This window comes from Polyangium sp. 15x6 (assembly GCF_029960785.1).
GTDB lineage: Bacteria > Myxococcota_A > Polyangia > Polyangiales > Polyangiaceae > Polyangium.
In genome coordinates, this window is record NZ_JASBQE010000093.1 from 1 (window position 1) to 46,578 (window position 46,578).

A 46,578-nucleotide genomic window follows, 5' to 3' on the forward strand; every position below is an offset into this window, starting at 1 on the left:
TTCAAGCGGCAACGCCTTCCCACGGGCCCGTTGGAAGAACTGCGCGGAGCGCAGTTCTTCCACCCTCGGTCCAGGCCGTGCCTGGTCCGGGTCGAGGGGCGGACAGCCCCCGCGGGGTCCGGGGCAGCGCCCCGGCGAGGCGGCCCCAGCCCAAGCTTTCAGGGCCACCACCGTACGACCGCTTTCGCTGGCCGCGCACGCAGTACGACGTGCCGCTCGCCCTTGTTCGCGATGTGCTTCGCCGCGATCCACACGTCGCTCCCGGAGGCCCACACATCGCGCATTTCCCACCGGGAATCGAGGCCCGGCACGAACGTGTACACGGGCGGCGCGACCTCCTCCCATTCTCCGGGCGGATATCGCTTCCAGATCGCGTCCGCCGTGACGAGCCACAAGGTCCCGTCGCCCGCCCCCGCGAGCGAGCGCGCGGGCGCGTTGAGCTTCGGCAAGGTCTGCGCCTTGAAGGCGCCGCCTTCGAGCCGGAGCAGGTGGGCATTGCCGTTTTCCTCGGCGCCGAGCAGCCACACGTCGCTCGCTCCCTGCGCCACGAGGGCCACGTGCTTCATCGACGCCGGCACGTCCGGCAGCACGAAAACCTGACCCGGGACCCCCACCGGCGCCTCCTCCACCTCGCCGCCATCCGCGCCGGCGTCCTCCACGCCGCCGTCGCGTGCCGCGTCCTCCTTTGTTGCGGGCTCGGGCGCTGCGCTCGCGACGACGGGCGCCACGCTCGCGCTCGCCTTGGGCGGCGGCGCGGCTCTTGTTTCGCCGGCCTTGCCTTCAATCGACGGGGCCCAGCGCACGACGACGTGATGCCTCGCGGCATCCCCCGTCTTGCAATGCCCCGAGGCGAACACCTCTCCGGTCGCGAGCGCCGCGATCTCCTCGATACGCAGCGACTTCCCGCACGCTTCGTCATCGAGCCGCGCGCTCGGCAGATCGGGCGACGGTTCGTCCTGGTGAGGATCCATCACCTTCACCTTGAGTTTGCCCGAGGACGTCGACATGGCCAGGATCCGCTTCTTCGACCAGGCGGCGAGGTGCGGCTTCCAGTCGTCGGCGTATGGCTTGAAATTCCCCTTGGCTTGCTCCAGCCGGAAGAACGGATTCTTGACGGGCTCTTTTTTCGCCCCCGAACCCCCCGGCGTCTCGAACAGCAGCCAGACCGAGCCCGGGAGCCGGCCCGAAAAACGCAGGATTTGCCCCTCCGCAGGCAGGCCGGAGGGCATCGGCCTTTCGACGAGCTCGGCCCCGACGGCCGCCGTCGCCATTCGCGTGCGCCCCGCGTCGGCGAGCACCACGCCCTCGGCGACACCCGAGAACGTGATGGGATCCTTCGCCTCCAGCACGACCGAGAGCGGGCCCTTGGGCGCTTCGGGTGCGGGCGCGGGCGCGGGCGTGGTCGACGTGGTCGTCGTCGAGGGGGCCGGCGCGGGGCCTTTGTCGGTGTTGCCACAGCCGAGGAGAGGCGATGGGACGAGCGCGCACGCGAGCAAGGCGACGAGGCCACGCATGCGCGCAAACTAGTCGGTTTCGACGCGAAAAGGAAGACATCGGCGGCCGGCTTGACCGGGCCGACGCGGGTCCCTACGTCCCGCTGCACCACCATGATCCAGGCCTCATGAAGCGTTTCCTCGCCGAGCTCCGCGCCGCCGCGCGAGACGAGCGGGGGCGCACATTCGTCTTCGTCCCCTACGATCAGCTCTCGGACGCGATCGGCCCCCTGCGGGAGCTTCCTCCCGAGCGCGCAGGCGTGCTGCTCGTCGAGGATCCGGGGAAGGCCGCGCGTCGCCCGTACCACAAGCAAAAGCTCGCCCTCGTGCTCGCGAACATGCGCCATTTCGCGCTCGAGCAGGCGCAGCGCGGCGTGGCGGTCCGATACGTGGTGGCCGACGCGGGGTACGCCGGGGCCGTCACGCGCGCCGCCGCCGAGGTCGGTCCGCTCGTTTGCATGGAGCCGGCCGAGCGAGAGCTGCGCGTGGATCTCGCGCCCGCCGTGGCATCGGGCGCGCTGCGCTTCGTGCCGCACGAGGGGTGGCTGACGACGCGCGACGATTTTCTCCAGGCGACCGGTGGGCGTCCACCCTATCGAATGGATGCGTTTTACCGGTATGTCCGAAAGCGGACCGGCATCCTCGTGCACGAGGGAGAACCCGAGGGCGGGCGGTGGAGCTTCGATACGGACAACCGGCTGCCGTTCCGCGGAGAGCCCTCCGCGCCGACGCCGCCCTCGTTCGAGCCGGATCCCATCACGGAAGAGGTATGCGCGCTGATCCATCACCGTTATGCCGATCACCCGGGCCGCCTCGATCCCCGCGCGCTGCCTTGCACGAAGGCCCACGCCGAGGCGCTCTGGGCCTGGGGAAAACACGCCGCATTGCCGCATTTCGGTCCGTTCGAGGACGCGATGTCGCAAAGCTCCACGAACCTCTTCCACACGCGCGTCGCCCCGCTCCTGCACCTGCACCGCCTCTTGCCCGCGCGAATCGTGCGCGAGGCGGCGGCGCTCGCCATTCCGATCGGGAGCAAGGAGGGGTTCGTCCGGCAGATCCTCGGGTGGCGGGAGTTCGTGCGGCACGTGCACCGCGAGACGGACGGGTTCCGCATCCTGCCGGAGCTGCCCGAAGGAATGGCGCGGGGCCTCGAGGACCCGAACGCGCCCGCCATGCCGGACATGCTCGGCGCGACGGAGCCGTTGCCCGCATGTTTCTGGGAGGGAGGCCCGCGCTCGGGGCTCGCGTGTCTCGATCGGGTGATCGGCGACGTCTGGCGCGAGGGCTATAGCCACCACGTCACGCGGCTCATGATCCTGTCGAACATCGGGACGCTGCTCGGGCTGTCGCCGCGCGCGCTCACGGACTGGTTCTGGATCGCGTTCACCGACGCGTACGACTGGGTCGTCGAGCCAAACGTGCTCGGGATGGGGACGTTCGCCGCGGGCGACATCATGACGACGAAGCCGTACGTCTCGTGCGCGGCGTACGTCGATCGAATGAGCGATTATTGCGAGAGCTGCCCGTTCGACCCGAGAAGGACGTGCCCGCTCACGGCGCTCTACTGGGACTTCCTCGCGCGGAACGAGCCGATCCTCCAGAAAAACCCGCGCATGCTGGTGCCGCTCAAGGCGCTCGCCTGTCGGCCGAGCCCCCACCGCGAAGCGGATTCCCGCACGCGTGAGGCCGTCCTTTCGGCGCTCGCGCGCGGCGAGCCGCTCACCCCCGAAAAACTGCCGCGGCCTCCGTGAACCAGGAAGACCACGCGCGTTGCCTCGGCCCGGATCGGACGATATAGAAGGCCTCGCATGGAAACCCCCTCGCCCTCGCCCCGCACCTCGCCGTCGACGCCCACGTCGAGGCCGTCCGGCGGGTCCTCGGGAAAGATCCTCGTCCTGTTCATCATCGTCACCTCCACCGCGATTGCCGGCACCATCGTGGGGATGCGGCTCTCGGTCCGCGCAAAGATGAACGCCGCCGCGGCCTCCGCGAGCGCCTCCGCCTCGGGCGCGCCCTCGGCCGGGCCCGCTGCGCCGCGTCCTTCGGGCAGCGCCGCGCCGCACTGAGAGCTGCATCGACCGCACCGCGGTCGATGCACCAAAGGTCCAGGGCTGGCCCTGGTCCGGGTCGAGGGGCGGACAGCCCCTCGTCGGGTCCGGGGTGAAACCCCGGCGCTACGCTGTGGCAGCACCCACGGAGAGACTGTCGATACGTCGAGGGCCTGGGTGGGATCTCCATTGACTCGCTCGTCCTTTCTGCGGAAGCTCGCGTTGAAACGATGCGCAGACATCGGGCGATCGAGGAGGTCTCCACGGCGATCGGCAAGAAGCGTGCGGGAGCGACGACCCCACGCGCCTTGCCTGCGCTGACCCTCGTCGCGCATCCGCATGGAGATCGGGTGGGTGAGCGGCTGCTCCTCGACGCGCTCGTCGCGGGAAAGGAGCTCGAGCTCTCGCGCAACGCGCCGGATTTCGTGAAACCTGGCGCCGCCCTCGGTGCGGGGCTCGGCGATCCGTTCGTGAGCCGCAAGCCGATCCGACTTGCGCCCACGGAGAACGGGGGAATCCTGCTGCGCGTCGGCGACGATGGCACGGCTGTCGTCGTGGGCGCGCGCGTGCGCGGCAGCCTGGAGATCGGGGCCGCCGAGATCGACGCGGGGGTGCCCATCACGCTGGCCGACCGCGTGGCCCTCTTGCTTCATCGCGCCTCGCTCGACGTGGAGGACGGCCCGGAGACGCTCGGCATGATCGGGCAGAGCGCCGGGATCCGGCGCGTGCGCAGCTTGCTCGAGCGCGTCGCGGACCTCCACGTGCCCGTGCTCATCCGGGGCGAGACGGGGACCGGCAAGGAGCTCGTGGCGCGCGCGCTGCACGACAGGAGCCCGCGGCGGAACAAGCCGTTCGTGAGCGTGAACCTCGGCGCCATCCCGCGGGAGCTCGCCGCCGCGGAGCTCTTCGGGACGGAGAAGGGCGCATACACGGGCGCGGCGAGCGACCGGAGCGGGTTTTTTCGGGCTGCGCAGGGAGGAACGCTCTTCCTCGACGAGGTGGGCGAGGCGCCGGCGGAGGTGCAGGTGATGCTGCTCCGGGTCCTCGAGACGGGGGAGTTTTATCCCGTGGGGGGACGGACGCTCCACGCGACGGACGTGCGGCTGGTCGCGGCGACGGACGCGAACCTCGAAAACCACATCCGCGAGGGGCGCTTCAAGGCGCCGCTGCTCCATCGCCTGGCCGGCTACGAGATACGTTTGCCCCCGCTCCGCGAGAGGCGCGAGGACATCGGGACCCTGTTTTACCACTTCGCCCGCGAGGAGCTTCAATCGATTGGCGAGGCGCACCGGATCGCGCCGAAGGATCCTTATGCGGAGCCGTGGATGCCGGCCTCGCTCGCCGTGCGCCTCCTTGGTTCTTCCTGGCCGGGGAACATCCGCCAGCTCCGCAACGTGGCGCGGCAGCTCGTGATCGGGAGCCGCGGGCAGGCGCGATTGTCGATCGATCCACGCCTCGACGCGGAGCTCGAGGGGGCGGGGCCGGCCCCCGCGCCGGCCCTCGCCGCGACGATCCCGAAGCCTTCGGCGAGCGCGCCGCGGCGCAGGCCGGCGGATGTGAGCGAGGTGGAGCTTTCGGCGGCGCTCGAGGAGCACGCGTGGGACCTGAAAGCCGCCGCGGACAAGCTCGGGATCCCGCGGTCATCGATGTACGACCTCATCGAGCGGTACCCGAGCATTCGCACGGCGGGGGATTTGCGCGCGGAGGAGATCGAGCGCTGTCATCGCGAGAACGCGGGAGATCTCGACCGGATGGCGGCGGAGCTCAAGGTATCGCGGCGCGCGCTCCAGCGGCGGGTGAAGGAGATGGGGCTCTTGTGAATCCGAGCCCCGAGCGCCTTCACGCAGCGCGGGAAGGCCGGGGCTGCGACGGCGTGGTCGGGAGCGCGACCGCGGGGGGGGTGGCGTTGTTGTATTGAATGCCCACGAGCGTCTGGCAGAAGCTCTGGAGGGTTTGCCAATCCGCGTTGGCCGCGTTCAGGTCGGCCTGGAGCTGCGTGATCTGGCTGCTCGTCAGATCGGCCTGCGCATTGTTCAGGTCCGTGATCACCTGGGTGATTTGTTGCTCGAGCGACTGCCACGCCTGCAGGAGGAGAGCGATCTGCTGGCTCGCGGCCTGCGAGAGCGTGATCAGCGTGGTCAGGTTGTTCTGGATCACCTTGAGCGAGGCGATCTGCTGGTTCAGCGCATTCATGTTGGCCTGATCGAGCGCGATCTGCGCAGAGAGCTTCTGGATCTCGATCTCGCCAGCGACCATCGTCGCGATGCCCGCCAGCGCGCCGACGATGCCGAACGCGAGCCCGGCCCCGAAACTGAAGATGGCGATGACCGCGCCCGCGAAGAACGAGACGCCCGCGCCGATCGCCGAGGCCGTGACGACCGTCTGCCACGTGGCGATCTGGTCGTTCAGGCTGTTGATGTCGTCCTGAAGCTGCTTCACCTGGGTGGCGTCGTATCCTTCGGTCTGCTCCGCGTTCTTGATCGCCGTCTGCATGTTCGTGGCGTCGGAGGTGAGGGCGTTCGCGAAGTCGTCGATCTCCTTCTGGAACGCCGTCGTCGTTTCGAGCTGCGTGCTCAGGCCGGTGAGCAAGGTCTGGAGCGAGCTCTGCACGGCCTGCCGCGCCTGCGGATTGCTCGGATCGCTCTGGAGGATGGGCATCGCCTGATTGATGGTCATCATGTTCAGGCTGAAGAGCGACGCATAGTTGATGATCCCCTGCGGAATCGCGTACAGGCCCGGCGTGATCGAATTCTGCCACTCCATCGCGTGCGTCTTGGCGTCGGAGAACTGATTCACGAAGCTCTGGTACCAATCGGGCGGCGGCGTGAGCGTGGGCAACGTGCTCGCCGTGATCGCGAGGACATAGGCCATGACCGCGTTGTTCGCGTTGAACGCGTCGGCGAGCTGCTGGTCGATGGGCGGCGAATCATTCGCCGCCGCCGCCGCGCCGAGCGCGCGGTTCGGCCGGACGAGCGTGAGCGCCGCGCGGGCATCCTGGTGCGAGAAGCGGAAAGGGAAGAATCGTCGTGCCATGGTGATCTCCTGTCTCGTTCGGGTGCGTCCCGCCGCGAGCTCATCGCAAAGCCAATGCCAGCGCCCGGATCTGCGAATCCGAAGGGCGAAGCCATCGCCCGGGGCCCTCGCCCCGCCCGGTCGACGCGTCGACGGCGCCGCTTCGACGCGTCGACCCGGCAAGGAGCCGTTGCGCGCGGCGCGCCCTGAGGGGACGATGGGGCCCGCGCGAAGCCCCAGGCGGACTGGCACGCGCGCTGCAAACGCTACGGCTCGACGAGAGAGGACAAGATGGCGCAGAGATTCACGATGGACATCACCGACAGCGGCTTCGAGAACTTCACGGGCCGGAACGGCTTATCGAACTCAGTGGATCGAGGCGACTCGATCCAGTTCCAGCTCGCCGGAGGCCGGACGGAGAAAGCTCCCGTGACCTGGCCGGCGGACCTCTTCCTGTCCGACAAAAACCCGTTCGACGTCACGACGGAGGGAGCGGTCATCGTGACGGTCTCGGTTTCCGCGAAGCTCGGAGACAATGATATCTCCACCCTGACCGTGCCGGACCAGGGAACGAAGACCGGGACGATCAACGTGGGCTCTGGCCGCGTGGAGCGCTGACGGAGCGCCGCTCAGCGCCCCGCGGCGGCGCGTGTCTCGAGGAGCGCCCGCGCGGGCCCCGGATCCTCGCCGTTCGCGTCGAGCCACGCGGCCCACGCGCCGCAGAATCGGCGGAAGGCGTCGAGGTACTCCGCATTCTTCGGTTCGAGCTCGAGCCCCCGCTGGAAATGCCGAGCCGCGCGATCGAAATCCCCGGGGCGCGCCCGTCCTTTCCGCGCGGCCGAGCGCGCCTCCGTGCTGCGCGCCTCGCCGAGAAAGACATGGGCCTGCGCGGCGCGAGGGTTTCGCGCGATCGCCTCTTCGAGCGCTGAAAAGGCTCGCCGGAGGGTCGAGGTCGGATCACGCCCGCGCGACGATTCGTATTCGGCGAGGACCGCGTGGGCCATGCCGAGGTTCGACCAGAAATCGGCCTCCCCGGGGATTCGTTCGAGGGCCTGCTCCAGCGCGTCGACGGCGGCGCGCACGCTCGGCTCGGGGTTTTCCCCGCGGGCACGCTCCGCCATGGCGCGCCGCACGAGCGCGAATCCCTTGTTGCTGTACGCGTATCCCTGATCCGGGGCGACGAGGATGGCCTGCTCGAAGGCTCGCTCGGCTTCGGCGAGCAGCGGCACGGGATCGAGCCCGCGCGCGGAGGCCACCCGGGCCTGTTCGACCAGGACCGCCCCCACGCCGTTGTGCAAATGCGGGAGCCTGGGATTGACGGTGAGCCCCGCCCGATACGTCGCGAGCGCCTGCCCGAGCAGCGGCCCGGGATCCTCCCCGCGTCCTTCTTTCCGTTTCGCGAGGAGCGCGTGGATCTCGCCCCCGTAAAAATAGGGGACGATATGCTGGGGGTTTTTCGCCCGACCCCTCTCGAGCGCGGCCAGGGCCTCGCGCAGGTCGCCCTCGGGATCCGCCGCGCCCGGCTGCGAGGCGCGCGCGAATGCATTGATGGCCAGGTTCAGCCAGACGTCGCTTCCCCGCGGGTCGAGGTCGATCGCTCTTCGGTAGGCGTCGATCGCCTGGCCGCGGTGCAGGTCCGCGGGGAGGCCGACCTGGTCCTCGTAATCGGCCCATATCTTGTGGATCAGGCCGACGTGGACGTGAAAGTCGTAATCGTGGGCGTCCGGGCGGATCTCGTTCGAGATCTCGAGCGCCTTGGCGAGTTTTCTCCGCGGGTCGACGTTCTTGCTCTGGAGGTGCTCTCCCCATTGCCGGTAGCCGCGCGCGATCTCCAGCTCGGCGTCCGGGCCCCCGGTCGGGGAGAAGGCAGCGCGCTCGGCGAACCGGATTCCGTCCGCGAGGAGGGGCTCGATGTCGCGCCCCTGGTTGTTCCGGTATTCGGCGAGGCTCCGGCGGAGGCGCGCTTCGAGCAGGAGGGAGGGGGCATGGTCGGGCGCGGCGCGTAATGCGCGATCGGCCGCGGCGACGCCCCGCTCGAACGGCGGATCGACGTCTCCTCCGCCATAAAGCTCGATCACCAGCGCGGCGTACTCGAGCTCGCCGAGCGCCGCATGCACGGCGGGTACGCTCTCGCCGACCGCGGCCGCAGCGGCATACGCGCGCCGCGAAGCCTCCAGATCGGCGCGCATGAGCTCGAGCCTACCCTCGCGCCTCCGCTCGAGCGCCCTTCCGAGGAGGACATCCCCGCGGAGCAGGGGTGCCTCGTAAAACCACGGGAGCCCGTCGCCGAGCGCGTCGAGGCGGGAGAGCGCGTCGTCGTTGCGCCCCTCGTAGAACGCGAGGAGCGCGGCCACGTACGCGGTCGAGGGGACCTCCGCGCCCTCGCTCCGGGCGAGGAACGTGATGGCAGGATCGCGATGGCGGCGCTCGACCTCGCGCCTCTTTTCCTCGCGCTGCTCCGCGTTGTGAATGCGCTCCGCGTCGAGGAGACCGCGCTGATAGAGGCGACCATGGACGAGCGCCAGCGCGTAAGCCACGCGGGGCTCATGGTCGTCGTGCTGCCACGAAAGCAGAAGGTAGTGCCGCGCCGTCGTGTCGTCGTCGAGCGCGAGAAAACCTCGCCCGAGGGCGTAGTACCCCGGCCCCGCCATCGAGGGGCCGGCGTCCCGCACCTCGGCCTCGAGCTCCGCCATGCTCGCGCGAATGCGCTCCCTGTCCGCGCGGACATCGTGCAAGGGGGCGAGCGCCGAGTACCGGGCCATGGCCTCGATGTGCTCCGCGAGGGCGGTATAACGCCGGGCGAGCCGCTCGCGCTCGCTCGCCTCCCGTCGGGTATGAATGCCCCAGCCGAGGGCCACGAGCACCGCCACGAGCGCGACCGCCGCCGCGGCGACGAGCCGCCGGTGCTTCCGCGCCCTCTTGCGCAGGCGATAGAGCGGCCCCGCGCGCCGCGCCAGGACCGGCTCGCCGTCGAGGAAGCGCTCGAGGTCCTCCGCGAAGGCGCGCGCGGAGTCGTATCGATCGGAGCGGTCCTTTTCGAGGCATTTCAGGACGATGGCCTCGATGTCGGCCGGGATGCGGGGATCGATGTCCCGCGGCCGGCGCGGCTCCACGTGGGCGATGTTCGAAAGGACCTCGAGCGGATGGTCGCCGGGGATGGGCGGCGCTCCCGTGAGGAGGGCATGGAGCGTGGCCCCCAGCGAATACACGTCCGAGCGGCGGTCGAGCTTGCTGGCCTCGCCGGAGGCCTGCTCGGGCGACATGTAATGCGGTGTTCCGCGAATCGTGCCGGTCTCGGACGCGCCCTCGTGCGAGGAGCGCGCCAGGCCGAAATCCATCACGTACGGCCGGAGCTCTCCTTCCTCCGTGCGCTCGACCATGATGTTCGAGGGCTTGAGATCCCGGTGGATGAGCCCTGCCTTGTGGGCCTCGTGGACGCCCAGGGCGGCGCCGCGGACGAGCATGGCCTTCTGCTCGACCGTGAGCTCGTCGACGAGGCCCGAGAGCGGCCTGCCGTCGATGTACTGCATGGCAATGTAGATCTTGCCGTCGATCTCGCCGACCTCGTAGACCTTGCAGACGCGCTCGTGATCGACGCGCGCCTGCGCGCGCGCCTCGAGGACGAACCGCCGCGGGAGCTCGGGGTCGTCCCCGCGGACGAACTTGAGGGCGACGTCCCGCGAGAGGCGCAGGTCGCGGGCGAGGAACACCCGACCCATACCGCCCTGGCCGAGGAGGCGAATGGGCTGATATCGATCCCAGCCGTGGACGGGGCCGTCCTCGGGCGACGCGGGGCGCACCGCGCCCGGCTGCAGCGTGGCGTCGAGCGAGTGAGGAGCCACCTCCGCCGTGTCGGGATCCGGCAATGCAACCTCCCGTCAAACCACGAGCACGAGCTTCCCGGTGCTCGCGCGGCCCGCGAGATCCCGGTGCGCCTCGGCTGCGTCTTCGAGGGGATAGGTCTTGCCCACGATCACGCGCAGCGCGCCCTCCGCGGCTGCGGCGGCGAGCTCGGCGAGCGGCGGCGCGCAGAGCTCGCGCCGCTTGATCAGGGGCGTCATGTAATAGCCGGTGATGGTCAGGTTCTTGTGCATGAGCCCGACTGGCTCCACCGTCCCGCGCACGTCTGCCGTCGCGGCGCCGTACACGACCATCCGGCCCATCGGCGCGAGACAGGCGAGGCTCCGCTTGTACACGTCCGTGCCGCCCAGCATTTCGAGCACCACGTCCACCCCTTCCTTCACGGCCGAACGAATCTGCGTGGCGAAATCGTCTTCCCGGTAGTTCACCACGAGGTCCGCGCCGAGGGAGCGCACGAGATCTGCCTTCGCCGGCGAGCCCACCGTGCCTGCGACGAACGATGCCCCGAGCCGCCGCGCGATTTGCACCGCGAGCGTCCCGACGCCGCCCGCCGCCGCGTGCACGAGCACCTTTTCCCCGGGCGCGAGCCTGCCCGAGAGTGTGAGCACGTGGTGCGCCGTCAGGCCCTGCACCGGCAACGCCGCGGCCTGCTCGTAGGACAATCCTGCCGGGATCGGATAGACGCTGTAGGCCGGCGCGACCATTCGCTCGGCATAGGCACCGTCGCCGAGGGCCATCACGCGGTCGCCCACGCGGACCTCGGTCACGCCTTCGCCGACGGCGAGCACCTCGCCTGCGGCTTCCATGCCTGGGATCGCCGGAAATGTGGGGCGGATGAAGTATTGCCCCTTCGTGAACATCGTATCGGCGTAATTGAGGCCGACGGCGCGGACGGCGATGAGGACCTGGCCCGGCTTCGGCGTGGGCTCGGGCGCGTCCTCGACGCGGAGGACGTCGGGGCCGCCGAGGGCGTGGAATCGAATGGCTCGCATGGCGCGAGCCTAGCAGCAGTTCGTCACCGCTGGCGAGGCGCTCGTAGCCCGAGTGCGTGCGACAGCGCTGCGGCCAGGGTCCCGAACGTGAGCAGGCTGCTCGTGTCGATCCCGAGCTCGACCATGGTCGAGGCGATGGCCGGCCGGATGCCGGACACGAGGCAGTCGCTCCCGAGCAGCCTCGCGGCGTGGACGAGCGAGAAGACGTGCGACGCCGTGTTCGTATCGATGTCGGCCACGCCCGTCAGATCGAGGATCGTCACGCGCGCCGCCGATTGCACGATGGATTCGAGCAGCTTACCCATCATCATGGCGGCGCGGCCGGCGTCGATCTGCCCGATGACGGGCAGGAGGAGGACCCCCTCGGCGACTTGCAGGATCGGCGTCGAGAGCGCCCGGACCGCCTCGTTTTGCGCGTGGAGGGCCGCCTCGGCTTGACGGCGCTCGGCCATTTCCTGCTCGAGCTGCCGATATCGCTCTTCGAGCTCGCTCTGCGACGCGCGCAGCTCCGTCTCGAGCTCGTGCTGCTCGGTGACGTCGCGCGCCACGAAGTAAATGCGACCCTCCGTCGGCACGCACGTCCAATGGATCCATCGGTAAGAACCGTCTTTGCAGCGATAACGGTTCTTGAAGGTGAAGAGCTCCCTCCCGCGGCCGAGATCGGCCGCGACCTCGGCCGTTTTTGCCTGATCGTCCGGATGCACGAACGCGAGGAACGGGGATCCGCAGAGCTCGGCGAGCGTGTGGCCGAGGCGGCTTTCCCAGGAGGGGGAGAGCTCCAGGAAGTAACCTTCCATATTGGCGATCCCCAGGAGGTCGGGCGACAGCTCGAAGAGGCGTCGATAAGGGTCCTGCACCGCTTCACCCACGTTGGACGCTGCCCCGCCCTCTCGATTCTCGTGCATTTCTACCCGTTCGTCTGCGGTAAATCCCCCAAATGCGGATGCTAGGACGGCGCTCGAAGCCCTGTCAAGGCGCCTCGCGCGAAAAAGGAAACGCCCGCGTGCGTGGCGTACGTGCGCATACCGGGAGATCTCGACATCTCCGTGGCCTCGGCGCGTGCGCGTGATTCCTTTTCCTCGCCTCGGCTGGCGGGCGGGTGTACCCTCGTGGGCAGCATCATGGCCTCCACCACGCGACGCGCCCTCGTGATCGGGACCGGTACGGGCGGCCTCGCGTCCGCTGCGTTCCTCGCCAAGGACGGCTTCGACGTACTCGCGCTCGATGCGAGCGCCGAGCTCGGTGGCTATCTCGCGCCGTTTTCGCGGGACGGATTCGTGTTCGACCAGGGGCTGCACTACGTCGGCGCGTGCCGCCCCGGCCAGCTCGTCCACGACCTGCTCCAGTCCGTCGGCGTCGACGCCGGCGAGCTCTTCTGCGAGCTCGATCCCGACGGATTCGACCTGTATCGATTTCCCGAACACGATATCCGGGTTTGTCGGCCCCTCGCCGCCTACCGCGAGCGCCTCGCCGAGCTCTTTCCGGACGAAACGAAGGGCCTGCGCCAGTTCTTCGGTTGGCTCGACGGCGCGGCCCGGATGCACGACGCGCTCGCCCGGGGCATCCTCGGCCGCCCCGTCCTCACCGATCTGGTCGCGCTCACGGGCGTCCCTTCGCTCTTGCAATGGAGCCAGCGACCTTTGCGCGAGCTCATCGAGCAGAGCACGGAAAACCCGCGCCTGCGTGCGGTGCTCGGCGGTCAATCCGGCGCGTGGGCCTTGCCGCCCTCGCGCGTGGTCGGGCTCGCGGCGCTGCTCTACATGGCCCATTTCAGCGACGGCGCGTTCTTCCCGCGCGGCGGCGGCGGGGGCCTGCGCGACGCGCTCGTGCGCGCGGCCGAGGCGAAAGGCGCGCGATTCCGCACGCGCGCCCTCGTCGAGCGTATCGAGACCGAGCGCGGCCGCGTCACCGGGGTCGTCCTCATGGGAGGCGAGCGCATCGAGGCCGATATCGTGGTTTCCGCGATCGATCCCACGATCACCCTGGGCCGGCTCGTCTCCGCTTCGGATCTGCCGACCTCGCTCCGGCGCAAGGCGGCCGTGATCGAGCCCTCCATGGCGACGTTCCAGATATGGCTCGGCCTGCGCCGGGACGTGCGCGCCTACGGGTTCGGCGCGCAAAACGTGTGGCTTTATCCGTCCTACGACGTCGAGGAGGGTTTTTCCGCGCGATTCACGGGAAGACTCCCGCCGCGGCCGATGCTGTTCGTCTCGCCGACCTCGCTCAAGGATGCGAGCGGCGCGCTCGCCCCGGAGGGGAGCTCGTCGCTCGTCGTGCTCACGTACGTGCCGCACGCGCGTTTCCGCAAATGGCAATCGCTCCCGGAGGGCGAGCGGGGGCCCGCGTATGTGGCCTATCGCGACGAGATCGCGCGGTGGATGCTGAAGGAGCTCGACGCGCGGTACCCAGGGCTCGTGCGCGACGTGGTCGTCCAAACGTACGGCACGCCGCTCACGGCGGCGGATCGGACGCGCGCCGTGCATGGCGCGCCGTTCGGCCCGGCGATGACGCTCTCGCAATGGGGGCCCAAGGGATTCCGCACGCGCACGCCCGTGACGGGCCTGTATCTCGCGGGCTCCGGCGTCTTCGGCGGCGGCGTGGCCCCGTGCCTTTTGTCCGGGCTCGCGGCGTCGTTCATGGCGAAGCTCGCGCCGCGGTGAACCTGAGCATTGGTCTCGTCTGGGAGGCGTTTCGCTGGGGCGTTGCCCCAGGCCCCACCGGGGCTATCCGCCCCTGGACCCGGACCAGCGCAAGCGCTGGACCCGGGGTCGATGAACTGCGCGATGCGCAGTTCATCGAACAGGCGGAGGAACGAGCCCTGCCAACCGAGACAGCCGCGCTGACCTTTCGATCGGCAACGTTGTCCCTGGTCTTCCACCCTCGGTCCAGGCCGTGCCTGGTCCGGGTCGAGGGGCGGATAGCCCCCGCGGGGTCCGGGGCAGCGCCCCGGCGCGGCGACCCAAAGAAGAGACCAATGGTCAGGCGGTGAGCGGGGTGGGTTCGGCGCCGCGTTTCTGAGAATTCTCTCAGGATCCCCTCAGGATCTCCTCCGGGGGGTGGCGCTAGGGTCCGTCGCATGAGCTTCTGGCTCGCGCTCCCGATCGCCGCGAACGTCGCGCTCGCGGCCACGACGCCCGCGAAGGAACTCTCGTTCGACGAGGCCATCGGCCTGTCCGTCGAGACGCCCGACGTGCGCGGCGCCGAGCGCGCCGTGGCCACGAAACACGCGCTCGGCGCCCGGATCTCGGGAATGACCGAGAACCCGCAAATCTACGTGCAGCCGGGATTCCGCGTCCTGCCCACGCCGAACCAGGGGGTCGAGATCCAGGCGAGCGTGACGCAATCGTGGAACCTCGCGGGGTTGTCCTCGGCCCGCAAAACCGCGGCGCGCGTCGAGGAAGAGGAGCTCTCGGCCGGCGCGCGCGCTCTCGCGCTCACGCAGCGGCTCGAGGCGGCGCGGGCGTGGATCGACCTCTGGGCGGCCGAGCGCGTGCTCGAAGTGGCCACGCGGGAAGCGGCGCTCGCCGGGGAGTTCACGCGGCTCGTGGAGAAGGCGGCGCAGGCCTCCGCGGCGACGAAGGCGGACGCGGCCGACGCGCGCGCGTACCACGCCGAGGCGCGCCTCGGGGTGATCGGGGCCGAGGGCGAGGTGTTCGAGCGCGGGCTCGGGCTCTCGCGGGCGCTCGCCGCGGGCGCGCAGCCGCTCGGCGCGCGCGGGGATCTGCCGGTGCCCGTGTTGCCTTCCGGAGCGGGCCTGCGTGATGTGCTGAAGCGCGCGGCGACGCTGCCGTCCGTGCAACAGAAGTCGCTCGCGGCGCGGGTCGAGCGCGCGCGCGAGGCCGAGGAGAAGGCCGCGCGCGGGACGTCGCTCTCGCTCGGCGTGTACGTGCAGCGGGATTCGCCCGGCGGGCTCGTGGGGTACGGCGCCGTCGGGCTCACGCTTCCGCTCTTCAACCGTGGCGAGCGCGAGCGCAGCGTGACGGCCGCGCGCGCGGTCGAGCTCGAAGGCGAGACGAAGCGCGAGGAGGCGAACGCATCGGCCGACGTGGCGATGGGGATCCACGAGGTCGAGCACACGCAGGACATCGTGGACACGCTCGCCGGCGCGATCTTGCCGGCGCTCACGGAGGGGCTCGCGGCGCGGGTGCGGCTCTTCGAGGCGGGCGAGGGGACGATGCTGGAGGTGATCACGGCGCGCAGGAACGTCGCGGCCGCGCAGAGCCGGCTCGAGCGCGCGCGGGCAGCCAACGCGTGGGCGCGCGTGAAGTTGTGGCTCTGGCTCTCGGCGATGGACGACGGGAAGAAGCAGGAGAAGGCGCGATGAGGGCGCGATCGATTGGGGTTGTCGTGGCAGCGCTCGTCATCATCATCCTGGCCGCGTGCACGAGCCCCGAGGCGGCGCCCGAGCCGGCCGCCGCGGACGTGGGCCCGAAGAGCGCGGAGACGCCGTGGGTCGCGGCGCGCGCGCCGGGCGGGCTCTCGCTGCTCGAAGCGCCGGCCGAGCTCGTGCCGCCCGCGGGCGCGAAGGGCGCGGTCGTGCCGCCGTTCTCGGCGCGGATCACGAAGGTGCACGTGGAGCACGGCGAGCGCGTGGAGGAAGGCGCGCCGATCGCGGACGTGGTGATGCCGGAGCTCGCGCGCGCGGCGGGCGCGTTCGCCGCGGCGGGCACGCGGATCGGGGCGCACGGCAAGCGCAAGGCGCAGCTCGAAGATCTCCGGAAGGACGGGCTCGCGAAGCTCGCGGAGATCGCCGAGGTCGAGGGCACGCTCGCGGATGCGTCGGCGGCGCAGCAGATGGCGCTCGCGACGCTGAAGATCGCTGGGCTCGGGCCGAAAGACGTGGCCTCGCTCGTGAGCTCGGGCGGCCTCGTGACGCTGAAGAGCCCGGTCGCGGGCGTGGTGACGGAGCTCGACGCGGCGCTCGGTGAGTCGCGCGAGCCCACGGGCGCGCCGATCGCGCGGATCGAGGGCGCGGGCGCGGCGCGGATCGAGGCGCGGTTCTCGCAGCGGCCGCCGCCGGGCGCGCGGTTCGTCTTCGTGGCCCCGCTCGGACAAACCACGGCGCTCACGCTCCTGAGCGAGGCGCCGAGCACGAACGGGCGGGACGGCACGGTGGCCGCGTGGTTCAAGCCCGCGGAGGCGCTGAACTTGCCGCATGGAACGCTGGGGAAGGTGCGCGTGTCGCCCGATCCGGGCGGCACGGCGGTGGCGATCCCCGCGGCGGCGGTGACGCTGAGGGACGGCGTCGCCGTGGTGTTGTCGCGAAAAACCGGCGCGCCTCTGCCGGTGAAGGTGCTGTCGAGCTCCGGGGCCGACGCGCTGGTCGAGGGGGATCTGCGCCCCGGGGACGAAGTGGCCGCCGACGCGTCGCGCGCGTTGCCCACGGCCGGAGGCGACGTCGATTGATCCCCGCACTGGTAAAACTCTCGATCCGGCATCGGGTCCTCGTCGTGGTGGTGACGCTCGTGCTCGCCGTCGTGGGGGCCTTTCTCGGGCGGCGGCTCGAGCTCGATGCGCTGCCGGACATCACGAACAACCAGGTGCTCGTGCTGACGAGCGCGCCCGGCCTCACGCCCGAGGAGGTCGAGCGGCAGGTGACGCGGCCGATCGAGCTCGCGCTCGGCGGGCTGCCGGGCCTCGAAGAGCACCGCAGTCTGTCGCGGTACGGGATCTCGTCGGTGACGATCGTCTTCGACGACGCGGTGGATCCATGGCGCGCGCGGCAGATGGTCTCGGAGCGCATCGGGGCGGTCGCGGGCTCGCTGCCGCCGGGCGTGAGCGCGCCCGAGCTCGGGCCGGTGACGGGCGGGCTCGGCGAGATCTTTCACTTCACGTTGAGCTCGCCGTCGCGCTCGCTCGCGGAGCTTTACGAGCTCTCGTCGACGCGCGTGGCGCCGCTGCTCCGCGCGGTGCCAGGCGTCGTGGAGGTGAACCCGTGGGGCGGTGAGCGGCGCACGATCGAGGTCGTGGCCGATCCGGCGCGGCTCTCGCAGCGGCACATGACGCTCGGCGCGCTGCGCGAGGCGCTCGAACGATCGACCGGCAGCGCGCCCGGGGCGAGCTTGCCGCTCGGCCGTGGACAGGCGCTCCTCCGCGCGGTCTCGCGGCCGAAGGATCCTTCCGAGCTCGGGCACGCGATCGTCTCGCCGCTCGATCAGGAAGGGCGCGCGGTGCGCGTGTCGGACGTGGCGGATCTGCGCGTGGGCGGGCTGCCGCGCATCGGCGCGGCGACGGCCGACGGCCGCGGCGAGGTCGTCTACGTGATGGTGCAGATGCTCCGGGGCGACAACGCGCTCGAGGTGATGGATCGGCTCCACGCGGAGATGCCCGCGGTGCGCGCGGCGCTGCCGGAGGATGTCTCGATCCAGCTCGTGTACGACCGGAGCCACCTCGTCGAGAGCACGCTGCGCACGGTGGGCAAGAGCTTGCTCGAAGGTGGCCTGCTCGTCGGCGTGGTGCTGTTCGCGATGCTCGGGAGCTTGCGCGCGGGGCTGCTCGTGGCCTCGGCGATCCCGCTCTCGATGCTGGGGGCGCTCTCGGGCATGGTGGCGCTCGGCATCCCGGGCAACCTGATGAGCCTCGGCGCCATCGATTTCGGCCTCGTCGTGGACGGCGCGGTCGTGATGGTCGAGCACCTCTTCCACGCCTCGCAGAAGGGGGCTCCCGCAGGAGGGCCTGAGCGGACATCGTGGGTGAGCCGCGTCAGCGCCGAGGTCGCGAGCCCGGTGTTCTTCTCGGTGCTGATCATCCTGATCGTGTACCTGCCGGTGCTCACGATGACGGGCGTCGACGGGAAGATGTTCCGGCCGATGGCGCTCACCGTGGTGTTCGCGCTGTTCACGTCGCTCGTCCTGTCGCTCACGTACGTGCCGGCGGCGATGAGCCTCATGCTGCGCCAGAAGGACGTGCCGGCGCGGGATCCGTGGCTCGTGCGGATGATCGATCGGATCTACGGGCCCACGCTTTCGTTCGTGGTCAAACGGCCCGTCCTCGTGGCCGCGACCGCGCTCGCGCTCTTCGCGGCGGGGGTCGTGCTCTACGTGCGGTCGGGCAGCGAGCTCGCGCCGCAGCTCGACGAGGGGGATCTCGTGGTGCAGACGACGCGCGCTCCGGACATCAGCCTGGAGACCGCGATCGTCGAGGCGGGCAAGCTCGAAGCCGCGGCGCGGAAGGTGCCCGAGGTGCTGCAGGTCGTCTCGCGCGTGGGCAGCCCCGCGGTCGCGACGGACATCATGGGCCTCGAACAGGCGGACGTGTTCCTCACGCTCGCGCCGCGGGACAAGTGGCGCCCGGGGCTCGAGCGCGAGGCGCTGATCGAGGAGATCCGGCGCGTGATCGACGCGGCCTCGCCGGGCGCGGATCCCTCGTTCACGCAGCCGATCCAGATGCGGTTCAACGAGCTGCTCGGCGGCGCCGTGTCGGACGTGGCCGTGAGCATCTACGGCGCGGATCTCGCGGTGCTCAGGCAACTCGCGGAGAAGATCGCGACCGAGATCGCGGCCGAGAAGGGCGCGGCGGACGTGAAGGTGCTGGCGCCGCCGGACGTGTCGCTCATCGAGGTCGAGCCGAAGGCGCTCGAAGCATCGCTCGTGGGCCTCGGCGTCGGCGAGGTGCTCGACGCGGTGCAGGCGGTGCGAAACGGCATCGAGGTCGGCGCGACGTACGACGGGGCGATCCGGATCCCGGTGATCTTGCGGATCGCGGGCGCGCCCGGCGCGTTCGATCTGCCGAACCTGAGTTTGCCGACGCAGGCGGGCGGGCTCGTGCCGCTCGCGCGTGTGGCGAAGGTCGAGACGCTGCCGACGCCGGGCCTCGTGAGCCGCAAGGACGGCGAGCGGCGCATCGTGGTGGGCTTCAACGTGCGCGGCGCGGATCTCGGCGATCTCGTGGCGCGGGCGCGGGCGCGCGTGGACAAGGCCGCCCCCGCGCCGCGCGGCTATCGCCTCGTCTGGGGCGGGCAATACGAGACGTTCCAGGAGGCCTCGCGGCGGCTGCTCGTCGTGGTGCCGGCGGCGGTCGCGCTCATCCTCGCGGCGCTCTTCGCGGCGTTTCGCAAGGTGAAACCGATGCTCGTGATCTTCACGAACGTGCCGTTCGCCTGTGTGGGCGGGATGGTGGCGCTCACGATCCGCGGCATGCCGGTGTCGATCTCCGCGGCCGTGGGGTTCATCGCGCTCTCGGGCGTGGCGGTGCTGAACGGCGTGGTCTTGCTCTCGCGCGTGCTCGCGAACGAGGCCGCGGGGCAGGATCCCGCGGCGGCGGCGGAGAGCGCGGCGCGGGCGCGGGCGCGTCCGGTGCTCATGACGGCGCTCGTGGCGGCGCTCGGGTTCGTCCCGATGATGCTCGCGCGCGGCGCCGGCTCCGAGGTGCAGCGGCCGCTCGCGACCGTGGTCGTGGGCGGGCTCGTGACCTCGACGCTGCTCACGCTCCTCATCGTGCCGAGCTTGTACGGCTGGATCGGGCGAGGTCGCCGCGGGCAGCCGGCGGAGGCTCCTTCTCCGCCGGAGGGTTCGTCCGGCGCTACGATGGCGGCGTGAAGCTCTTCGTGGTGGAGGACGAGGCCAAGATGGCCCGCCTGCTCGAGCGCGGCCTGCGCGAGGAAGGCCATCAGGTGGACCTCGCGAGCAATGGCACCGAGGCGCTCGAGCAGGGCCTCGGGGTCGTCTACGACGTCATCATCCTCGACTGGTCGCTCCCGGGGATGGATGGCGTCTCGCTCTTGCGGCGATGGCGGGAGCGCGGGCTCAAGACGCCGGTCCTCCTGCTGACGGCGCGCGGGACGGTGGGCGAGCGCGTGACGGGCCTGCGGGCCGGCGCGGACGATTACCTGGTCAAACCTTTCGACTTCGAAGAGCTCGTGGCGCGGCTCGAGGCGCTGCACCGGCGCGGGGCGGGGCACGAGGCGCTGACGCGGCTCGGGCCGATCACGCTGGACGCGCGGCGCCGGGTGATCACGCGGGACGGCGCCGAGGAGAGCCTGACGGCGCGGGAATATGCGCTCTTGTCGGAGCTCGCGGGCCACGCGGGGGAGGCGCTGACGCGGACGGAGCTGCTCGGCACGGTGTGGGGGACCGGGTTCGACGGGGCGCCGAACGTGGTCGATGTGTACGTGGGGTATTTGCGGAGCAAGCTGCGGAGCCTTTGCGGGGATGCCGTGACGATCCAGGCCGTGCGCGGCGTGGGATATCGGCTCGTGGTCGCGAAGCCGCCCAGGAGCGAATCGTGAGGGTCCGGGCGCGGCTCGTTCTTTTTGGCGCGGCGTTGCCGTCGCTCGCGCTGGTGATCGCCGTGGGCGTGGCGGGCGTGGTGTTCCGCGGGAGCTTGCTCGGGGCGCTGGATCGAGCGCTGCTCGCGCAGGCGGCCGTGGAGAGCGTGAGCCTCTTCGACGGTCCGACGGGCGTGCCGCACGTGCACCTCGGAAAATCGCCGCTCGCAGACAACGTGCGCTCGTTCGTGCCGATGGCGGGGCTTTACGATGGGACGGGCAAGCTCGTCTCGCATTTCCCCGAGAATGGCTGGATTCCCGATCCGCCGGCCGCGGACGTGGGATCCGAGGGGCCACGCCTTTCCACGTATCGGTCGTCCGATGGGCGCTGGGTGCGTTCGCTCGTGGTGGCCGTGCGCGCGCCGTGGGGCGAGCCGTACGTGCTCACGCTGCAGAGCTCGCTCGCGGAGGTCGACGCGACGATGCGGCTTTACTGGCAAGCGACGCTGGGGCTCGTGGCCGTGGCGGCGGCGCTTTTGTTTTTCTTGCAATGGGTGCAAGCGGGCCGGATGAGCCGGCGCATCGGCGATATGACGGCGCAGCTCCCGGAGCTCCGCGGCGGCGCGCTCGCGTGGCGCCTGCCCCCGGATCCGACGGGTGACGAGATCGCGGATCTGCGCGTGGCGCTGGCGGAGGCGATGGAGCGGCTGCGGGCGGCGCGGGATGCGCAGGAGCGGCTGATCGCGAATGCGGCGCACGAATTGCGTACGCCGCTCGGATTGATGCGGACGGAGATGGATCTCGCGTTGCGGAAGGAGCGGAGCGCGGAGGAGCTGCGGGAGGCGCTGTCCGAGGCGCGCGGCGAGGTGACGCGTCTGTCGAACCTGGCCGCGCGGCTGCTCGATCTCGCGGCGCTCGGGAAGGTGACGTGGGAGGCGAAGCCCGGGGATCTTTCGGCCGTGGTGCGGGAAGCGGCGGAGGCGTGCGAAGGGGAGGCGGAGGCGCGCGGGGTGAAAATCACGTTGTCGCTGCCGGAGGAGGCACAGGCCGCGTTCGAGGCGCAGACGGCGCGGCAGGCGATCGACAATTTGCTGTCGAACGCAATGGGCCACGCGTCCCGGGGGACGACGATTTCAGTGGGGATCGAGGCGGCGGGGGAGGTGTGGCGCATCTCGGTGGAGGACGAGGGAGAAGGCGTCCGGGCCGAGGAAGCGGAGCATATCTTCGAGCCGTTTTTTCGGGGAGCGAAGGCGAAGCAAGGGCAGGGGGCGGGGCTCGGTTTGTCGATCGTCCGGGAGATCGCGCGGCGGCACGGGGGGAAGGTGTATCTCGCGCCGAAGGAGGGGCGGGGGGCGCGGTTCGTCGTGGAAATACCGCGGTAGGGGGCGGGAGCGGGAGTTCCGCTTGCGCGTGGTCCGTCGGGGAGGAGAATCGCTCGTCGTCGAGACACCCCGACGCGATATTTCCCGCGGCATGACACCATTGCTGCGGGATTTGTGCTCATGCATCGCTATCCCTCGTCCATGCCCGGCAAGCATGGCAGGGGCGTAATAATGAGCTATCCTCACGTTTTTCGCAGCATCGTCATTTCTCATGCCTCGTGTTGCCCGTGGCCCTCCTGGCGGGTTGTGTCGAGGCTCCCTCGGGAGCCCCCGCCGCGCCCGCGGCGCAAGGGTCCGCGTCCGCCGCGCATGTCTCTGCGCCCTTCGACGTGGAAGGCGCCATGCGCGCGGCCCGGATCGCGCTCCGGCCCGAGGGCGGACGCTGGCTCGGCGCCGGGCGGGCCCATCGGCTCGTGGCCATGGCGGATGGGCTCGAAATCGTGCCCCTCGCGCCGGCGATCTCGGCTGCGCAATCACCCCGCGAGGGCGCGCCCTTCCGCATCAAAGCCACCCGCCTCGCGCGGGGCGAGCGCGTGATCCACGGCGTCGGGCCCGAGGCGCGCGTCGAGAAGGGAAGCCACCTCGTGGTCGAGAAGCGCGAATTCGCGCAGCACATCGACAATCGCGAGGAAGGGGTCGAGATCTCCTATTCCTTCGCGCATCCCCCGGCGGGCGAGGGCGACCTCCGCGTCGTGCTCGACGTGGAGGGGGAGACCTTCGTCGGCCGCACGGGCGAGGGGCTGCATTTCGCCGACCCCACGACCGGGGTCGGCGTCCGCTTCGGGCAAGCCACCTGGATCGACGCCCGCGGCAAGCGCAGCCCGGTCCGCGTGCGCGTCGAGGGCTCGCACATCGAGCTGCGCGTCAAGGAGGCGGTGCTCGCGTCCTCCGCGTATCCGGCGGTGCTCGATCCGCTCATCTCGCCCGAGTTTGGCATGGACGAGCCCACGCTCGCCCTCGGGTCGAGGAGAAGGCATCAGCCGGTCGTGGCGTGGAATGGCAGCTCGTACCTCGTCGCCTGGCAGGATGGCAACGATCAGCGTCTCCACGGCACGCGATTCGCCTCGAATGGCACCCTGATCGACGCCGTCGACCTCCCTTTGACCACCGCTGCGGTCAGCAATTACGCTCTCGCCAGCGACGGCTCCGGTTTTTTTCTGACCTACAAGAGCTCGACGCCCGGCCTCTACGGCCAGCACTACGACGGCAATGGTCAGGCCGTCGGCACGCCGATCACCCTCGGCACGGAGACCGCCTACAACAGCGATAGCGTGGTTTTCGATGGGACGAACTACGTGGCCGTGTGGCTCGAGGGCGGCGCGGCCCGTCGCGCGCGCATCACGACGGCGGGGCAGGTCCTCGATCCCGGCGGCGTGATCATCGCTGCTGCATCCAGCGTGGACATCGCCTCGAACGGCGCGGGGTCGTTCGTCACGTGGACCGGCCCGAATGAGCTCGTCGGCACGAACCTGGACGCGCAGGGCAACCTCCTCCATCCCGCGGGGGTCGCCCTGACGGCGCCTGGCTTTGAAATATGGGATGCGGGCGTCACATGGGCAGGGCAAACCTACTTCGTCGCGTACGGGCGATACGATGGCGAGGACAATGCCTACATGGCCGGGACGCGCATCGACCCGGTGCAAGGCACGCCCCTCGATCTCGCGTGGGCGTCGCTCCCAGTTATTACGAGAACATCAAGAGGCCCGACATCGGGAGCGACGGCGTGAATGCAGTGGTCACATGGTTCACCTTCGCGGATGCCGAGGGAATCCCGCTCTACCGCGCGCGCGTCAGCCCGCAGGGCGTGGCGCTCGAGCCGAACCCGAGCGGCGCTCAGGTGACGGACCGGGGGATCGCCACGAGCTCGGCAACGAACGGCACGGAGACCTTCATGGTATGGGAGGAGTCGCTCTACAACGGCTTCTATTCGGAGGCCTACGCGATTCGGGCGCAGCGCTTCGGCCAGGACGGGGCGGCCCTCCATGCGAGCCCGCCGATCGTCGCGACGAGCACGAATACCCAGCGCGCGCCCTCGGCGGCGTTTGATGGGCAGAACTTCCTGATCGTCTGGGATGACGATCGGAACTACATGAACGTCGCGGGCTCCGACGTGTTTGGCGTGCGCGTGAGCCCGACGGGCACGGTCCTCGATCCGGACGGGATCAAGATCGCCGGCGGCGGCGCCTCGACCCATGGGGCACATGTGGTGTTCGATGGAACGAACTACGCGATCGCCTGGACCGCGTATCAATCCCAGGACGATCCCACGTACAACATGGCGGGCGGCGCGCATGTGAGCCCCCAGGGCTCCGTGCTGAACGACTTCACGCTCGTCTCGGAGCTCTATGAATATGGTGGCCAGAGTGTCCTCTCCGCGGGCAGCAGCGGCCATACGCTCTTCGCTACCTTCGACTACGATGGGGTGCTCGCGAGGCCCTTCGATGGCTCCGGGCCGACGTCCGAGGCCAAGGCGATCGCCCCGGAGCCGAATGGCTTCTCGATGAGCTCCGGATCGTTCGATGGGACGAACCATCTGCTCGCATGGTATTCGTCCGCGAACGGCCTGCTCGCGGCGCTGGTCGATGAGCAGGGGGCCGTGGTCGGCGCAGGGCCGATCACGATTGCGAACAGCTCCTTTCGAGGCGTCACCGCCGTCTTCGATGGGACGAACCATGTCGTCTTCTGGGGCGACGCGGACAAGATCCTCGCCGTGCGGGTGAGCCCGGCCGGCGTGGTGCTCGACGCGACGCCCCTGGTCGTTCTGACCTCGTCCATGTGCGACGTGAATCTCACGCCACGGAGCGCGGTGATCACGGGGAACCGAATCGTGGTGGGGTATCGGAGCTGCGATCAGGCAGGCACGCCCGATCTCCTCGCCGCTGTGCTCGACCTGAACCTCTCCGTGCTCACGTCGTTCGCCGTCACGAGTGATGGCACCGAGGAGAGCTCGCCGTCGCTCGCCGCGGGGAGCGAAGGGAAAGTAATGTTCGCCTATTCGCACCACGACCCCAGCGTGCCGTGGGGCAACGGTGGAGAGCGCGTCTTCGCACGCATCATCGATCTCGATGAGGGCAATGGAGGTGCCGGAGGCGCGGGCGGCAGTGGAGGTGCCGGAGGTGCCGGCGGCAATGGCGGCGCGGGTGGCAATGGCGGCGCGGGCGGAACCGGCGGGATCGGAGGTGCGGGGGGAGCCGGCGCTGCCAGTGGCTCCGGCGGTCCCGCCGGATCAGGCGGTCAAGGTGGGGGGTCGCCCCCCGACGACGGCGGCTGCACGTACAGCGTGCAGAGCGCTCCGCAACGCCCGAATGCATCTCTCGTCATGGCCGCGGCAGCCATGCTCCTCGGACTCCGACGAGGCAAGAGCGTGAAGCCCAAGCGCGCCGCGCGCTGAATCTCATCCGCGATCATTTCCGTCCACCCAGCGCGTCGAACTCGGCCTCGAAATCGTGCTTTCGTTCACCGTCGAGGCGCTGTTCGACGCAGGCGGCGGCACCAGCGGCTGCCCGCCGTCATGGATCTCCACCATCCGGAACGGCGCCATGTCGAATCGCCTCCTCTCGGGACGACCGTCCGCGCGCAAGATCCTTCAAGCCCTGCCGCCCGCGGGGGCTTAGACTCGCCGGCGTTCGAGAGGAGGGACGTATGATCGGTGGCATCAAGCGCGTGCAGGCGAGGGCGGGGGCCGAGGCCGAATTCGAGGCGGCGTTGCGAGAATTCTCGGCGCTGGTTCGGGCCCATGAGCCGGGCACGCTCAGCTTCGAGCTGTTCCGGGACGGCGCCCCCGGGCGCTACGTGGTCCTGGATCGATATCGCGACGGTGACGCCCTGGCGGCCCACAACGGCTCGCCCCACGGAGCCATCTGGTTTCCGCGTATCCGGGCGCTGCTCGACCGCCTGGAGGTGAGTTATTTCCCCGGCCATGAGCCCGGCGAGACGAAGTACACGGCGGCGGCATTGACGCGCGCTCCGTGGGAGAGGGCTTTCCGCCTGGCTGCGGACATCAGCCTCTTGCCTCGCTGGGCCACGCGGTTTTGCCAGGAAATCCGCGCCCAGGGAGACGTGCGCTTTCGCTACGAGGCCGACGCTGCGGGGCGCGTGATCTGGCATTGCGCGGGCACGGGGAGCGGAGAGCTGCGCATGCCGATGCGCGTGTTGCCCCATGGTCCCGGGAGTCTGCTCCTGTTCACCATCCAGCGGCCGCCCGGGTGCTCGGAGGCGGCCTTCGGCGAGCAGATCGAATGGGTGGATCAGGCGCTGGGACAGCTACGGGAGCTGGTCGAGGCTCCGTAACGGCGGCGGAAGGAAAGGCTCGCGGCGGGGGAGGGATCGCGTAATACTCGGGCACATGAGCACCTCCCAGAACGGGGACGCGAGCCCCGAGATCCGCCACCGCACCGTCGACGTCGGCGAGGTCCGCCTGCACATCGCCGAGGCCGGCAGCGGCCCGCTGGTCATCTTGCTGCATGGATTTCCCGAGTTCTGGTATGCATGGCGGCGCATCCTCCCGGCCCTCGCCCGAGAAGGGTTTCACGTGGTCGCCCCGGACATGCGCGGATACGGCGCGTCGGACAAACCAGAGGGGATCGAGCCCTACGGCACCCGCCACCTCGCCGCCGATATCGCGGGGCTCGTGCGCGCGCTCGGCGCGCCGCGGGCCTCGGTCGTAGGGCACGACTGGGGCGCCGGCGTCGCCTGGTGCTTCGCGATGGCACATCCAGAGCTGCTCGAGCGGCTCGTCGTGATCAACGGCCCGCATCCCCACCGGATGCTGCGCGACGGGCTGCGCTCGCCGCGGCAGATCGCGCGGAGCTGGTACATGTTCACGTTCCAGATCCCCGGCCTCCCCGAGCATCTTTTCAGCCGGGACGACCACGCACTCCTGATGAAGGCGCTCCGCGAGGAGGTGCGCGGGCCAAACGCATTCGACGCCGCGGACCTCGAACGATACCGCGAGGCATTCGCCGCGCCCGGCGCCCTGTCAGGAATGGTCAATTATTACCGCGCCGCCATTCGCCGCAAAAGCCAGGTCCAGACGCGCCGCATCGACGCGCCCGTGCTCGTACTCTGGGGCGACCAGGATCGTCACCTCGGCCGCGAGCTCTCCGATCCAGGCGCCGACCTCGCGCCGAACGTGCGTATCGTACACGTCCCCGACGCGACCCACTGGATTCATCACGAGCGCCCCGAGTTCGTGACCGCCGAGGTCACCGCGTTCCTCCGGTAGAGGTGAGCATGGGTTTCGTCGTGGGGCCGCCGCGCTGGGGCGTTGCCCCAGGCCCCACCGGGGCTATCCGCCCCTGGACCCGGACCAGCGCAAGCGCTGGACCTTTTGTCGATGAACTGCGCGATGCGCAGTTCATCGAACAGGCCGAGTCAAGACCGACGACGATCCTGCCAATCGAAACAGCCGCGCTGCCCTCTCGACTGGCAACACGGTTCCACGGGCCCGTTGGAAGAACTGCGCGGAGCGCAGTTCTTCCACCCTCGGTCCAGGCCGTGCCTGGTCCGGGTCGAGGGGCGGATAGCCCCCGCGGGGTCCGGGGCGGCGCCCCGGCGCGGCGGCCCCACGTAGGGACTGCTCCTACCGCCCGAGCGGCAAATTCACTGTGAATGCGGCGCCTTCCCCGAGCGCGCTGTGGACGCAGACCGTCCCGCCGAACGCCTGCACGATGGCGCGGACGATGTGAAGACCGAGCCCGAGGCCGCCGTAACTGCGCTCCGAGACGGCCCGCTCGAATCGCTCGAAAATGCGTTCGTGATCCTCGGGGCGGATCCCGATGCCCTGGTCTTTCACCGTGAGGACCGCGGAGCCGGAGCTGGCGCCGATTTCGATGCTGATGGGCTTTCCAGGACCGTATTTCAGCGCGTTCGAGAGGAGGTTGTCGACCACCTGCTCGATGCGGAGCCGGTCCCAGAGGCCTACCACCTTGGACGGGGCGTCGACGACGAGCGGCGAACGCATGCGCGCGGCGTTGGGCCCGAAGCGCTGGCACACGTCACGTACCACCTCGACGAGATCCACCTCCTCTCGCACGATGGAGAGCTTGCCCGCTTGAATGCGCGTCGCGTCGAGCAGGTCCGTGGTGAGATCCGTGAGGCGCTCGAGCTGCCGCTTGGCCACGTCGAGCACGCTCTTCACCGTGCGCACGTAGGGCGAATCCGGTTGCCGCGCCGTCGCCCGTTCGAGCGATTCGATCCGCAGGAGCAGCGGGGTCAGCGGCGTCTTGAGCTCGTGCGACGCGATCGAGAGGAAATCGTCGCGGGCGCGCACCGCGTCGCGCAGCAGGACCACGAGGCGCGCATTCTCGTACAGAGGCCAGGTGATGTCCGCGACGGCACGGAAGAGCATCGTCTCGTCGTCGGTCCATCGATGCGGCCTCGTCCTGTGAGCGTAGAGGTACGCGACCCACCCGCCGTTGCGGAAGAACGGGGCCATGGCAATGGCCGCGACGCCATACTTCGAATGAAATCGCTCGTAATCGTCGCAGACGCGCGGATCGACGCGCGTGTCGTGGATCACGATGACGTTCCCCTCCTGCAGCTCGTCGAGCGTCCGGCCCCAGACCTCGAGGGGAAAACGCCACACCCCCTTGGGAGGCACACCGTATTCGTACCCGGGGAGGTGCACGACCTCTCGGGCCGCGTGATCCACGAGCACGAGCCCCGCGCCGTCGACGCCGAGCCGCTTGCCGAGGCGCGCCACCGCGAGCCCCGCGAGCGCCGCAGGGTCCTCGTAACGTAAGAGCTCGGACTGCAGGTCGAGCAAGAACTCCCGGATCTCTTCGAAACGCTTCTTTTCGGTGATGTCCGTGGAAATGCCCGCCACGAGGGAGGGACCGCCGTCGGGGCCGGGCAGAGGGAATTTGACGGAGAGGTATGTGTGGACGCCGTCGGGCTGGACGATGTTCTCCTCGGCCTCCAGGGGCACCCCGCGGTCCCGGACGAGCGCGTCGTGGGCCTGGAAGACGGCGGCCGTCTCGTGCGACAGCACGTCGCGCTCGCAGACGCCGAGCAGCGCCTCCCGGCGCTTGCCGTACGCCAGCTCGACGTGCCGATTGACGAAGAGCAATCGGCCCTCCGCGTCCTTGATGTAAATGGCAGCGGGCGCGTGATCCGCGATGGCCTGGAGCTGCGCCTGGTTCTGCCGGAGGGCCTCGGCGAGCGCGCGGGCCCGGTCGCGCTCGGCGGTCACCTGCGCTCGCGCGGCCGAAAGGACGGCGTGCTCCACACGATCTTCCTCGATGCGCGCCACGACCCCTGCGGCGAGGAACGCGATGACGTGGAAGGCGACGAGCGTGAGGAGCACGAAGGCGGCGTAGGAAAACGCGAGGCTGTAGAGCTCTGCGTAGCTCCCGAGGCGCAGGAGGACGGCCAGCCCGAGCGGCAGGATCGTGGCCACGACGAGGAGCCTGCGGAGCAGGACGCCGCTCGATCCGCCGCGCAAGAGGGCCGAAAGGATGCCCCGCTCGGGCGTGAGCGCGAGGCAGGAGATGGCGATGAGCAGCGTCGCGACGGCGCTCGGAATCGCCATCCCGATCATGCGGTTGACGCCGAGCAGGACCCTGGCGCCCTGCACCTGCCCGACGAGCGAGAAGAGCGCGAGCAATCCCCCGATCACCGCGAGCGGCGTGGTCGGGGCCCGCGCGCGCCGCGAGCGCATCGAAACCGAGAGGCACGCGAGCCCCGTGAGGGTCACGTCGACGGCCGTGTATATCGACATCCGGCCGGGGAAAGGGCCGGGCATGGCATGGGCCGCGCTCCGGAAGAGGAGGCCGTCGAGGAAGACGAGTCCGGTTGCATATTCGACGAGGGAGGCGACCGTGAGGGCGAGCGCGCCGGCCGCGAGCGCGCCGGCCGGCAAGGCCAAGCGAGCGCATCTCCCTCGCCGGACCAAGCTCGTGGAGAGCACGGCGAGCGCCTGGAGGATGAGCGCCACGGCGGTGACCGGCATCATGGGTTGATGGTGCGGCAGCCACGTGCGCAGGCGGGGGACGTCGAGCGCCCAGCTGGTGAGCGTGCAGGCGGCCACGATCATGACTGCGACGGCGAAAACGACGGGCAGGCGCGCAACCGAACGGGAAAGGGCCGGGCGCTTCACCGCGGTCTCCGCTGGGCCACGCGGGTCCGGCTGTCGAGCTTGATCCCCCTCCCATGCCATTAAACGCAATTTACCAGCCATCCGCGTGGAACGTCAGGGATCGTGCCACACGTCATGGCGTGAGCTCGGCGGGACGCCGGGGGGTTCGGTCGATTTCGTTCGATCGCCTCGTGGGCGATTACGGCGTGCCGAACAGCGCCTTCATGACGTCGGGGAAGCGGCGGCTCCAGGAGGTCTCGTCGTGGGCGCCGATGGGATCCTCGTACCAGGAGAGCTCCTTGCCCTCGACGTAGCCATACGATTGTTTCAGGAGCGCGACCATTTCGATTCCGCGCTTCGTGGCGGCCGCCTCGATGGCCTCGTTGTGGAAGCCGCCCGTGCGCACGAGGCCCCAGTCGATCCAGAGCCGCGGCCGGATCGCGGGCTCTCCGAGCGTGCCTGCGAGGGTCGTCACGAGCGCCGAGCTTTCGAGGGGGCCGCCCGGGAAATTGCCGCCGAAGACCGGATCGAGCCCCGCCCAGAACGACGGGGAGAGGCAGCCGGCTTTGCCGAACCGATCCGGCCTCCGGTTCGCCATGTAAAATGACGCGAGCCCACCCCGCGAGGAGCCGAGGACGGCCGTGTTCGCGGACTCGGGCTTCGTGCGGTAATACGTGTCGAGCCAGCCTTTGACGTCGTCCGCCACGTAGGCCGTGTATTCTTCGACGTCGCAGCAGGGTTTGCCGTCGCCCATGTCGACGTGGCTGTACTCGCGCTCCCGCTCGATCGGGTGCAGGGCCACGACGATCACCTCGGGGATCGCCTTCTCGGCGTAAAGCTCGGAGAGGCGCTGGTCGACGTCCCAGGTGATGTTCCCGGGCCCGCCGGGCCAGAACGTCGTGTGCCCGTCGTTCATGTACACGACGGGATAACGCGCGTCCGTCTCGGCATAGGCGCGGGGCAGATAGACGTGCACCTTGCGCGGGGCAAAGCCCGTGGGGCCGATCGTGAGGGCGTCGTAGGTGTGGAAATAACCGGAAGGCTGGGCCTCGTCGTGCTCCCAGCCATTCTGCCCGCCGAGGGTGAACGGCGCCGTCGGCAAGGGGACGATCGGACCCCCGCCGCCGCTCCCGATACTTCCGCCTGCGCCGCCGCTTCCGCCTGCGCCGCCGCTTCCGCCCCCGCCCCCGCCGCCGCTGCCGTTTCCGCTTCCGCTCGAAGCGGCGTGGCTCGCCGTGGGGTCTTCCGGGGAATCGGCGGCGGGTGTGCAGGCGAGCAGCAACAAGAGGGCGGGGACGAGCGGAGCAGCGGCGCGCGGGATCACGGCGCGAGGCTCACTTCTTCGCGGCCTTCATCAGCTCGCCGATCTTCTTGCCGATCTCGTCGAGCTGCTTCTTGTACTCGTCCATCTGCGCCTGGTGCTTGTCTGCGCGGGCCTTGGCGTCATCCTCCTTGGCCTTGTCCTTGGCCGTGACCGCCTCCTCGGCTTCCTTCGCCGCGGCCTCCTTCTGCAGCCGCTCGTGCTCCATCAGCCGGCCGACCGCGATCCGCTTGTTCGTGTACGCGGCGGTGTCGTTGGGCTTGAGCGCGATCACCTTGTCGTAGGACTCGATCGCCTTCTTCAGCTGCTCGGCGACGATCGGGGCCTTCATGTCGCGGGCGCCGCCCCGACGCGCGGCGAACTCGGCCAGCCATGCGAGGGACTGATCGTCGTTCGGGTTCAGCTTGATGGCCTCGCCGTAATTTTTCTCGGCGTTCGCCGTGTCGTTCTTCTCCATGTAGACGCCGGCGAGGTTCGCGTAGACCTCGGCCTTCTTCGCCGCGTCGGGCTTGAAGTCGAGCGTCTTCAGAATGGCCTCCTCGGCCTTCGCCAGGTCGCCGGCCTGCTTGTAGCTGTAGGCCTTCTTCTCCCAGACCTTCTCCTGCTTGGGATCGGCCTCGAGCGACTTGCCGTACTCCTCGGCCGCCTTGGCGAAATCACCCGCGGCGAGCGCCTCGTCGCCCGCCCTCAGGTGCGTAGCCGCCGGCCCCTTCGGCTCGTCGCTACACGCCGGAGCCCCGGCGAGCGCGAGAGCCCCGACGAACCACAGGATCTTCGTGCGAATGTTCATGCGTGACCCCTCAGGGCGTACGAATGCCCTGCCTCGTTCGCTACACCTCACGCGCGCGGCCCACAAGAGGTTTTTCGAGGAGATCACTCAGAGAGGTCTGTCGACCAATTCGACCCAGCGCGTCGCGCGAGACTCACCGTGCTCACGCGCCGCCACGAATTCCGTCCGCGCGCTGGTCGCGTCGCCCTGGAACAGGCGCACGAGGCCCGATACCCAGCGCTGCTCGCCGGTCGTGTCGCCGCTGCGGAGGAGCCACGCAGGGCCCCACTCCGGGGCGTTCTCCCAGAACCCTTGGGCCGTGATCGCCGGATCCTTCTCCCACACCTCGATCGACGGCAGGTCCTTCCAGATCGCGTGGCAGAGGATCTGAAAGCCCATGAACGGGAGGAAATCCTCTTTTCCGCGCAGCGCCTGGAGCTGCTTTCCGAATGCTTTGTCGAGGCCCTTTGCGCGGCCGGCGAGGATGGATACCTCCGAGACCGAGAGGTTCTCCGGCAAGAATCCGTTCACGTACGCGAGCATGCGCGGATAGTCCTCGCGGCTCATGACGAACCGCGCGACGCCGACGAGCGGCATCAGGCGGGCCGGGTACGGCAGGGCCCGATCCACGCGCCGCGCGACCTCGAGGATCTGCTCGGCCATCGCGTACTGCACGAACTCGAGCACGTAGCCGCCGTACCCCTCGTCGAGGAAGATCCCCGCCTCCGGGTACCGCGAGACGGCCGTGATCTCACCCGACGCTCCGGTCTCGGCCACGATGGCCTTGGCGAGCGCGATGCAGTCGAAGACGCGGTTCTCTTCGGTCTCCGGCATCCAAGCCCAGAACTCGGGTTTTACGTACGAGCTGCCGACGCCCGACGTCGCCGCGAGATCGGTCAGGTTGTTGTCCTGCTCCCCCGTGGCGTACTTGTAGGAGAATCCATCGGTCCCGCTGATGTAACGGCCCATCGCGCGCTCCTCGTTCGGGGCCCAACGAATATCGAGAGGGGCGCGCGGCGTCAAGGTGGCGCCTCGGGGCGGGGCCGAAGGCCCGCCTGAGGTCGCGCCCGACTCCTCGTGTCGTCCGTATCGAGGGGTCCTGCCGATGCCCTCGCAGGGCAATCCCATTGCATGCGGCGCGCCTCATATCCTGCGCGATCGCGGCGGCGGCGACGCACGGTCACCCGACGCCCGAGTCGGTGCTCACGCACATGCTCCGCAGCATTGCATTGGTCTCATCCGGGAGCCGCTGCGCTGGGGCCTGCGCAAGAGCTGGACCCAGGGTCGGAGAGACGAGCACGGCCGTCCCCGTCAAGCGAAGCCCGTCGGGCCGAGGGCCGTCCGGCATCCGGCTTGCCCCGGGAGAGCTCATGCGGTCCCATCCCCCGCTCGGTGTGCAAAGCCGTCCGAGGCGCGCATATGGGCGCTGGCGCAAGCCTCGCGCCGATCGCGGAAAGCAGCACCGAGAGCTCGCGCCCTTCCGTCGCTTGATCCGGCCCAGCGTCGGGTTTCGCCAGTTCTTCAAGGATCTCTACAAGGAGATTCAAGAGGACCAGATCTCGACGGGCGCGGCGGCGCTGGCGTATTTCCTGATGCTGTCGATCTTCCCCGCCGCGATTTTCCTTCTGAGCCTGCTGCCCTACCTGCCCATCCCGGACCTCGAGCCGGCCATCATGGACCTGTTTCGAGAGGTGATGCCGACGCAGGCGGCGGAGCTCTTCACGAGCACGGTCGATCGGGTGCTGTCCGAGCGGCGCGGCGGGCTGCTCTCGGTGGGTCTGCTCGGGACGCTCTGGGCCGCGTCGAGCGGGCTGAACGCGATCATCGGGCAGCTCAACGTGACCTATGACGTGCGCGAGACGCGGCCCTTCTGGAAGACGCGCGGCCTGGCGGTGCTGCTCGTTCTGCTCTTCGGCGCGCTCGTGGTGACCGCATTCGGGCTGGTCGTGTTCGGCGGGATCCTGCAGCGCGAGGTGGCCGAGCTCATCGGCTGGAGCGGCGCATTGTTGAAGCTCTTCTCCGCCTTCCGATGGCTGGTGATCCTGGGCTTTTTGCTGACGGCCTTCGCGGTCGTGTATTACTTCGGGCCAAACGTGGAGCAGAGCTTCCGGTTCATCACCCCAGGCGCGGTGCTCGGAGTCGGGGTGCTGATCCTGGCCGCCCTCGGTTTCCGGTTTTACGTGGAAAACTTCGGGAAGTACGAGGCGACCTACGGGAGCCTCGGCGCCGTGATCGTGCTCTTGTTGTGGCTCTACGTGGCAGGGCTCGTGATCCTGCTCGGATCCGAGGTGAACTCGCTGCTCGAACACTACGCAGAGGGCGGAAAGCGGAAAGGCGAGCGGCAGTTCCCCAGCTCGAATGCATGAGCAGAGGCGCGGGGCGTTGCCCCGCACCCCAGCAGGGGGCTGTCCGTCCCCTGCACCCCGGACCAGGCACGGCCTGGACCGAAGGCGGAGAAACCGCGCGATGCGCGGTTTCTCCGACGGGTCGGTGGCAAGACCACCCGGCGCTACGCTTTCAAGAGCGGCGGCCGGCCCAGCGGACCATGGGGCCTGCGCCGCGCCCGCCGCCGAGGCTCGTCGCGCCGCGGCGCTTGCGCCAGTCGCCCGAGAGGACGCGCCGGCGCCCCGCCGATTGCTCGGGGGCGACGGTGTAGCCTTGCGCCTCACGGCCATCCGCGAGGCGGATCGAGATGCGCTGGTTCAGGACGGGGTGGCCACGGAACACGTCGAGCGCGGCGAGGGCCTGCGGTTCGAGCGCATAAAGCTCGCCCGCGACAGAGACCATGCCGCCCGGCACGAGGGCACCCGTGGCCCCGAGGTCGACGAGATCGTAGGCCGCGGCGGTCGTCGCCGGGCCGAGCGGTCGCGCAGCAGCGAGGCGCGCATGGAGCTCTTCGCCTTGCATGAGGCTGTCGCACACGAAGAGCACGATCTCGCGGTTCGCCGTCGGCGCAGTCATGGCCGGAACGATAAACGACAGGGGCCGAAACGCAAAGGGAGGGGGGGGGTGCCCCCCCCCTGCACCCCGGACCAGGCACGGCCTGGACCGAAGGCGGAGAAACCGCGCGATGCGCGGTTTCTCCGACGGGCCGGTGGTAAGACCACGAGCAGCGTTGCCAGCCGAGGCGCCCTCGAGCAGACGCGTCGACGCTGCGGTCTTGGCTGGCAAACCCGTCGCCGGTCTTGCCTCAGGCCTGTTCGATGAACTGCGCATCGCGCAGTTCATCGACCCCGGGTCCAGCGCTTGCGCTGGTCCGGGTCCAGGGGTGGACAACCCCTGGTCGGGGTCCGGGGTGAAACCCCGGCGCGACGCATCCGCCGTCCCGGACATGGCCACCAGACAGCCGGGCGCCTTGCTCTGCAGGGGGCGGCAAACTAGGCTGCGCCGCGCCATGTCGCCCGAACCTGACTTCCGCCGCCCGAGTGCTGCGGGCATCTTGCCACGCCGGGGGCGCTTTGCCTCTGCTGCGCTGGTCCTTGCTGCCTCGGGCCTCGTCGGCCTTGGGGGCTGCTTCTCGGTCGCTGACGGCGTACCGCCGCCTCTCGACGCGTTCTACTACCCGACGGGCCTCGTGGTTTCGCCAGGACGAACTGCGCTCTACGTGGCGAACTCCGATTTCGATCTGCAATACAACGGCGGCACCGTCTTCGCGCTCGACCTCGTCAAGCTTCGGGCCGACACCGACAAACTGCGGCAGGCCATCCTCGACGCGGCTGCGAGCCCTGCGTCGAGTGGGGATCCGACGGCTGCGGCTTGTGGCACGCTCGGCGTCGGGCGCAACGACAACACCACGCTCTACCCTGGGCCTTGCGCGCCCGTCGCGCTCTCTTCGTACCTGCAGAACGGCAAGGTCGTCACGATCGGCGCCTTCGCCACCGACGCGGTCATCGCGGTGAAGCCGAACCCTTGCGACGATGGACGCGGCGCGCGGCTCTTCGTGCCGGTGCGCGGCGATCCCTCGGTCACTTACTTCGACATCACCGACGACCGCGAGATCTCTTGCGACGGCGCGCCGCTGCCGGCTGCTTCGCCGTGCAGCGGCACGGTCTGCCTCGAGTGCGGGGCGACCTCCTCGGGTGGACGGTGCTCGCGCGACTTCCTCGTCGGCCGTGATCCCTCGGACAGCCAGCGTGATCTCACGTTGCCCGTCGAGCCCTTCGGCATCGCGGTGGACGAGCGCGGCGAGTCGATCGTCGTCGTCCACCAGACCGAGCAGACGGCGAGCCTCATCGTCAACCGCTGGGAGAGCGAGCCCGCGCTCGAGCACTACGTCACGGGCCTGCCGCCGGGCCCGACGGACTTGGCGGCGATCCCGATCACGCGCCTCGCCGAGGAGAACCGGGGCACGATCGACTACACGCCTGCGTTTGGCGTGAGCTACCGATCGTCGGCGGTGTTCGACGTCCTGCGGTACAACGACGACGGCGGCTCGAGCCCGGCCCGGCCGTTCGTCACGCGCAGCGCGTCGGTTGGCATCGGGACGACGGCGAGCTCGACCGACTCGCGTGGGGTCGCGATCGACGGCACGGAGCGGCGGGCGTGCGAGGACGCTTGCCCGACCGGCGCGGTGCGCAGCGGCTGCCTCAGGGCCTGCGCCGAGGACAACCCCCTCGGGATTTACATGGCGAACCGCGCTCCCGCGGCGCTCGTGATCGGGCAGATCGAGACCAAGTTCACGGAGCGCGAGGGGCCGAACGGCCCGGAGGTGACCGGCGCGTTCGATGTGGTCTCGTTCCACGACTCGGTGCCGCTCGCGTTCGGCTCGTCGCGCGTCGAGATGGGGCGCGTGATCGGGCTGGATGGCCGGCCTGCGTGGCGCGTCTTCGCCCTCGCGTACGATTCGAGCTTCGTCTTCTCGTACGACCCGGCCTCGCGGCGCGTGGACAACGTCATCAAGACGGGCCGCGGCCCGCACGCCATCGCCTTCGACACCGAGCGCCTGCGGGACGAGGCGGGGAACCTCGTCCTCGACGCGCAGGGCAACCCCATCTGGTACTCGACGATGTACGTCGGTCATTTCACGGATTCGTACGTCGGCGTCGTGGACCTCGACATGCGCAATCACGCCACGTTCGGGGCCATGTACATGTCGCTCGGCAAACCGGTGCCGCCCAAGGAGTCACAATGAAGCGGCGTATTTCCTATTCGTTCGGCAGCCTCGCGCTCGCCACGCTCGGTTTGCCCCTCGCGCTCGCCTCCGCCGGCGGATGCGAGACGCAGACGGTGGACTCGGAGATTCGCGCCCTCGAGCGCTCGGGCCGCGTCTCCTTCCTCTGCCTCGGCGCCCCGGGCCTCGGGACGACGCCGGCGCTGCCCTACGAGCGATGCGGCGGCACGCGGTTCGAGACGCCCGAGGATTACGCCGTGGCGGACGGGGTCACGACGCAGCCGCACCTCTACGCGCTCGTGACGCAGACGACGCGCGGCGAGGTCGCCGTCGTCGACATGAGCACGAAGGTCGACTCCGTGCTCGACTCGAACCCGCGCGTCCCCGGCGCGAACTTCCTGCCCATCGGCGCGCAGCCCGTCGACATCGCGAGCACGAACGGCAGCATGGCGGCGTTCGTGGGCGTGGCCGAGCCAGGCCGCGAGGGGATCTTCGCCCTCGCCGGCAAGGACATCCGCGTCTGCAGCACGTGCGCGCCGAAGACGCTGTCGAGCTGGCCCGCCTGCGCGCTGCCCGGCGCGCCCGGCGAGATGCTCGTCGTCTACGATCCGAAGAACGACGCGGGCGAGGTCCGCGCGCACTGCGACGACACCACGTATTCGAAGCCGCGGGAGCCCGAGCCCGACGGGGCCGGCGGGTTCCTCGTCGACCTCACGCAGGAGGGCCTCGGCCGGCCCAAGCTCGTCGTCACGATCCCCGATCAAGGCGCGATCGCCGTGATCGACGCGCAGACGCTCTTCGACGTGGAGCGCGAGGCCGACGGTACGCCCCGCAAGGATCCGGACACCGGCGAGCTCGTGTACGTGCACGCGCCCGGCTCGTGGAAAGAGTGCCCCATCGATCGCTGGGTCCCGCTCACGGTCGACCTGCCCGTGCAGAGCCCGCCCGCGCCTCCGCCGACGGGCGCCGCGTGCGTCGCGCCCCCCGTCACCGCGCCCGCGCCCGCGCAGGACTACGAAGCGCGCCCCGCGGGGATCACGCTCTCCGAGGAGCGGCTCTTCGTGGGCGACCTCGACGCGCCCGTCGTGCACGTGCTCGACATGAAGACACCGTGCGAGCCGATCGAGCGGGACCCGCTCCTGCCGACGTCGCTGCGCGAGCCCGACCGGGTCGTGACCACGAGCCAGATCGCCGCGTCGCCGACGCTCGCGGGCTCGCTCGATCGCTTCCTCTACGCGATCGATGATCTCGACGGCAGCGTGATGATCTTCGACATCGCCGAGGACGCGACCTCGCGCCGGCCCGTCACGCGGCCGCACCCCGAGTGGACGCCCTCGCAGGCGCCCGATCGCGTGGAGTTCGGCGTGCCCGTGCAGGATCTCGTGATCATCGAGCGCGACAACCCGCTGCCCATCCCGAACACGGGCGTGGCCCCGGAGGGCGTCCGTTGCAGCCCGGATCCGGATCTCACGGTCTGCACGACGACGTCGACCTCGTGTGATCCCGAGACGCTCTACCGGACGAGCGGGACCTACGAGAGCGGCGCGGGGCCGACCCGCATGCGCGGGGCGTTCGCGTACGTGGTGCTCGGCACGGGGCAGATCGCGGTCGTCGACATCGACGATTACGACGCGCTTTGCCGCGCGCCGACGCGGTACACGTATCTTTATGGCTGCCCGCCGCCCGGCGCGCCGGCGGACCTCGCCAAGGCAGAGGTGCTCGCGAGCTCGGGCGAGGTCTCGTGCAACATCGTCGTGCCGCACACGCCGCGCAGCATGAACTACATGCGGACGTCGGAGCGGACGGGCCAGAACCAGCCCGGCCTCTCGGGCTTCCCCTTGCTTTACAACAACCAGGGGACGCTCCAACCGACGTTCGACGCGGACGGGCCGATCCTCCGCGCGACGTTGCCCGTGCCGCCGAGCGGGAGCAAGGAGCTCCCGCTCGAGCATTTCACGCTCGCCGTGGGCGGGACGATCCGGGTGATCGATCAGAAAACGGGCCTCACGACGAATGCCGGGGATCTCGAGCACACGGTCGTGATGAATTTCGAGGACCCGCGCGCCCAGACGACGAGCCAGGCTTTCACGATCACCTACGAGGGCGCTTTGCCTGGTTTCGCGGGGAAGGCCGGGCGGCTCGATCTCACGGGCGGCCCGACGCCCACGCTCTCCGATGCCGCGAGCCGCTTCTGCGATCAGGGCGTGCTCGGCGAGCGCGCCTGGGAGGAGATCCTTTCGAGCGAGGGCGACGCGAACGCCGCGGCGAAAGCGAAGGCCCTCTCCGATTACGTGCAGATTGTCTCGAACATCCCCGAAGAGGACGACATCCACTGGACGAGCCCGGAGACGCAAGGGGTCTGCACGTACCAGCAATGCAAATCGACGTTCGGCCCGGCGGAGCTTCCGCGGGAGGCGCGCGACATCTCGATCGTCGAGGCGTATCAGGATCGCCTGGAGCTCGGCGCGTCGCGCGGCGGCGCCTCGCCGGAGCTCATCGAATGCTGCTTCCCCTCGCTCGTCGGGTTCAACGTCCGCGTGGGCGGGCAATGGTCGGTCATCGGCGACGCCTCGGGCTTCATGCACCACGTGATCGCGGCCCCGGAGACCGTCGGCGATACGCCGCTCGGCGCCTGCCGCAATTCGTGTGATCCGACGCGCGCGCGACTCAATGGCCGCGTGCGCGCCGCGCCGCACGGGGAGATGGTGAAGGACGGCGACATCCTCGCCTTCATCAATCCCTTCTTCCGCATGGCCATCAACGATCCGGCGCCGGGGAGCGAATTCGACGCGAACCCGAACTCGGCCACGATCAACGGCCCTCCGCGCGACACCTTCTTCCAGTTCGCGACCCAGGGCAACTTCCGCCCCCTCCTCCTGAACCTCGCCTCGTCCACGACCGAGATCCAGCCGCAGGCGGTCACGTTCGTCCCCTCCACCGGCGAGCTCGCCATCACCGACGGCTCGCTCGAAGGCCTCATCCTCCTCTCGGCCAGCCGCCTCGCTCTCACGCGGCAATACTACTGACACGGTTCGTCCGCGGATCCTGAACGCCTGTCGAGGTCCCGGGTTTTTCCGGGGCGCCCTGGACAAACGGGGCGGATCCATCCGACGAACCGTGGTAAGGGGGGGCCGTGCAAATGCGCGGCAGCAGCAGCGGCAAGAAGCTCACCCCCGTGATGCGGCAGTACGAGGAGGCCAAGGCCGCCCATCCCGACGCAATCCTGTTTTTCAGGATGGGGGATTTTTACGAGATGTTCCGGGAGGACGCCGTCATTGCGGCGCGCCTCCTCGACATCACCCTCACGAGCCGGAACAAGGGGAACCCCGACGAAGAACCGATGGCCGGTGTGCCCCACCACGCGGCGCACGGATACGTCGCCCGCCTGCTCGCCTTCGGACACAAAGTGGCCATCTGCGAGCAGATGGCCGATCCCGCGACGGTGAAAGGGATCGTGCCGCGGCAGGTGGTCCGCGTGATCACGCCGGGGCTCGTGACGGACACCGATCAGCTCGACGCGCGGGCAAACCACTACCTCGTCGCCGTGGACAGCGAGTCCGGCAATGCAGAACGCGGGATTGCGCTGCTCGATCTTTCGACGGGAGAGCTTTCGGCCGGGACCATTCCGGATCTCGCGTCGCTGCTCGCGGAGCTCGCCCGGTGTGACCCGCGGGAGGTGCTCGTCGGCGGGGGGCTCGACCCGGACGTGAAGAAGGGCGCCGGGCTCGCGGCGCCTCGCGCGGTGCTGCGGGACGACGAGCCGCTCGACGATGGAGACGTGGCGGCCACGATCGACGCGTCGGTGGCGGAGCCGATCGCGGCGGAGGCGGCGTCGACCTTGCCGCTCGCGGGGCGGCGAGCGGCGGCGCGGGCGCTCCGGTTCGCGCACAAGTGCACGCCGGGCAGTCCTCTGCCCGTGCGGAGGATCGCGCCGTACGACCCGACAGGGGCGATGCGGATCGACGAGACGGCGCAGGCGCACCTGGAGCTCGTGCGAGGGGCGGACGGGTCGCGGAAGGGGACGCTGCTCGAGACGGTGGACGCGACGGTGACGCCGGCGGGGGCGCGGCTGCTCCGGCGGAGGTTGCTCGCGCCGCTGCTCGACGTGGCGTCGATCCGGCGTCGGCTCGACGAGGTGCAGGCGTTCGTGGAGAACCCGCGGGCCCGTGGCGAGCTCCGGGAGGCGCTCGGGCGCGTGGGCGATCTGGAGCGGCTCAGCGTGCGGGCAGTGCTGCGCGAGGCGACGCCGAAGGATCTGGGCGCGCTGCGGGATGGGCTGCTCGCGGCGCCGGCGGCGGTGGCGGCGACGCGGTCGATCGTTGATACCGATGGCGAGACACGCGAACTCTTCGGCGCGGAGGTGGACACGCTGCCCGAGATCGCGGCGAAGCTCGCGGCGGCGCTGGTCGATCGGCCGCCGGCGCTCGCGCGGGAAGGCGGGTTCGTCCGCGAGGAGTACGACGCGGAGCTCGGCACGCAGCGCAGGCTCGCGCGCGGCGGCGCCGAGGAGATGACGAAGCTCGAAGCCGAGCTGCGCGAGAAGACGGGCGCGGGCTCGCTCCGCATCCGCTTCACGCGGGTGTTCGGCTGGTACATCGAGGTGACGAAGACGCACCTCGGCAAGGTGCCGGCGGACTTCCGGCGCAAGCAGACGGTGGCCGGCGGCGAGCGCTTCACGAGTGATCGTCTCGACGAGCTGGCGGACGGGCTGGAGAACGCCGAGTCGCGCGCGCTCGCGCGGGAGACCGACATTTTCGACGGCCTCGTGCGCATGGTCGCGGAGAACGCGGAGCGGATCCGCAAGCTCGCGCGGACGCTCGCGTCGTGGGACGTGGCCGCGGCGCTCGCGGACGTGGCGCATCGCCAAGACTACGTGCGGCCCGTGGTCGACATGGGTGACGCGCTCGTGATCGAGAGCGGGCGGCATCCCGTCGTGGAGCGCCTCGCAGCGGCAGGTCGCTTCGTGCCGAACGACACGGCGCTCGATCTCGGGGGAGAGCGTCTCTGGCTGCTCACGGGCCCGAACATGGCGGGTAAGTCGACGCTGATGCGTCAGGTCGCGCTCATCACGATCCTCGCGCAGGCGGGGAGCTTCGTCCCCGCGCAGGCGGCGCGGATCGGGCTCGTCGATCGGGTGCTCTCGCGCGTCGGGGCGAGCGACAACGTGGCGCGCGGCGAGAGCACGTTCATGGTCGAGATGCGCGAGACGGCGACGATCCTTCGCGACGCGACGCGGCGATCGCTGGTCATCCTCGACGAGATCGGTCGCGGCACGAGCACGTACGACGGGCTCGCGATCGCGTGGGCCGTGGCCGAGCACCTCTACGACGCGGTCGGCTGCCGCGCGATGTTCGCCACGCACTACCACGAGCTGACGGAGCTCGCGCAGCACGGGCCCGGCGTGGCGAACTGGTCGGTCTCGGCGCGCGAGCACGGCGGCGACGTGGTCTTCCTGCACAAGCTCGTGAAGGGGCCGGCGAGCCGCAGCTACGGCGTCGCGGTCGCCAGGCTCGCGGGCGTGCCCGAGCCGGTGCTCGCGCGGGCCAAGGCGATCCTCGCGACGCTCGAAGCCGGCGCGCCGCTGCCCACGGGCAAACACGCGACGGTGCGCGGACGCACGCGTCAGGGCGCGGTGCAGCTCGACCTGTTCGCGAAGGCGAAACCCGACACGGATGCGGCCGCGCCCGTCCTCGAAACGCTGCGCGCCGTGGAAATCGAGCGTTTGACGCCGCTCGACGCGCTCACGTTCGTCGCGCGCCTGAAGTCGCTCCTGCCCTCCTGAACACGCCAGAAGCGGCTGCGAGAAAAAGCAAGCGATCCGGCTCTGCGGCCGCGCGTGTACCTGCGCATCTGCACCTGGGACGTGCTCTTACCGTCCATCTTGCGCCGGGAAACGTTGAGGACGGTCCTGATCCGAGCCGGGCAAGGTGCCGATGCACTTTTCGGGTGATTCCTGACGGGGAGCGTGCAGAAATGACCTGCTGCCCCGACCATGACACCTCCGAAATTCAACGAAGGATTGTCCCGGGACCTCCTCCCGACGCTCGACGCCCCGCCCCCCGGCCCTAAGGCGGATCAGGGGGCTCCGTACGTGCCGGGCCTGGTGCTCGAGGGCGTCGTGGCCGAAGGTGGCATGGGGCTCGTGTACGCGGCCCGCGAGATCTCCTCGGGCAAGCGCGTGGCGCTGAAAACGCTGCGGGCCTGCTTCGCGAACGACGAGGGGGCGCGGGCCCGGTTCGAACGGGAGATCTCTTTCACGCGTCGGGTCGTGCACCCGAACGTGGCGCCGGTGCTCGGTCACGGGCACATGAGCGACGGGCGGCCGTACTACCTGATGGAGCTCTATCGGGGCCGGACGCTCGGGGCCGTGGTGCGTGAGGACGGGCCGCTCTCGATCGGGCGCGCGCTCGAGATCACCGACCGGATCCTGGCCGGGCTCGAGGCCGTGCACGCGGCGGGGATCGTGCACCGGGATCTCACGCCGGAGAACGTCCTGCTCACCGAGGGGCCCGCGGGCGAGACGCGGGTGCTCCTGCTCGACTTCGGCTTCGCCCACGAGCCGGGCGTGGACACGGGCGACGGGGTGACGGCGGACAGCCGCGGCGCGCTCGTGGGGACGATCCGGTTCATGTCACCCGAGCAAGTGACGCGCGGTCGCGCGATCACGGCGCAGAGTGATCTGTTCGCGACGGCTCTGCTGCTTTACTACGCCGTGTCGGGGAAGCTGCCGTTCCGCGGGGAGGGGGACCTGGACGTGGCGGTGGCGACGGTGCGCAAGGCGCCGGTGCCGCTGCGCGCCGAGAACCGGAACGTGCCGCGCGCGCTCGACGTGCTCCTGTCGCGCGCGCTGGCGAAGCACCCGGACGCGCGGTTCTCGGGCGCCGCAGAAATGCGACGCGCGCTGTCCGAGATGAGGCGCCCGCGCGCGAAGGTCGCCGGGGTGGCCGCGGCGCTCGCAGGGTAGGAGATCACCCGCCACGTGGCGCCAGCGCGGCATCGAGCACGCCGTGCGCGCCCGCCGTGGGCCCGCTCCTTGCCATAGACGGCCGCGCTGCGCGGCTTTCGCTCACGGTTCCGCCCGCGGGAGCGAGGACCGCCGCCGCAGCGACAGGCTTGGAGGAGAGGGCTCATGGATGCACTCGATCTGTTGGAGCAACAGCACCGCGACGTCTGCGCGTTGCTGTCGCGGCTCGTGGAGGCGTCGCCGGTCGGCATGGGGAGCGAAGAGGCGTTTTACGCCGCGCTGCGCGCCGTCGAGGCGCACGTCCGCGTCGAGGAGGCGTACGTCTACATCGCGTGCGCGAGCAGGCTCGGTGACGACACGAAGGTGCGCGAGGCGCGCGAAGAGCACACGCGCATCCTCGACGCCGCGCGGATCGCGCTCACGATGCCGCGCTCGGGGCCGCAGTTCGCGGCGATGATCGCGGCGCTGCGCGAGCGCTTCGAGAAGCACGCGGACGTCGAGGAGGACGTGGTGTTCCCGAAGCTGAAGCGCAGCCTGACGGACGAGGAGCTCGACGTGCTCGGCGAGGAGATCGAGCGTTCGTACAACCGGCTGCTCGCGGGCGCGGACGATACGCGCACGACGCACGCGCGTCCCTCGGAGGACGCGTCCCGGGCGGAGCCGCGGCTGCGCCGAGGCGTGCGTCGTCCGGCGCCGCGCGGGGCGATCTGAGGTGGCGCGGAGATCTTTGGTGCAGCAACGGATACGGCCCGGCTACACGGGGACCGGGCCGCCGAAGGCGCCGAAGAAGCGCGCGAACCAGACGGCGATCATGGCGACCGCGAGCACGATCGAGCCGAGGGTGACGACGCGCGTCTGCTGAAACGCGAACGTGTACCAGCGGCCGTGGCGCACGTAGTTGTAGCTTCCTTGCAGCGCGAGGAGCGCGACCATCGGGACGATGGGGATCACGAGCGGGTGGAAGTGGATCGCCTCGCGGAGGTCGCCGGTGGCGAGGGCGATCGCCGCGCGCGTGAGACCGCAGCCGGGGCAGGGATGGCGCGTGACGAGCGCGAACGGGCAGAGGGGGAAACGGACCGCGACCGCGGCGCCCAGCACGGCCCCGACGAGGGCGAGGCGCGCGGCGCGACCGAGCGCGGATCCTTTGGGGCGAGGGGGCGTGGAAGGGCGCGGGACGGGGTACGGGACCGGGGCGGCGATGGGTTTGTCCAAGCGCTGCCCCGGTTCGTCCTGGTCGATCAGTCCGCCGCGTTCGGATCCCAGACCTGGTTCAGGTCCTTCGCCAGCGCGTAGGGGAAGAGGAAGATGTACATCACGAGGCTCTGCGACTGCGGGTTGCGCGAGCCGGCCATCTGCTTCGCCCGCGTCACGATCTCGGGCAGCTTCAGGATCATGAGCAGGTTCAGGATCGGGACGAAGAGGTGCCACGTCTGGAGCGACTCGTCCTTCGTGTAGGCCTTGAGCTCGTTCAGCATGCCGTAGCCGCCGAAGAGGTGGTACATGCCGCAGCAGAAGAGCGTGCCGAGCAGCGCGGTCATCGGGTTGCGCGTCGTTCCACGCACGCCGCCCATGCCGCCGCCCTGCGCGCCCATCATGGCGCCGCCGCCCATGCCCATCGGAGCGCCCATCGCGCCGCCGGGGTACTGGCCGGGGGCCACCATGGCGCCCGCGGGAGGCGCGCCGTACGCGCCGCCGGGAGGCGCGCCGTAGCCGCCGGGACCGCCCATCGCGCTCGGATCACCCGGAGGCGGGCCGTAGGCGCCGGCAGGCGGAGGCGCGCCGTAACCGCCCGCGGGGGGCGGGGGAGCGCTGTAGCCGCTGCCCGTGGGGGGCGGGGGAGCGCCGTAACCGCCCGCAGGAGGCGGAGGAGCGCCGTAACCGCCCGCAGGAGGCGGAGGAGCGCCGTAACCGCCCGCAGGGGGCGGAGGAGCGCCGTAGCCGCCCGCAGGAGGCGGAGGAGCGCCGTAGCCGCCCGGAGGCGAGCCGCCCATGGGTCCGCCGGGCGGGGGCGCGCCGAAGCCGCCGCCGGGGGGCGGGCCCGCGGGGGGCGGGAACGCGCCGGGCGAGGGGATGCCGGGCGGGTTCGGCGAGGGAGGCGTGAAGTTCGGGAGATCGATCGCGATCGTGCTCCCGAGCCCGCCCTGCGGCTCATATCCGCCCGCCGGCGGATATCCCGGCGGCGGCGGGGGCGCGGCCGGCTGCGGAGCTGCCGTCGGGCCGAGGCCCGCGGGAGGCACGCCGATCACCGTGCCCGCGAGGCCCTGATCGCCCAGCATCGGGCCGCCGGGCGGCATGCCTGGCGGCGGCGGCGCGGCGGCCGGCATGGGCGGCGCCATCGGCGGCG

At 70.2% G+C, this 46,578-nt stretch carries 32 protein-coding genes and 1 pseudogene; 21 read left to right on the forward strand and 12 right to left on the reverse strand.

Features of this window, described 5'->3' with window-relative positions:
* Window positions 1-158: 158 nt before the first annotated feature.
* Window positions 159-1,514, reverse strand: coding sequence for a hypothetical protein (locus QHF83_RS41615; RefSeq protein ID WP_282423659.1), 1,356 nt, complete (start codon window positions 1,512-1,514; stop codon window positions 159-161).
* A 107-nt stretch (window positions 1,515-1,621) separates the two neighbouring features.
* On the opposite strand from QHF83_RS41615, the gene QHF83_RS41620 reads away from it, so the two are divergent.
* The 3 genes from QHF83_RS41620 to QHF83_RS41630 all read left to right on the forward strand — a co-directional run bounded on the left by QHF83_RS41620 (window position 1,622) and on the right by QHF83_RS41630 (window position 5,361).
* Window positions 1,622-3,244, forward strand: a complete 1,623-nt coding sequence (locus tag QHF83_RS41620) for a cryptochrome/photolyase family protein (RefSeq protein ID WP_282423660.1) — start codon at window positions 1,622-1,624, stop codon at window positions 3,242-3,244.
* A 57-nt stretch (window positions 3,245-3,301) separates the two neighbouring features.
* Window positions 3,302-3,559, forward strand: a complete 258-nt coding sequence (locus QHF83_RS41625; protein WP_282423661.1) for a hypothetical protein — start codon at window positions 3,302-3,304, stop codon at window positions 3,557-3,559.
* Between the two features lie 212 nt (window positions 3,560-3,771).
* Complete coding sequence (locus QHF83_RS41630) at window positions 3,772-5,361, forward strand: sigma-54 dependent transcriptional regulator (protein WP_282423662.1); 1,590 nt, start codon at window positions 3,772-3,774, stop codon at window positions 5,359-5,361.
* Between the two features lie 19 nt (window positions 5,362-5,380).
* Here QHF83_RS41630 and QHF83_RS41635 read toward each other — a convergent pair whose 3' ends face one another.
* Window positions 5,381-6,574, reverse strand: a complete 1,194-nt coding sequence (locus QHF83_RS41635; protein WP_282423663.1) for an HBL/NHE enterotoxin family protein — start codon at window positions 6,572-6,574, stop codon at window positions 5,381-5,383.
* A 270-nt stretch (window positions 6,575-6,844) separates the two neighbouring features.
* Between QHF83_RS41635 and QHF83_RS41640 the strand changes: the two genes are divergently transcribed.
* On the forward strand, window positions 6,845-7,171 hold the full coding sequence (locus QHF83_RS41640; RefSeq protein WP_282423664.1) for a hypothetical protein: 327 nt from the start codon (window positions 6,845-6,847) through the stop codon (window positions 7,169-7,171).
* A gap of 11 nt (window positions 7,172-7,182) precedes the next feature.
* Here QHF83_RS41640 and QHF83_RS41645 read toward each other — a convergent pair whose 3' ends face one another.
* The 3 genes from QHF83_RS41645 to QHF83_RS41655 are packed head-to-tail and all read right to left on the reverse strand — an operon-like array spanning window position 7,183 to window position 12,311.
* Entirely contained in the window at window positions 7,183-10,419 is a 3,237-nt protein-coding gene (locus QHF83_RS41645) for a serine/threonine-protein kinase (RefSeq protein WP_282423665.1), read from the reverse strand.
* A gap of 12 nt (window positions 10,420-10,431) precedes the next feature.
* Window positions 10,432-11,406 (reverse strand): quinone oxidoreductase, encoded by a 975-nt coding sequence (locus QHF83_RS41650; RefSeq protein WP_282423666.1) that lies wholly within the window; start codon window positions 11,404-11,406, stop codon window positions 10,432-10,434.
* 23 nt (window positions 11,407-11,429) lie between these two features.
* On the reverse strand, window positions 11,430-12,311 hold the full coding sequence (locus QHF83_RS41655; RefSeq protein ID WP_282423667.1) for a PAS domain S-box protein: 882 nt from the start codon (window positions 12,309-12,311) through the stop codon (window positions 11,430-11,432).
* A gap of 102 nt (window positions 12,312-12,413) precedes the next feature.
* Between QHF83_RS41655 and QHF83_RS41660 the strand changes: the two genes are divergently transcribed.
* From QHF83_RS41660 to QHF83_RS41710, 11 genes are all read left to right on the forward strand, one after another.
* Window positions 12,414-14,066, forward strand: coding sequence for an NAD(P)/FAD-dependent oxidoreductase (locus tag QHF83_RS41660; protein ID WP_282423668.1), 1,653 nt, complete (start codon window positions 12,414-12,416; stop codon window positions 14,064-14,066).
* 416 nt (window positions 14,067-14,482) lie between these two features.
* Window positions 14,483-15,730 (forward strand): TolC family protein, encoded by a 1,248-nt coding sequence (locus QHF83_RS41665; protein ID WP_282423669.1) that lies wholly within the window; start codon window positions 14,483-14,485, stop codon window positions 15,728-15,730.
* On the forward strand, window positions 15,727-16,812 hold the full coding sequence (locus QHF83_RS41670; protein WP_282423670.1) for an efflux RND transporter periplasmic adaptor subunit: 1,086 nt from the start codon (window positions 15,727-15,729) through the stop codon (window positions 16,810-16,812). The genes QHF83_RS41665 and QHF83_RS41670 overlap by 4 nt, the downstream gene beginning before the upstream one ends.
* Window positions 16,809-19,943: a CusA/CzcA family heavy metal efflux RND transporter gene (locus QHF83_RS41675; RefSeq protein WP_282423671.1), complete on the forward strand. Its 3,135-nt coding sequence runs from the start codon at window positions 16,809-16,811 to the stop codon at window positions 19,941-19,943. Before QHF83_RS41670 ends, QHF83_RS41675 begins: the two co-directional genes overlap by 4 nt.
* Window positions 19,940-20,632, forward strand: coding sequence for a response regulator transcription factor (locus QHF83_RS41680; protein ID WP_282423672.1), 693 nt, complete (start codon window positions 19,940-19,942; stop codon window positions 20,630-20,632). The genes QHF83_RS41675 and QHF83_RS41680 overlap by 4 nt, the downstream gene beginning before the upstream one ends.
* On the forward strand, window positions 20,629-21,993 hold the full coding sequence (locus QHF83_RS41685; RefSeq protein WP_282423673.1) for a HAMP domain-containing sensor histidine kinase: 1,365 nt from the start codon (window positions 20,629-20,631) through the stop codon (window positions 21,991-21,993). Before QHF83_RS41680 ends, QHF83_RS41685 begins: the two co-directional genes overlap by 4 nt.
* A 341-nt stretch (window positions 21,994-22,334) precedes the next feature.
* The gene (locus QHF83_RS41690; RefSeq protein ID WP_282423674.1) at window positions 22,335-23,720 is read left to right on the forward strand and encodes a hypothetical protein; all 1,386 of its coding nucleotides are present in this window, start codon (window positions 22,335-22,337) and stop codon (window positions 23,718-23,720) included.
* Complete coding sequence (locus QHF83_RS41695) at window positions 23,657-25,384, forward strand: hypothetical protein (RefSeq protein WP_282423675.1); 1,728 nt, start codon at window positions 23,657-23,659, stop codon at window positions 25,382-25,384. Before QHF83_RS41690 ends, QHF83_RS41695 begins: the two co-directional genes overlap by 64 nt.
* A 55-nt stretch (window positions 25,385-25,439) precedes the next feature.
* Window positions 25,440-25,607 carry a hypothetical protein gene (locus QHF83_RS41700; protein WP_282423676.1) on the forward strand — a complete coding sequence of 56 codons (168 nt, stop codon included), beginning with the start codon at window positions 25,440-25,442 and terminating at the stop codon, window positions 25,605-25,607.
* 28 nt (window positions 25,608-25,635) lie between these two features.
* The gene (locus QHF83_RS41705) at window positions 25,636-26,283 is read left to right on the forward strand and encodes an antibiotic biosynthesis monooxygenase (protein WP_282423677.1); all 648 of its coding nucleotides are present in this window, start codon (window positions 25,636-25,638) and stop codon (window positions 26,281-26,283) included.
* A 55-nt stretch (window positions 26,284-26,338) separates the two neighbouring features.
* Window positions 26,339-27,217, forward strand: a complete 879-nt coding sequence (locus QHF83_RS41710; RefSeq protein ID WP_282423678.1) for an alpha/beta hydrolase — start codon at window positions 26,339-26,341, stop codon at window positions 27,215-27,217.
* A gap of 357 nt (window positions 27,218-27,574) precedes the next feature.
* On the opposite strand, the gene QHF83_RS41715 is transcribed toward QHF83_RS41710, so the two are convergent.
* From QHF83_RS41715 to QHF83_RS41730, 4 genes are all read right to left on the reverse strand, one after another.
* A complete protein-coding gene (locus QHF83_RS41715; protein ID WP_282423679.1) occupies window positions 27,575-30,091 on the reverse strand; it encodes an ATP-binding protein in 2,517 nt (838 codons plus the stop codon).
* Between the two features lie 178 nt (window positions 30,092-30,269).
* Window positions 30,270-31,394, reverse strand: a complete 1,125-nt coding sequence (locus tag QHF83_RS41720) for an alpha/beta hydrolase-fold protein (protein ID WP_282423680.1) — start codon at window positions 31,392-31,394, stop codon at window positions 30,270-30,272.
* Window positions 31,395-31,404: 10 nt separating this feature from the next.
* Window positions 31,405-32,181 (reverse strand): tetratricopeptide repeat protein, encoded by a 777-nt coding sequence (locus tag QHF83_RS41725; protein WP_282423681.1) that lies wholly within the window; start codon window positions 32,179-32,181, stop codon window positions 31,405-31,407.
* Window positions 32,182-32,268: 87 nt separating this feature from the next.
* Entirely contained in the window at window positions 32,269-33,129 is an 861-nt protein-coding gene (locus tag QHF83_RS41730; RefSeq protein ID WP_282423682.1) for a hypothetical protein, read from the reverse strand.
* Window positions 33,130-33,647: 518 nt separating this feature from the next.
* On the opposite strand from QHF83_RS41730, the gene QHF83_RS41735 reads away from it, so the two are divergent.
* The gene (locus QHF83_RS41735; RefSeq protein WP_282423683.1) at window positions 33,648-34,526 is read left to right on the forward strand and encodes a YihY/virulence factor BrkB family protein; all 879 of its coding nucleotides are present in this window, start codon (window positions 33,648-33,650) and stop codon (window positions 34,524-34,526) included.
* Window positions 34,527-34,677: 151 nt separating this feature from the next.
* Here QHF83_RS41735 and QHF83_RS41740 read toward each other — a convergent pair whose 3' ends face one another.
* Window positions 34,678-35,121 carry a gamma-glutamylcyclotransferase family protein gene (locus QHF83_RS41740; protein WP_282423684.1) on the reverse strand — a complete coding sequence of 148 codons (444 nt, stop codon included), beginning with the start codon at window positions 35,119-35,121 and terminating at the stop codon, window positions 34,678-34,680.
* Window positions 35,122-35,554: 433 nt separating this feature from the next.
* Here QHF83_RS41740 and QHF83_RS41745 point away from each other — a divergent pair, with 433 nt between their 5' ends.
* The 5 genes from QHF83_RS41745 (at window position 35,555) to QHF83_RS41765 (ending at window position 44,945) form a co-directional block, all read left to right on the forward strand.
* Entirely contained in the window at window positions 35,555-37,291 is a 1,737-nt protein-coding gene (locus QHF83_RS41745; RefSeq protein WP_282423685.1) for a hypothetical protein, read from the forward strand.
* Window positions 37,288-40,296, forward strand: coding sequence for a hypothetical protein (locus QHF83_RS41750; RefSeq protein ID WP_282423686.1), 3,009 nt, complete (start codon window positions 37,288-37,290; stop codon window positions 40,294-40,296). The genes QHF83_RS41745 and QHF83_RS41750 overlap by 4 nt, the downstream gene beginning before the upstream one ends.
* Before the next feature lie 113 nt (window positions 40,297-40,409).
* A complete protein-coding gene (mutS, locus tag QHF83_RS41755) occupies window positions 40,410-43,052 on the forward strand; it encodes a DNA mismatch repair protein MutS (RefSeq protein ID WP_282423690.1) in 2,643 nt (880 codons plus the stop codon).
* Between the two features lie 210 nt (window positions 43,053-43,262).
* Window positions 43,263-44,234, forward strand: coding sequence for a serine/threonine-protein kinase (locus tag QHF83_RS41760; RefSeq protein ID WP_282423687.1), 972 nt, complete (start codon window positions 43,263-43,265; stop codon window positions 44,232-44,234).
* Between the two features lie 165 nt (window positions 44,235-44,399).
* Complete coding sequence (locus tag QHF83_RS41765; RefSeq protein WP_282423688.1) at window positions 44,400-44,945, forward strand: hemerythrin domain-containing protein; 546 nt, start codon at window positions 44,400-44,402, stop codon at window positions 44,943-44,945.
* A 42-nt stretch (window positions 44,946-44,987) separates the two neighbouring features.
* On the opposite strand, the gene QHF83_RS41770 is transcribed toward QHF83_RS41765, so the two are convergent.
* Window positions 44,988-45,446: a DUF2752 domain-containing protein gene (locus QHF83_RS41770; protein ID WP_282423689.1), complete on the reverse strand. Its 459-nt coding sequence runs from the start codon at window positions 45,444-45,446 to the stop codon at window positions 44,988-44,990.
* 26 nt (window positions 45,447-45,472) lie between these two features.
* Window positions 45,473-46,578, reverse strand: a pseudogene (locus QHF83_RS41775) (hypothetical protein); the annotation flags it as partial.

Excerpts from the sequence above, each read along its gene's own strand:
- QHF83_RS41630 (WP_282423662.1), top strand. The coding sequence starts at position 3,772 with ATGCGCAGACATCGGGCGATCGAGGAGGTCTCCACGGCGATCGGCAAG.
- QHF83_RS41640 (WP_282423664.1), top strand. The coding sequence starts at position 6,845 with ATGGCGCAGAGATTCACGATGGACATCACCGACAGCGGCTTCGAGAAC.
- QHF83_RS41740 (WP_282423684.1), bottom strand. The coding sequence starts at position 35,121 with ATGACTGCGCCGACGGCGAACCGCGAGATCGTGCTCTTCGTGTGCGAC.
- QHF83_RS41670 (WP_282423670.1), top strand. The coding sequence starts at position 15,727 with ATGAGGGCGCGATCGATTGGGGTTGTCGTGGCAGCGCTCGTCATCATC.
- QHF83_RS41635 (WP_282423663.1), bottom strand. The coding sequence starts at position 6,574 with ATGGCACGACGATTCTTCCCTTTCCGCTTCTCGCACCAGGATGCCCGC.
- QHF83_RS41620 (WP_282423660.1), top strand. The coding sequence starts at position 1,622 with ATGAAGCGTTTCCTCGCCGAGCTCCGCGCCGCCGCGCGAGACGAGCGG.
- QHF83_RS41745 (WP_282423685.1), top strand. The coding sequence starts at position 35,555 with ATGTCGCCCGAACCTGACTTCCGCCGCCCGAGTGCTGCGGGCATCTTG.
- QHF83_RS41725 (WP_282423681.1), bottom strand. The coding sequence starts at position 32,181 with ATGAACATTCGCACGAAGATCCTGTGGTTCGTCGGGGCTCTCGCGCTC.
- QHF83_RS41710 (WP_282423678.1), top strand. The coding sequence starts at position 26,339 with ATGAGCACCTCCCAGAACGGGGACGCGAGCCCCGAGATCCGCCACCGC.
- QHF83_RS41665 (WP_282423669.1), top strand. The coding sequence starts at position 14,483 with ATGAGCTTCTGGCTCGCGCTCCCGATCGCCGCGAACGTCGCGCTCGCG.
- QHF83_RS41765 (WP_282423688.1), top strand. The coding sequence starts at position 44,400 with ATGGATGCACTCGATCTGTTGGAGCAACAGCACCGCGACGTCTGCGCG.
- QHF83_RS41650 (WP_282423666.1), bottom strand. The coding sequence starts at position 11,406 with ATGCGAGCCATTCGATTCCACGCCCTCGGCGGCCCCGACGTCCTCCGC.
- QHF83_RS41750 (WP_282423686.1), top strand. The coding sequence starts at position 37,288 with ATGAAGCGGCGTATTTCCTATTCGTTCGGCAGCCTCGCGCTCGCCACG.
- QHF83_RS41705 (WP_282423677.1), top strand. The coding sequence starts at position 25,636 with ATGATCGGTGGCATCAAGCGCGTGCAGGCGAGGGCGGGGGCCGAGGCC.
- QHF83_RS41625 (WP_282423661.1), top strand. The coding sequence starts at position 3,302 with ATGGAAACCCCCTCGCCCTCGCCCCGCACCTCGCCGTCGACGCCCACG.
- QHF83_RS41730 (WP_282423682.1), bottom strand. The coding sequence starts at position 33,129 with ATGGGCCGTTACATCAGCGGGACCGATGGATTCTCCTACAAGTACGCC.
- mutS (WP_282423690.1), top strand. The coding sequence starts at position 40,410 with ATGCGCGGCAGCAGCAGCGGCAAGAAGCTCACCCCCGTGATGCGGCAG.
- QHF83_RS41655 (WP_282423667.1), bottom strand. The coding sequence starts at position 12,311 with ATGCACGAGAATCGAGAGGGCGGGGCAGCGTCCAACGTGGGTGAAGCG.
- QHF83_RS41615 (WP_282423659.1), bottom strand. The coding sequence starts at position 1,514 with ATGCGTGGCCTCGTCGCCTTGCTCGCGTGCGCGCTCGTCCCATCGCCT.
- QHF83_RS41690 (WP_282423674.1), top strand. The coding sequence starts at position 22,335 with ATGCGCGCGGCCCGGATCGCGCTCCGGCCCGAGGGCGGACGCTGGCTC.
- QHF83_RS41760 (WP_282423687.1), top strand. The coding sequence starts at position 43,263 with ATGACACCTCCGAAATTCAACGAAGGATTGTCCCGGGACCTCCTCCCG.